Raw genomic sequence first — 46,913 nt, forward strand, 5'->3', positions numbered from 1 at the left:
CTGTGCGTTTGACACTTGCCGACAGATGCTCTAGAATGCGGGGGAACCTGGAGGAGAGAAGGGATTTGGGGGGTATGAAGCGACTGACCAGTAAGGAGTTACGCGACGCTTTCCTGCAATTCTTCGCCGAGCGAGGGCATACCATCGTGCCCAGTTCGTCGTTGGTCCCGCACAATGACCCCACGCTGCTGTTCACCAACGCGGGCATGGTTCAGTTCAAGGATGTGTTCCTGGGCCTGGAGAAGCGCGAATACACCCGCGCCGCCACCGCCCAGAAGTGCATGAGGGTCAGCGGCAAGCACAACGACCTGGAGACCGTCGGGCCGTCGCCGAGGCACCACACGTTCTTTGAGATGCTGGGCAACTTCTCGTTCGGCGACTATTTCAAGCGCGAGGCCATCCAGTACGCCTGGGATTTCCTCACGGGGGTGCTGGAACTGGACCCCGATCGGCTGTGGCCCACCGTGTACGAGGAAGACGACGAGGCGTTTGACCTGTGGCACACCATGATCGGCATCCCGACCGAGAAGATCGCTCGCATGGGCAAGAAGACCAACTTCTGGATGATGGGCGACACGGGGCCGTGCGGGCCGAACTCGGAGATCCACTACGACCGCGGCAAGGAGTTCTGCACCTGCGGCGACCCCCATTGCCGCCCCGAACTGGACAATGGCTGCGACCGCTGGTGGGAACTGTGGAACCTGGTGTTCATGCAGTTCAACATGGACGAGAAGGGGCAGATGACGCGGTTGCCGCGTCCGGGCGTGGATACGGGCATGGGGTTTGAGCGGCTGATTTCGCTGTTGCAAGACGCCCCCAGCAACTATGACACCGACCTGTTTGTCCCCATTATTCGGCGGGTTCAGGAACTGCTGGGCCACTCGGACGAGGAGATGCGCAAGCGCATCGTGGGCTACCGCATCATCGCCGACCACGGGCGCGCGACCACGTTCCTTGTGGGCGATGGGGTGCGCCCTGGCAACGAGGGGCGCGGGTACGTGCTGCGGCTCATCCTGCGGCGGGCGGCCCGCCACGGGAAGATGCTGGGGTTCACCGAGCCGTTCCTCGGCGAAATCGCCAAGGTTGTCATAGACCAGATGAGCGACCCCTACACCGAACTCAGCCTGCGCCGCGAGTTCATCCTGAAGATCATCAATCAGGAGGAGGAGCGATTCCAGCAGACGCTGAGCACGGGGCTTGGGCTGCTGGAAGAGATGATGGAGAGCCTGCGGGCGGAGGGGAAGCGCGAGATTCCAGGGGAGCAGGCCTTCCGCCTGTACGACACCTACGGGTTCCCGCTGGATTTGACGCGGGAGGTGGCCGCCGAACAGGGGTTCACGGTGGACGTGCAGGGGTTCCAGCAGGCGCTGGAGGAGCAACGCGAACGGGCGCGCGCCGCGCAGCACTTCGGCCCGACGGGCGAGGAAGACCGCCTGGCGCGCTACCGGCAGATCATGGACAAACTCCAGGCTGAGGGCAAGTTGCCGGCCCAGGGCGTGGATCAACTCTGCTATGAGACCTACGAGGCCGACACGCGGTTGGTGGCCATCCTTCGCGACGGCGAACTCGCCGACAGCGCCCGAGAGGGCGAGGAGGTGGCCCTCATCTTGCCGCAGACGCCCTTCTACGCCGAGAAGGGCGGCCAGGTGGGAGACACGGGCATCATCGCAGGGTACGAGCGCGCGACGGACGCGCTCACGTGGGAGTTTGAGGTCGCCGAGCCGAGGGAGGTCCTCCCCGGCTTCATCGTGCACTTCGGCAAGATGACCTCGGGCACGGCCAGGGTGGGGGATGAGGTCTGGGCCGCGGTGGACTACGAGCGGCGGCAGGACATCGCCCGCAATCACACCGCGACGCATATCCTGCACAGCGAACTCCGCTACGTCCTGGGCGAGCACGTGCAGCAGGCCGGCTCTCTGGTTACGCCCGACTACCTGCGGTTTGACTTCACCCATTCGGCCATGCTGACCCAGGACGAGTTGGACGCCGTGGAGCAGTCGGTGAACGACGCCATTTTGGCGAACTACCCCGTCTCCGCCGAGGTGGAGCCGTACAAGGAAGCGGTGGCGAAAGGGGCCATCGCGCTGTTCGGCGAGAAGTACGGCGACCGCGTGCGTGTGGTGCGCATCGGCACAGGGGAGGAAGCCTTCAGCCAGGAGTTATGCGGCGGCACTCATGTGGCCTACACCGGCGAAATCGGCCTGTTCCTCATCCAGAGCGAGAGCAGCATCGGCGCGGGGTTGCGGCGCATCGTGGCCCTCACCGGACGGGCGGCCCAGCGCATGGCGTCGCAGCGAATACGGACGCTGAACGCCGCCGCCGCGTTCCTGGGCTGCAATCCCGAGGAAGTGGACCGCAAGGTGCTCAACCTGATGGAGCGGGTGCAGACGCTGGAGAAGACCCTGGAAGGGTGGAAACGGCTCCAGGCGCGGCAACAGTTTGAGACGTTGATTCGGCAGGCCGAGAAGGTGCGGGGCGTGCCCGTGTTGGGGGCGGTGGTGTCGGCCTCTGACGTGGACACCATGCGCGAGATGACCGACTGGTTCCGCGAGGCCAACCCTAGCGGCGTGGTGCTCCTGGGCGCGGTCATCAATGAGAAGCCGAGCCTGGTGGCGGCGGTTACGGAAGACCTGGTGAAGCGCGGGTTGAGCGCGGCAGCCCTGGTGCGCGACGCGGCTCGTCTGATTGAGGGCGGCGGAGGAGGCAAGCCCACGCTGGCCCAGGCTGGCGGGCGCGATGTCAGCCGTCTGGCCGAGGCGGTGCAAAGCGTGTCGGCCTGGGTGCGCGAGCACCTACCGGCCTAGGGGGTCGCGTTGGCCGCCATGGAGCAGATCATCTACCTGGAACCGACCGACGACGTGCCGGCGATTCGGGACCGCCTGGATTGGGCCGAGGCCAGGCGGGTTCTCCTCGTCGTCCCAAAAGGCCACACCGCGTTGCAGAACCCCGTGGGGTTGCGGCTTCTGGCGCGCCACGCCGCAGCGCGCGAGATGGAGGTCGTCTTGGTAACGCGCGACCGCGTCGTAGCAGCATTGGCCCGCGAGCAAGGCATCGCCGTGTCCCGCTCCGTGGAGCACGCGCAGCGCGTTCGGCGGGCCGGCGTGCCCCCTGTTGGCACCTTCACCCCGCCGCCGTCCGCCGCGACGCCCGCCGCTCGCGAACCGCGGCCCTTGCCCGCGGCCGTCGGTCAGGCGGGCCGATGGGGACAGATGGGCGTCGTCCTGGTGCTCATCGCCGTCGTAGGGTTGCTCCTGGTGGGGGTCGCGGTGGTGGTGATACCCTCGGCGGAGATTCACGCGCAACTGCCTGCGGTGCCGCTGGCCGAGTCGGTCCTCATCCAGGCCGACGCGAAACTGACGCAGATGCAGCCCATCACGGCGGCTGTGCCCGCGCGCGACATCCGCGTGGAGGTCAAGGACACCGAGCGGGTCCAGGTGTCGGGCCGCAAGGATGTGCCCGACGCCAAAGCCCAGGGCGAGGTCGTATTCTCCAACAAGACCAACAGCGAAGTGCTCCTCCCTGCCGGCGTTGTGTTGGCCACCTCTACCGGAATCATCGTGCGGTTCCAGACGGTGGAGACGGTTACCGTCCCCGCCGGCCAGGGGGCCAAGGCCGTGGCGAAGATTGAGGCGCTGGAGCCTGGACTGAGCGGCAACGTGCCAGCCTATGTCATCACCCGCATTGAGGACACCCCTGGCGCGCCGCCCGAGATCAGGGCGGCGGTCAACGTGGTGAACGAGAAGCCCACCAGCGGCGGGTCGGTGAGGAGCACGCCCGTCGTGAGCAACGAGGACAAAACCCGCGCCCGCGCCCAATTGCTCCAGCGCATCCAGCAGGAAGCCTACCTGATGCTTCGGGATGAATTGCAGGAGCAGGAGTTTTTGCTGCCCGAGACGATGGTCGCCATCCCCATCAGCGAGGTGTACGACAAATTCACCGACGAGCCTGCCGAAGAACTGACGCTGGACATGATCGTGGTGGTGAAGGCGCTGGCCATCAGCGGCAAGGACGCCAACGCCCTGGCGCTGGAGGCGCTGGAGCGCAAGGTTCCACAGGGCATGGCGCTGGTGCCGCGCACGCTTCAGTTCCGCCCGACCGAGGTGAAGGACGTGCAGGATGGGCGGGTTGTGTTCGTCATGGCGGCTTCGGGGGCGGCTGCGCCTGTGGTTGACGAGGCGAAAATCCTCAACGCCGTGCGCGGCAAGCCGGTCTCGTGGGTGGAGCAGTACCTGCAATCGGAGTTGGGCCTGGAATCGCCGCCCGACATTCGGCTGCGCAACGGGTGGCTGGAGCGCATGCCTCTGCTGTCCATGCGCATGACCCTGCGCACCGAACTGGCCGGAGAGTCGCCGTGATTGTGGTGGGGCTGGACGTGGGCCGCAGGCGCATTGGTGTGGCGGCGAGCGACCCGACGGGCTTCCTCGCCAGCGGCGTTCGGGTCATCCAGCGGGCCACGCTGGAACGCGACGTGGAGGCCGTGCGGAGCCTGGTGGAATCGCTTGGGGCTGCGCAGGTGGTCGTGGGCTATCCGCTGTCCATGTCGGGGGAGGCCGGCCCGCAGGCCGAGGAGACCGAGCGGTTTGTGGAGGCGCTGCGCCTTCGCACGTCGGTGCCGGTGATTCTGTGGGACGAACGCCTGTCCACCCTGGAGGCCGACCGCCGGATGCAGGAGGCGGGGGTGAGCGGGCGCGAGCGTCGCCAACGGGTGGATGTGGCGGCGGCCATTCTCATCCTCCAAAGTTATCTTGATTCCATTCGGGGGCAACGGTGAGGAAAGCCATTCGCGTTCTCATATTCCTGGTAGCGATTTTGGCGGTGCTGGCCCTGTTCGTCGGCGGGGGGTATTTCGTGTGGCAGCGCATGATGGCGGGGCCGAGCGTGGACGCGGGTGCGCTCCCCACGCCCGACGCGGGTGGCGTGGAGAAGCAACTCATCGGCCTGTACCTGCAGTTTCGCCAGGCCGATTTGGAGACGCCCGCAGACCCGCAGGGCAAGCCGCTACCCTTCACGGTGGAGCCTGGCGAGACGGCTGCGGACATTGCCGCGAAACTCCAGCAGGCGGGGCTGATTTCGGACGCGGACCTGTTCCGAATGCTGGTGCGGTACTACGACATGGCGAACCGCCTGGAGGCCGGCGAGTACGAACTGTCGCCCGCCATGACGATGGTGGAGATCGCCGAGCGACTCCAGCATGGCCGCCTGCGCGAGATGACGATCACGATCCCCGAAGGCTGGCGGCTGGAGCAGATCGCGACATACCTGGACGAGCAGGGCGTCGCGCCCCGCTCGGACTTCATCGCCCTGGCATCGCAGGAATGGCCCGAGTTCACGTTCCTGCGGGACCGGCCGGCGGGCGCATCGCTGGAAGGCTACCTGTTCCCCGACACCTACCGCATCGGCCCGTCGTTCGGCGCGCGCGAGGTGATCTCGCTGATGCTGGCCAACTTTGACCGCAGGGTTACGCCAGACCTGCGGGCGCGGGCGCAGGAGCAGAGGATGACGCTCCACGAGGTCCTGACCCTCGCGGCCATCGTGGAACGCGAGGCCGTGATCCCCGACGAGCGGCCCATCATCGCCGCGGTGTACCTGAATCGGCTGGAAGCCGGCATGTACCTGGGCGCCGATCCGACGGTGCAGTACGCCATGGGGTTCAATCCGAAGACCGGCCGCTGGTGGAATCCGCTCACGGCCGAGGACTACCAGTCGGTGGATTCGCCGTACAACACGTACACGCACCTGGGCCTGCCACCTGGCCCTATCTGCAACCCAGGGCTGGAAGCCATCCGCGCCGTGCTGTACCCGGCGAGCGTGGACTACCTGTACTTCGTGCGGAACGATGTGAAGGGCGACGGCTCCCACGTGTTCAGCCGCACGTTTGAGGAGCATCTGGAGAACCAGGCGAAGTATCGCCGATGACGCCGACGGGGGCGTGGCTCGGTGCGGTGGCGTTTTCTGCGGAACGTTTACATATCTTCACGCAAGCCTATAGACGGAGACGGCGAAACGGTGTATAATAGGCCAGGGTCTGGTGCTCTGAGGGCGGTAGTGCGCTGCGCGGCGCTGGCCGTCGTCGCAGGTCTGGTCGCATGCCGTGGCGCAGCGCCCATCCCTCGCGTCGTCAAGGTGGGCCTTGTCGGCTCGTTTGAGGGACTGTACCGCAGTTACGGGTACGAGACCCTGCATGCGACGAAGGTGGCCCTGGCCGAGTGGAATGAGCGGGGCGGCGTCGGGGGCCATCCGGTGGAACTGGTGGCGCTGGACGATTCTGGCAATCCCGAGCAGGCGCGACGACAACCGGCAGAGTTGGCCGCCGACCCCGACATCCTCGGCACAGTGGGACATACGCTGGCGCACACCACAGAAGCCGCGCTGAGCGAATACACGCGCGCGGGCTTGCCGCTGGTGTCGCCGACGGCGTGGACGGGTATCCCGCGAGCCGGGTGGGTCTTTTTCGTAGGGACGTCGTACTTGCACGAAGCCCTCGCTGCGGCGCAGGCTACCGGCGCAACGCTCGGAGCGCGGTTGGCCGTCATCGGCGGCGACGAGGAGTGGATCACGTTGAGCGCGTGGTGGGCGATGCTGCTCACGCCGGGCGAAGCGGCTCCCGCCGACGCGCAGGCGATCGTGCTGGCGGGGCCGCCCGACCGCGCCGCGGAGTGGGCGCAGGCCTACACGGGCGCGGGCATCCCGCTGGTGGGCACGAGCGACCTGGCCGGAGATGTGTTCCCGGCGCTGGCAGGCGACGCCGCCGCGGGGACCTGGATCGCGCGGGTGGCGGTTCGGGCGAGCGCCGCCGAGTGGGAGCGTTTCCGCCAGCGGTACGCGGCGCTGGCCGGCGCGGAGCCGGGGCCGAGGGCGGCCATCGGATACGACGCGGCGAATGTGCTCCTGGCCGCCATGGACCGGGCGGCCCGTTCCGGAGACCTGACCCGCGCGGGCGTGGCCCGTGCGCTGCGCGATACAGGCTGGCAGGGGCTGACGGGGCCTATTGCGTTTCAGGCTAATGGCACTCGCGCGCAGGTGGATGTGGAGGTTGTGAGGCTTTCGCCGCCGGGGATTGGTAACCGCGAATAGACGCGAATCTACGCGAATCTGCGCGAATGAGGGGGTGGGTAGGACTCTGCACCTATTTCCAGGAACGGTTTGCGTGACGGCAGGAACAACGACATGCGGGTTCTGATGTTTTCGTGGGAATACCCGCCGCACGTGGTGGGCGGCCTGGGCAAACATGTGATGGAACTGGCCCCGGCCCTGGCAGAGCAGGGCGCCGAGGTGCATATCGTTACGCCCGCGTGGATGGGCGGCGCCCCCGAGGAGCACGCGGGCAACCTGCACGTGTACCGCGTGCCGCCGCCCGAAGGCCCCTTTGACGACGTGCACGACTCGGCCGAGCGGACCAACGTGCGCCTGGGGGATGTGGCCGAGGATTTGTTCGGCAAAGTTGGCGGGTTTGATATCGTGCACGCCCACGACTGGCTTGTGGCCTTCGCGGGGGAACGGCTCAAGCATGCCCACAAGATTCCGCTCCTCGCCACCCTTCACGCGACGGAGATGGGGAGGAATCACGGGCATCTGTACAACGATCTGCAGCAGTCCATCCACAGCGTGGAGTGGTGGCTGACCTACGAGGCGTGGCGCGTCATCTGTTGCAGCCAGTACATGGCATGGGAAGTGCAGTCGTACTTTCACGTGCCCGCCGACAAGATTGACGTGATTCCCAACGGCGTGGACACCTCGCCGTTTGAATGCTGGCGGGGCGTGGATTTGTCGGACTTTCGCAGGGGGTTCGCGCTGCCCCATGAGAAGATCGTCTTCTACGTGGGCCGCATCGTGTACGAGAAGGGCGTTCACGTGCTGCTGGAAGCGGTGCCGCGGGTGCTACAGGCGTTCCCCGACGCGAAATTCGTCATCGCGGGCACGGGGGGCATGCTGGGCGACCTGCGGCACAGGGCGCAGGAGCGCGGCCTGGGCAGCAAGGTGCTGTTCACCGGCTTCATCTCGGACCAGGACCGCAACAAACTGCTGACCCTGGCGGACTGTGTGGTATTCCCCAGTTTGTACGAGCCGTTCGGCATCGTGGCGCTGGAGGCGATGGCTGCCCGCGCGCCGGTCGTCGTGTCCGCGGTGGGTGGGCTGGCCGAGGTGGTGAAGCACGCCGAAACGGGCATCACCGTCTATCCCGGCAACGCGGAATCGCTCGCATGGGGTATTCTCCACACGTTGCAGGAACCCGCGTGGGCGCAGCAGCGGGCCGAGGCGGCGTATCGCATGGTAATCGAGCAGTACAACTGGCGACACATCGCCGACCGAACCCTGGGTGTGTACGAGAGGGTTGTGCAGGAGCGGGCGCACGCGGATTGGTAGCGCAGGCCCGCGCCCACACCCATGGCGTGGAGGGAATGGAATCGTGATTGAGGAACAGGAACAGCCGAAACTGGCGTTGACACAGGATCAGATTGCGCTGTTGGCCAAACGGGTGCGACAACTGCACGGCGAGGCCGGGGCGGAATGCGCTTTCCTGTCGGATCGGGATGGCAACATCCTGGCCCGCGCGGGCATGACGGTGGGGTTTGACCTGGAGACCCTGGCCCTGTTCGTGGGCAAGTGGTTCGCCGCCGCGGCGGAGATCGGCTGGTATCTGGGCGACAGCGCCGCCTTTGACCTGAACTACCACGATGGCGTCTGGTACGACTTGTACGCGGCCAACATCGGCAAGTATCTGTTCCTCACGCTCATCTTCTCCAAGACGGCCCAGACCGGCAAGATCGGCATGGTCTGGGTGCTCACGCGGCGGGCGGTGAGCGAACTGCTGAAGGTGGTGGAGTCGGCAGTCGCCGCGCCCAAGAGCACCGAGCCGCCCGCGCCGGTGCCGGCTCCTGTGAGCGAACCCGCGCCGGCCCGGGCCGAACCGGCCCCGTCGTCGGCTCCCGCGCCGGCGCTGGACGAGTGGGAGCGGGAACTGTGGCGCGCCGCCGAGGAGTCGGGCAGCGAGGTGTTCAGCGGCCTGACGTTTGAGCAGGCGCGGCAGTTGGGCCTGATCGGCGCCGAATGGAACGGGGAGCCGCCCGGCCGCAACGGGAAGTAGGCGCTACGGGTAACCGCGAATCCACGCGGATCTCCGCGAACATGTGCATTCGCGCCGCGTGCTATTGCACATCCGTGTCGCGCAGGATGCGGTGGATGAGCGGGAGAGGCTCGGGTGGGGCGTCGCCGATGCGAATCGCGCCGCGCAGGCGCAGTTGGGCCTCCCGCAGCCTGTCGGCGGAGTTGGCGTGTACCGTCAGCAGTTCCTCGCCCTGCTTGACATAATCTCCAACCTTGTGCCGCAGCACAATCCCCACGGCGTAGTCCACCGGGTCGCCCTTCTTCTGCCGCCCTGCGCCGAGCAGCGCAGCCGTAAGCCCCACCTCGCGGGCGTCAATGGCGGTTACGTACCCCGACGCGGGCGCCAGGAGTGGCTGCACGATGCTGGCCCTGGGGAGGCGGTCGGGTTCGTCCACGTAGGCGGTGTCGCCGCCCTGGGCCGCTACCATCTCCTTGAGTTTCGCCAGCCCCGCGCCCGAACGAATCTGGTGCAGGAGCAAGTCGCGGGCTTCCTGCTCGGTCGCCGCGCGGCCGGCCAGCAGCACCATCTGGCCCGCGATGGTCAGGCAATGCTGGAGGAAGTCCGCAGGGCCGCGCCCGTTCAGCGTGTCTATCGCTTCCCTAACCTCCACGGCGTTGCCCACGGCCAGGCCAAGGGGCTGGTTCATGTCCGACAGGACGGCGGTAACCCGGCGGCCCAGGCTGCGCCCGATGCGCACCATCATCTGCGCCAGTTCCAGCGCGCGCTCCTCGGTCTCCATGAAGGCCCCGCGCCCCACCTTCACGTCCAACACGATGCCGTTGGCGCCCGACGCGATCTTCTTGCTCATGATGGACGCGGCGATGAGGGGGATGGAGTCCACGGTGGCGGTAACATCGCGCAGGGCGTAGAGTTTGCCGTCGGCGGGGGCCAGGTCCTTGGACTGGCCCGAGACGACGATGCCGTGCTCGCGCACCTGGGCCAGGAACTCCTCGGTGGTGAGGTCGGCGCGGAACCCCGGGATGGATTCCAGTTTGTCCAGCGTGCCGCCGGTGAAGCCCAGCGCGCGGCCGCTCATCTTGGCGACGGGCAGGCCGCAGGCGGCCACGATGGGGGCCACGACGAGGGTGGTCTTGTCGCCCACGCCGCCGCTGGAGTGCTTGTCCACGACGAACGGCGCGATGCCGCTCAGGTCCAGGCGGTCGCCGGAGTTCACGATGGCCAGGGTGAGGTCGGCGGTCTCCTGGTAGGACATGCCGCGCAGGAAGACGGCCATGAGCCAGGCGGCCACCTGATAGTCGGGGATGTCGCCGCGCACGAAGCCCTGCACGAAGTCGTGGATTTCGTCGCGGGTCAGCGTCTGCCCGTCGCGCTTCTTGGCGATCACGTCTATGGCGTTCATACGCACCCTCGCGTGTGAGATGTCGCATTGCGACTGCTTCATCGGCGATATCCGCCGCTTCGGGTTTGCCCCAAAAGGGGCGTCGGCTATGTTACCATAACGGGCCGCTGGTGGCAAAACGTTTGATTTGTTGGCGATGTCGTGCTAGACTGTGGGGCGCGATGAAAAACCGCACGTCTGCCGTTCTGTTTGCGATCACGCTCGTGTACTTCGCCACGCAACTCCTGACCTTCCGACTGGGCATCATCCCGGCGGACGAGGGGTTCGCGGCGATTACGCCGCTGCGCCTGCTCCAGGGCGAACGGCCCTATCTGGACTTCTGGTGGCTGTACGGCCCGACGGGGCTATTCCTCAACGCGGGCCTGTATCGGATCTTCGGGGTGAGTCTCCTCACGTTGCGGCTGGCGGGGGTGGTGGCGGGGTACGCGGCGCTGCTCCTGTGCTGGCGACTGGCGCGACGACTGACAACGCCGGTCGGGGCGGGCATCGCCGCCACCCTGGCGCTAGCCCTGTACCGCCTGCCCACCTACAACTACAATCACATGTACGCGGCTGTGGTGGGCCTGCTGGCGCTGGAGGCCGCCTGCAAAGCATGCGAGACGCGGCGCGTGGCTTGGTGGGCCGCCAGCGGCGCGCTCATCGGCCTGCTGTGCTCGTTCAAGTTCAACGTTGGGGTGCAGGCGGGGGCGGCCGTGGCGCTGTTTCTGCTCGTGGCTCGCGCCGAGGCGGGGCGACGGGCTTGGCGCGCGGGCCTGTGGTTCTTCGGCGCGGGATTCGCGGTGCTGGCGGCGCAGAACCTTGCGCTGCTGGCGTGGCTCGGATGGGACGCTCTGCCGGCCATCTATGGCCCGCAGTTCGCCGTGGCGGGCGAGAAGATGACCTCCTGGGCGTTGTGGCGCAATCTCGCGGCGGCAGTGCCCCGCACGCTGTCGCGGGAGGGGCTGCGGCAGGCGTACTACCTGGCGCTGTTCGCGCTGCCTGTGGTCATCGCGCCCGTGGCGTGGCTTGCGGCGCGGGGAGTCGGGCCTGCTGCGCGGAACGCCCTGCGGCTGCTGGCGTTGTACTCGCCTGCGGTGTACGTGCAGGCGTTTATCGTCGGCGACCCCACCGGCTCCACGGGCGACAACGCGGCGCTGCTCATCACGGCCTTGCTGTTGCTGGCCTGCCTGCTGTACCGCTGGGCGACGACGAGGCGGCGCGCTCCGGCCCGCACCCTGGCATGGGGCGTCGTCGCGGTGGCGTTGCTGGCGGTCTACGGCGGCGCGCTGGTGCGCTACGCGACGCCGGGCAAGTTTGACTGCGCGCTGACGCTGGAGCGGGCGCGGGGAGTCCGCGTGAGCCAGGCATATGCCACGAATCTGGAGGACGCGGTGCGGTTCGTTCAGTCGCACGTTCCCGAAAGCGAAGGCATCGGGGCGGTGCCCTGGGCGGGCGATTTGCTCGCGTTTCTGTCGGGGCGGCGACTGGCGGTTCGCACGAGCGACGAGTTCCTGGGCGCGCCTGTGGCTGGGCGCCCCGAATGGGTGATCCTCACCAACGCCCCCGACCCGCAGGCCGACTACGCCCTGTTGCTGGCGGCTCTGGACGCCGACTACCGACTCGCGGCGCAGTTTGGCGATTTTGCGCCCGTGGACGATGCGGAGCGGCGCACCAACCCTAGGTGGGAAGACCGCCTGGCGTATCGGGTGTACAGGAAGATGGCCCGGGAAGCGCCGTAGTCGCGTTGGCGAGAGCCGCCCTCTGGAGTCCAGGAACGGGGCAAGTTTCTGTCGGTAGAACGTCAGCGTTCGGGGCGAAACGTTGGCGGCTTCGCGGTCTAGTAAGAAGGTTTCCAGGGCCAGGATATGGTCGGGTTTGTGCAGAATCCGCAGCGTACTCTTGACGGCGTTCGGGCCTTGCATAGCGGCAACCCCCTACATGTAGTGGGATATTGCCGCGCGCCTACTACGAGTAGGGCGGGTGGGAGTTGAACCCACATGGGCTCGCGCCCAGCGGATTTTAAGTCCGCAGCGTCTGCCGTTCCGCCACCGCCCCGACGGGCCTATTGTCAACGGATTTGCCGGTTTGTCAAGATGCCACCAACTTGACACCTTCGCCAAATCGGAGTATGCAAGATTATCACATTGCACAGGGATGACCATGCACGATCACGACCACAGTCATGAAATCTTGGGAAGGCGATTTGTTATCGCCCTGGGCATCACGTCGCTGATCCTCGTCGCCGAGGTCGTCGGCGGGATTCTGTCCAACAGCCTGGCGCTGCTCTCGGACGCGGGGCATGTGTTCCTGGACGCGTTCGCGCTCGCGTTGAGTTATGCGGCGTTGCGTATCGCCGAGTTGCCCGCCGACGAGCATCACACCTTCGGCTTTCACCGCGCCAAGGTGCTGGCGGCGCTGGCCAATAGTTTGTTGCTCTTCGCGATGGTCTTCTTCATCGCGCGCGAGGCGTGGGAGCGCTGGCTCAACCCGCGGGCGGTGAATTCGGGGCTGATGCTGGGCGTGGCGGCGGTCGGCCTGGTGGCCAACTTGCTCGTGGCGCGCGTGCTCCACGCTCATGACAAGGACGACCTGAACACGCGCAGTGCCTTCTGGCACGTGCTGGGCGACGCGCTCGCTTCGGTGGGCGTCATCGCGGGCGCCATCCTCATCGCCCTCACCGGTTGGTACGTGGTGGACCCTATCCTCAGCGTGCTTATCTCGCTGCTCATCCTGGGCGGAGCGTGGCGCATCTTCCGCGAGTCGGTGCATATCCTGGTGGAGGGCAGCCCCGCGGGGATCAGCGCGCGGGCGGTCGCGGCGGCCATCGGGGCCGTGCCCGGCGTGCGCAACGTCCACGACCTGCACATCTGGAGCGTGGGGCCGGGGTACACGTCCCTCAGCGCCCACGTGGTGCTGGAGGATCAGGCGCTGGCGGCGACCCAGACGGTGATGGATGCCATCAAGCAGCGCCTGCAGAGCGAATTCGCCATTGAGCATACCACCGTGCAGTTTGAGTGCAACCATTGTGGCCAGTGCGTGGACGCATTTGAAGGGGGCGTCTGTTATCCGGCGACGGCCCCTGCCAATGACAGGCAACCCTAGGACAGGAGGCGCGATGGAGACCGAACTGGAGGCGTTGATTCGGGAGTTCACCGGCCTGCGCGTGTGGGCGGTCGTGGGGGCATCCACGAACCCCGCGAAATACGGCCATCGGATCTTTCGCGACTTGCGCGCGGCGGGCTACAGGGTATACGGGGTGAACCCGGGCGGCGGCGAGATTGACGGCGAGGCGCTGTATCCCAGCCTGGCCGCGCTGCCCGAAAAGCCCCAGGTTGTGGACCTCGTCGTGCCGCCGCAGGTTACCGAGCAGGTGGTGCAAGAGTGCGCAGCCCTGGGGTTGACGCGCGTCTGGATGCAGCCCGGGTCCGAGTCCGAGGCCGCCATCCGCTACTGCCAGGAGCACGGGATACGGGTTGTCCACGACGCCTGCGCCATGGTGCGCAAGCGCGTGTGGGAGGACTGATGCCCCTCACCCTCTCCCCGCAAGCGGGGCGAGGGTATGCCCGCGGCGGCTATGGAAAGCCGCCCTACCTGTCGCCCCCAACCGTAGGTCGGGTTTCCGCACCCGGCCCTGCTCGCGGCGGCTATGGAAAGCCGCCCTACGTGCCGCCCCCAACCGTAGGTCGGGTTTCCATACCCGACCCTGCTCGCGGCGGCGGCTATGGAAAGCCGCCCTACCTGTCGCCCCCAACCGTAGGTCGGGTTTCCATACCCGACCCCTCACCCTCCCCTCGCCCCGCAAGCGGGGCGAGGGTAGGATGCGGTCGCGGGCAGGGCGCGCATACTTGACACCTTGTGCTTCTGACGGTATCCTTGGCACATGACCGAAAAAGGCGTCTTCTTTGACGAGGCGAAAATCTACGTGCGCGGCGGCGACGGGGGCAACGGGTGCGTCTCGTTCCGCCGCGAAAAGTTTGTCCCGTTTGGCGGCCCCAACGGCGGCAACGGGGGCAAGGGTGGCGACGTGTACCTGGTGGCCAGCGCCCACCTCAACACGCTAATCCAGTTTCAGCGCAAGATTCACTTCAAGGCCGAGCGCGGCGAGCATGGCCGCGGCAAGGATCAGTTCGGCAAATCGGGCGCAGACCTGTTCATCCAGGTCCCCACCGGCACCGTGGTCTTTGACGCGGAGACGGGCGAACTCATCGCCGACCTGACGGAGGACGGGCAGAAGGCGCTGGTGGCGCGGGGCGGGCGCGGCGGGCGCGGGAATGCGTCCTTCGCCACGCCCACCAATCAGGCGCCGCGCATCGCCGAGAAGGGCGAGCCTGGCCAGGAGCGCTGGCTGCGACTGGAGTTGCGCCTCATCGCCGATGTGGGCATCGTGGGCGCGCCCAACGCCGGCAAGTCCACGCTGCTGGCGGCGGTGAGCGCGGCCCGCCCCAAGATCGCCGATTATCCCTTCACCACGCTGATTCCCAACCTGGGCGTGGTGGAAGTGGACGGCGCGACCTTCGTGATGGCCGACATTCCGGGTCTCATTGAGGGCGCGCACCAGGGGGCCGGCCTGGGCGACAAGTTCCTGCGCCACGTCCGCCGCACGCGCCTGCTGGTGCATCTGCTGGACGGGGCCGCGCCCGACCCGCTGGCGGATTTCGCGGCCATCAACCGCGAACTGGAACTGTTCTCCCCCGACCTGGCCCGAAAGCCTCAGATTGTGGCGCTGAACAAGATGGATTTGCCCGAGGCGCAGGAGAAGTGGCCCCGCGTGGCCAGGGCGCTGAAGCGGCAGGGGTACGACGCGCTGGCCATCTCGGCGGCCACAGGCGAGGGCGTGCAGGCCCTGCTGCGCCAGGTGGCGGCGATGCTCCGCGAGTTGCCCCGCGAGCCCGCGCTTGCGCCGGAGCAAAGGGTCTTCCGTCCCAAGCCCGATGAGAACGCCTTTGAGATCGTGCGCGAGGGCGCGCACTGGCGCGTGAAGGGCATCAAAGTGGAGCGGGCCGCCGCGATGACCAACTGGGACCTGGACGAGGCCGTGTTCCGCTTCCAACGGTTGCTGGACGGCATGGGCATCACGGAGGCTCTGCGCGAAGCGGGCGTTGGGCCTGGGGATACGGTCGTCATCGGCGACGCGATGCTGGAGTGGCATGATTGAGCCGCCGCATCGGCACACAGGGAGGCATTCATGCGACTGGGCGTGTTCGGCGGGACCTTTGACCCTGTACACTACGGCCATCTCGTCGCCGCCGAGGAAGTGCGCTATCGGCTGCGTCTGGACAAGGTACTGTTCGTGCCGGCAGGCATGCCGCCCCACAAATTGGACCACGACATCACGCCGACGCGCCATCGCGTGGCCATGCTGGAACTGGCCATCGCGTCCAACCCGGGGTTCGCCCTGTCGCGGGTGGACATTGACCGCCACGGCCCGTGCTACACGGTGGACACGCTGGCGCTCCTGCATGAGGAATACGGGCCGGGGACCGAGTTGTTCTTCCTGATGGGCATGGACTCGCTGGCCGAAATTCTGACGTGGAAGGACCCGGAGCGGCTCATCCGCCTGGCGCAGATTGTGGTGGTGGGCCGGCCGGGGTTCCAGGCCGATGTGGACGAACTGGACAAGGTGCTGCCCGGGGCGGCGGAACGCATCTCCATCGTGGACACACCGCTCATGGAGGTCTCGTCCAGCGACATCCGCCAGCGCGTGCGCGAGGGCGCGCCGATTCGCTACCAGGTGCCTGAGACGGTGGAGGCGTACATTCGCGCGCATCGGCTGTACGTCGGCGACGCGCTGTAGAATTCACCGCACCGCGGAGACGCGGAGTGCCCAGAGATTCATCCCGACGGCTCTGCGCTCTCGGCGACCTCTGCGGTGAGAGACATCTTCGTGCGAGGAGTAGGCTATGCTCTGGGGTGGGCGATTCTCCGGCAAGCCGGATGAGACCATGCGGCGATTCGGCGATTCCATCGCCTTTGACGCGCGACTGTACGCCGCCGACATCCGGGGCAGCATCGCATGGGCGGGGGCGCTGGCGCGGGCAGGCCTGCTCACCGGCGAGGAGCGCGACCGACTTGTGGCCGGCCTGGAGCAGGTGCGCGCCGAATTTGACGCGGGCACGTTTGAACTCAAGCCCGGCGACGAGGATATCCACACCGCCGTGGAGCGGCGACTGGGCGAACTGGTTGGGCCGGTGGCCGGCAAACTGCACACGGGCCGCTCGCGGAACGACCAGGTGGCCACCGACCTGCGCCTGTACCTGCTGGACAGGGCGGCGGCCCTGGGCCAGGCTCTGGCGGCTCTCCAGGCGGCCCTTGTGGACAAGGCCGAGGCGCACCTGGACGTCCTCATGCCTGGCTATACCCACATGCAGCAGGCGCAGCCGGTTCTGTTCAGCCACTATCTGATGTCTTTCTTCTGGAGATTCCAGCGCGACCGCGAGCGGCTGGCGGACGTGGCGCGCAGAACGGCCGTCCTTCCCCTGGGGTGCGGGGCCATCGCGGGGACCCCTTTCGCCATTGACCGCGAGGCGCTGGCCGCGGATTTGGGCTTCGCCGCTGTGGCCGAGAACAGCATGGATGCCGTCGCGGACCGGGATTTTGTCGCGGAGTTCTTGGCGTGGGCCGCGCTCGTTCAGGTTCACCTGAGCACCCTGTCCGAGGATCTCATCCTCTGGGCCGGGCGTGAGTTCGGGTTCGTAACTCTGGACGACGCCTACTCCACCGGCTCCAGCCTGATGCCGCAGAAGAAGAACCCCGACCCGCTGGAACTCATGCGCGGCAAGGCGGGGCGCATCATCGGCCATCTGGCCGGCCTGCTGACCACGCTCAAGGGGCTGCCGTCGGGCTACAACAAGGATTTGCAGGAGGACAAGGAGCCGCTCTTTGACGCGGTGGATACGCTGACGCTGGAATTGCCCATGGCGGCGGGGATCATCCGCACGCTCAAGGTGAACGCGGAGCGAATGTGGGCCGCGCTGGACGACGGGATGCTGGCCACCGACCTGGCCGACTACCTGGTGCGGCGCGGCGTGCCGTTCCGCGAGAGCCATCACCTGGTGGGCCAGGCGGTCAGGCGGGCCGAGGCGCTGGGCGTGGCGCTGGGGCAGATGCCGCTCGCCGAGTATCGGGCGATTCATCCCGCGTTCGGCGAGGACCTGTACGCCGTGTTTGACTTCGCGCGGTCGGTTCGGATGCGGCAGGCGCGGGGCGGCACGGCGCCCGACGCGGTGCGGGAGCAGATTCGGCTGGCCAGGTCGCGGCTCGGGCTGTGAGGGCTTTGGGAGGTCTTCTGTTGGTGAACCCGTCAATAACGCAAATCCACACGGATTGATGCGGTAGCGTAGTGCCAGCAGACCTATCGGGAGGTCGCACGTTCGGTTGGCGCTGCTCTCTCGGCGGTCATCGTAGGGCAAATTGCCAATTTGCCCTACTTCTAGCGCGTTCCCTGTTCCGACAGGCCGATGTGAGCGTTCTACTGGAGTAGCGAAATTGATGTGATCGGCGCTGCGGTTCCGGCCCGTGGAGAAAGTGGGCAAGTAGGCCGCGCGCTGTTGAGGTTCTACTTGGATTCTACCGGGAGCAGATGCCTATGGCCGATCGCGCACAATTGGAAGCCCAATTCCACAAGCACGGGCTCCACGATTTTCGCTGGATTGACCCGGCGGAGATCGTCGTAGCCGAGTGGGTTCGGATGAAATGCGCCTACGGGTGCGACAGTTTTGGACGCCGCGCCTCCTGTCCGCCGAATCTGCCATCGGTCGCCGAGTGCCGCCAGTTCATCCGCGAGTATACGATGGCCGCCGTGTTTCATTTCGCGAAGGCCGTGGACAAGCCAGAGGACAGGTGGCCGTGGGGGCGGGAGGTCGGTCGCGTGCTCATGGGCCTGGAGCGCGCCGTGTTCCTCGCGGGGTATCCTAAGGCGTTCCTGCTGCTCGCGACGCCATGCTCGTTATGCGGGACCTGCGCCAGCGTCCGCGCCGAGTGCAAGCACCCGAAACTCGCCCGCCCCACGCCGGAAGGCATGGCCATAGATGTGTTTACCACGGTGCACAAGATCGGCCTTCCCATTGAGGTCCTCTCGGACTACACCCAGACGATGAATCGGTACGCGTTTCTGTTCGTGGAGTAGCCGGCAAGCGCTCGGACACGCATCGCGCAAACAATCGCGCCAATCAACAACTCACCAGGGAGAAAAGACGATGACGTTCGCAAACTACGTGGAACTATACCTCTTGACGTTCGTTGCGTTCCTGGCCATTGACGGCGTGTGGCTGGGGGTGGTGGCGCGTAACCTGTACAGTAAGTACCTAGGCTACCTGATGACCCCGAAGACGGTATGGCCCGCGGCGATTCTGTTCTATCTACTGTACGTCGTGGGCGTGCTCGTCTTTGCGGTGCTGCCCGGGCTGGAGGCTGAGTCGTTGGGCAGGGCGGCGCTGCTGGGAGCGCTCCTGGGCCTCATCGCCTACGCGACCTACGACCTGACCAACCTGGCGACGGTCAAGGATTGGCCTGTGCTGATCACCGTCATAGACCTGGCCTGGGGCACGGTGCTGACGGCTGCCGTCTCGGCCATCGGCTACCTCATCGGGCGGTGGGTGGGGTAGAGACCGTGCGCACTGCCCACACCCGTCGCCCGATCCTCAAGGGTGATAGCCCATGCCCGATGTGATCACCCTGGGCGAGATCCTGGTGGATTTCGTCGCGACCGTGTCGGGGGTGTCTCTGGAAGATGCTCCCGCCTTCAAGAAGGCGCCGGGCGGCGCGCCGGCCAACGTCGCGGCGGCGCTGGTCCGGTTGGGGGTGTCGGCTGGGTTCATGGGCAAGGTGGGCGACGACCCCTTTGGCCGCTTCCTCGTGCGCACGCTTCGCGCCCTCGGCGTGGACACGACGGCCGTGCGCTGGTGCGGCGTGGACACGACGGCCGTGCGCTGGTGCGGCGAGGCGCGCACGGCCCTCGCGTTTGTCTCGCTGCGCGCCGACGGCGAGCGCGACTTCATGTTCTACCGCCACCCCAGCGCCGACATGCTCTACAGTCCCGACGAAGTGGATCGCGCCTACATTCGCGGCGCGAAGGTGTTCCACTTCGGCTCCATCAGCCTCATCGGCGAGCCGTCGCGCAGCGCGACGCTTCTCGCGGCGCAAACGGCCCGAGACGCCGGCCTGGTGGTCTCCTACGATCCCAACCTGCGGCTGACCCTGTGGCCCAGCGCCGACGCGGCGAGGGAAGGAATCCTACAGGGTTGGCGTCTGGCGCATGTGGTCAAGGTCAGCGAGGAGGAACGAACGTTCCTGGGCGGCGAAGGAGCCGAGGCCGCGCGGCACCTGTGGCACGAAGGCTTGCGCCTGTTGGTGATTACGCGCGGGCGGGCGGGGTGCTCATACGTAACCCCCGCTACGCGCGGCGATGTTCCGGGCTTCTCGGTGCGCACCGTGGATACGACCGGCGCGGGCGATGGCTTTGTCGCGGGGATGCTGAAGGGCCTGTTGCAGACGCCGCACGCATGGGATGACGAGGCGCGCCTGCGGGAGGTGCTCCGCTACGCCAACGCCGTCGGCGCGCTGGCAACCACCCGTCGCGGGGCCATTCCGGCTATGCCCACGCCGAGGCAGGTGGAGCGACTCATGGGAGGCCGCCGGTGATTCCGGGCTTGGCCCGGTGTCATTGCGCCGGCGGCGCGGGGCTGAACCCCCGCGCTGAAGGAACGAAGCCCCTTTGGGGCTGGTCCCAGCCCGCAGGGCTTTGCACGTTCAGCCCGAGGCTTCGGCCTCGGGCGGGGCGGGCGGGCCACCGCTGCGCGGGGCTGAACCCCCGCGCTGAAGGAACGAAGCCCCTTCGGGGCTGGTCCCAGCCCGCAGGGCTTTGCGCGTTTAGCCCGAGGCTTCAGACTCGGGCGGCGTGGCGCAGGCCCCCCAACCCTATTCGCACGGATTCGCGCGATTCGTGATTGCAACTGCATCAACTGGCAAGTGGCCGCATAAGTTGGAAAGTCCCCTCGCGTGGATCCAACGTGCGACGCACCTCCGAGGTGCGTCGCACGTTCCCCATTCGCGTGGATTCGCGCGATTCGCAGTTACAATCCTGCCCGACTCTGATTCTTGACACAATCCCCAACCCGTGGTACACTTTTTGCACTGGAATAGACTAGAGGCGATGACCAGGACGAGTACCCGGATGCCGGGCGTCAGGGAGAGGGGGTCGCTGACTGGAAGCCCCCTTCGCTACGGGCCGAGGGAAAACCCCCTGCGAGCCGGCGCCTGAACGCGATGCCGCAAGTAAGGCCGCCCGGGAAGCCCCGTTATCGGCGCAATGAGATGGGAGCGTGCGCTCTCAACCTTGGGTGGAACCGCGAGACGACCCCTCGCCCCTTGGGCGTGGGGTTTTTGTTTGGTTGCAAGCCGTCAGCCCTCGGCGATCAGGCGTCACCACAGCCGGGGCTGAAGGCTGATTGCTGACTGCTGACTGCTAGAGGCTGAAAGCGAGGAGGAGAGAGATGGAAGACGAGCACATGGACGAGCACAGCGAACTGGATCGGATGCGCCATTCGGCATCGCACGTCATGGCCCAGGCCGTGATGGACCTGATTCCGGGCGCGAAACTGGCCATCGGCCCCGCCATTGAGGATGGCTTCTACTACGATTTTGACCTGCCCAGGCCGCTGACCCCGGAGGACCTGGAGCAGATTGAGGCGCGCATGCGCGAGGCCATCCGCGCCGATTATCCCTTCGTGCGCCGCGTGGTCAGCCGCAGCGAGGCCGAGGCCATGTTCGCCGACCAGCCGTACAAACTGGAGATCATCCGCGAATTGCCCGAAGACGCGGTCATCTCCACCTACACCCACGACGGGTTCACGGACCTGTGCGCGGGGCCGCACGTGGCCAGCACCGGCCAGATCAACCCCGATGGGGTCAAACTGCTGAGCGTGGCGGGGGCCTACTGGCGCGGCGACGAGAAGCGCCCCATGCTCCAGCGCATCTACGGCACGGCCTGGCCGACCAAAGAGGAGTTGGATGCCTATCTGGCCAAACTGGCCGAGATTGAGCGGCGCGATCATCGCAAACTGGGCAAGCAACTGGATCTGTACAGTTTCCATGAGATCGGCGGGGCAGGTTTGGCCTACTGGCACCCCAAGGGTGCGCGCATCCGCAGCATCATTGAGCAGTTCTGGCGCGAGGAGCACTTCCGCCGCGGCTACGAAATCCTGTACACGCCCCACATCGGGCGCGTGGACCTGTGGAAGATCAGCGGCCACTGGGATTTCTACCGCGAAAACATGTACTCGCCCATGGACATTGAGGGCCAGGAGTACCTACTCAAGCCGATGAACTGCCCCTTCGCCGTGCTCATCTACAAGACGCAGACGCGATCGTACCGCGACCTGCCGTTGCGCTGGGGCGAGTTGGGCACGGTGTACCGCTACGAACGGTCGGGCGTGCTGCACGGGATGCTGCGCGTGCGTGGGTTCACCCAGGACGATGCGCACATCTTCTGCCGCCCGGACCAACTGGAGGACGAGATCGTCGGCGTGATCAACCTGGCCCAGTTCATGCTCAAGACGTTCGGCTACGACGAGTATGTGGTTGAACTCTCGGTGCGCGACCCGCAGAACAAGGCCAAGTACGTTGGCTCGGACGAGAACTGGGTTCTGGCCGAGCAGGCGCTGCTGCGCGCGCTGGAGCGCGAGAGGCTGGAGTTCACGCGGATGGAGGGCGAGGCCAAGTTCTACGGGCCGGCCATTGACATCAAGATGAAGGATGCCCTGGGCCGCGCTTGGCAGGGGCCGACCATCCAGGTGGACTTCAACTTCCCGGAGCGGTTTGACCTGACCTACGTGGGCGAGGACGGCCAGCCGCACCGTCCCGTCATGGTGCACCGCACGGTGCTCGGCTCCATGGAGCGGTTCGTGGCGGGTCTGGTGGAGCAGTATGCGGGGGCGTTCCCGGTATGGCTTGCGCCGGTGCAGGCGGTGCTCATCCCCATCGCCGACCGCCACAACGCCTACGCGCGCGACGTGGCGCAGCGCCTCAAGGATGCCGGCTACCGCGTCGTTGTGGACGACTCCAGCGAGCGGATGAACGCCAAGATTCGCAAGGCGCAGTTGGACAAGGTGCCCTACATGCTCATCATCGGTGACCGCGAGATGGAAGCAGGCGCGGTGGCCGTCCGCAAGCGCACGGGCGAGGACCTGAAGGCGAAGCCGCTGGACGAGTTCATGGCGATGATCGCCGAGGACGTGCGGAGCAAGGCGATCTGGTAGGGCGGGGCTTGCGGGAATCCATGTGCGACATTGCGGATGCTCTCGTACCCCATGCAACCTATGTAGCAGGCATCGCGCAGCGGGTTTGCATTTCCTTGCGCGGGCTGCCGGGGCCTGCCCTGGTGAAGCGGACGCTCCAACCTGTGGCTGTGGTTTCCACCCCCTTCAGAGAGATACGCAGTGAGTGACGGCGTCCTTGACATTCGGATCGTCATAGAGGCAATTCCCTGTCTCATTGGTGTGCTCCTCTTGTGGAAGGTGATGTTCCCCACCTCGGGGGACGCCCAAGCAAAAGCAAGGACGAATCCGCCGACGGTTTCAGTAGTCGTGCCGACAAGGAACGAGGAGGAGCGGATAGGGCCGCTGTTGGAGTCCCTGCGGCGCCAGACGGTGAGGCCGCACCAGGTGATCGTCGTGGACGATGAGTCTTCCGACGACACTCGCGACTTGGCACAAAGAGCGGGCGCAGTGGTCATCGCAGGCAAGCCGCTGCCGGAGGGATGGCTTGGCAAGACCTGGGCGTGCTGGCAAGGCGCGCAGGCAAGCACGGGGGATGTGTTGCTGTTCTTGGATGCCGACACATGGCTGGAACCCGATGGGATTGCGCGGCTGTTGGACCTGTACGAAGGGCAAGGATTGCTGACGCTGCAGCCATACCATGTAACGGAGGAGGCCTACGAACAGATGTCGGCCTTCTTCAATCTGATTACCATGGCATCGGTGGGGGCTTTCACGCCGTTGGGCAACCGTATCAGGCCGGGCGGAGCCTTCGGCCCTTGTGCGCTCTGCAGCAGGGAATCGTACTTTCGGGTGGGAGGACACCGGACGGTTCGTGGGCAAGTGTTGGAGCACGTCCATCTTGCGAAAGAGTTTCTGCGGCACGGGCTGCCGGTGCGATGCTACGCGGGGCGGGGCATAATCTCGTTCCGAATGTATAGCCAGGGATGGCAGCAACTTGTGGAGGGGTGGAGCAAGAGCATGGGCTACGGCGCATTCTCTGTGAACCCCGTTTTCTCCATCCTGGCAGCGGTGTGGATCTCAGGTTGCTTTGGCGCGTTGTCCACGCTGCTGAGGTCGCTCTGGTCGGTGTCGCCCATGTGGGTTGGGCCGGTCGTGTACGCACTGTATGCTGCGACGACTTGGCGGATGCTGAAGGGCATCGGCCGGTTCAAGGGGTGGGCCTCGGTTCTGTTCCCTCTTCCGTTGGCCTTCTTCGCGCTCGTCGTGGCCCGCTCGCTAGTCCTGACCTACCTTGTCCGCCGCGTTGCATGGAGAGGGCGCGTGATTCGCACAAGCGGAAGGAGATGACCCTTGCCAGTGATTGATTTGCCGATAGGATGGACAGTTGTCCTGGACAGCATCGCTTGGGCAATCCTTCAGCCTTCCATCGCGTACCTGGCGATTCGGCTGCCGGATTCCGTACTCGGCGCCGACCAGTGGCTTTATCGCACGCGGGCATGGGAGCGCGGCGGAAGCATCTATGAGAAACTGTTCCGCGTCAAGGCGTGGAAGTCCTGGCTCCCGTCGGGAGGGCCCGTATTTCGCGGCGGGTTCTCCATGCGGCGCATCGTCTCGCACGATACGGAGTATCTGCGGCGATGGGTGAAGGAAACGTGTCGCGCTGAATTGACGCACTACATCGCGCTCGCCTCGTCGGTGCTGTTCTTCCTGTGGAATCCCCTGTGGCTGGCGCTTGTCATGGTGCTTTACGCTGTGATTACCAACGTGCCGTGCATCATCGTCCAGCGGTACAATCGGCCGTATTTTGTGCGGCTGCTGTCCGTCCGAGACAGTTCCGCTGACCAGCCGGTTCTGGCTGGCGCAGGCCCGATGAGGGCCGCTAGACCGCATTAGTGTCTGACGCGGCGCCGACTTCAGCCTTCGCCTTGCGCCCCGCTGCATGTGGCGTGGACGTATCGCTGCGTCCACGGGCAGGCGGCGATGCACGCGCCGCAGATGCCGATGCTCGGCTCCGCGCCGATGGCCGGGGCGAATTGCCGCGTCGTGCGGTAGCAGGCGTCGGGGTCCACCAGCGCCTCGCGGGGGAGTCCCGCGCGCCACAGCCCACCCGCGATGGCCCCGCCCGGGCACGCCTCCACGCAGGCCGTGCACGCCCCGCAGCGGCTGGCGTCCACGGGCGCGGCGGGGTTCAGCGGCGCGTCGGTGAGCACGGTGATGAGCCGCACCGCCGAGCCGTAGCGTTCGGTGATGAGGAGCGCGCAGCGGCCGATCCAGCCCAGGCCGGCGCGGGTGGCGACGGTCTTGTGGGGCAGGGGCGTGTCGTAGTGGCCGAACTCCACGCCTGCCACGGTGGCCGCGCCGAACGCCGCCCGGAATCCGCGGGCGCGCAGGGCGTCGGCAGCCGCCTGCGCCAGGTTGCCCAGGAGCGCGTTCGCCCGATGGTACTCCTGCAGGTAGGCGCGGGTGGGGCCGTGGCGGATTCCGGCCACGACAGCGGGGTCCAGCGCGACCGCGATGGACACGGCACGGGGGAATCCCTTCCGGGCCTCCGGGGGAATCTCGGCGAGGTCGGCGAATCCCACCAGCGCCGCGCCACGGCGAAGGAGCAGTCCTTCCAGTTCTACGCCCAGCGCGCGATCTTCCGCCGTCATGGTGTGGGACACGCGAATGTCCGCGCTCAATCCAGAAAGATCTTCCCCGGATTGAGGATGCCGTTGGGGTCAAACAGGCGCTTGATCTCGCGCATGACGGCCACCGCAGGCCCGTGCTCCAGTTCCAGGAACTCGCGCTTGCCCAGCCCGATGCCGTGCTCGCCGGTGCACGTCCCGCCCACCTCCACCGCCCAGCGGATGAGTTCGGCGTGGACCTGGTGGGCGCGCTCCGGCTCGCCGGGGACGTCGCGGCGGGCGATGGTGTCGGTGTGCACGTTGCCGTCGCCCGCGTGGCCGAAGGTGCACACGCGGATGCCGTACTTCTCGCCCAGCGCGTGGGCCTGGGCCACAGCGTCGGAGTATTTGGAGATGGGCACGACGATGTCGCCGATGGTAACGACGCAGTCGCGGTTCAGTTCCTTGACGGCCATGTGGGCCTGGCTGCGCGCCTGCCAGACCTGCTCGCGCTCTTCGGCAGTGGTGGCGGGCCGATACAGGGTGCACCCGCACTCGGCGGCGATCTCCTTCACTGTTTCCACGTCCTCGCGCACGCTGGCGGGCGTGCCGTGGAACTCCATGACCAGCATGGGCGATTCGGGCAGGTCCAGGTGGCAGTAGCGGTTGGCGAAGGCGACGGTCTCGGCGTCCATGAGTTCCATAGCACCGGGGACGATGCCCGCGGCGATGATCTGCGACGCGGCGCGGGCGGCGTCCTGCACCGTGGGGAACACGGCCAGCGCGGCGGACTTTTCGGGGATGGCGCGGAGTTTCAGCGTAACCTCGGTGATGATGCCCAGGGTGCCCTCGCTGCCCACGAACAGCCGCACCAGGTCGTACCCGCTGGCGGTCTTGGCGGTCTGCGAGCCGATCTTCAGGATGCGCCCGTCGGCCAGCACGACGCGGAGTTGCAGCACGTAGTCGCGGGTAACGCCGTAGCGGAAGGCGTGCATCCCGCCGGAGCCGTTGTTGACCATCCCGCCGATGGTGGCCACGTCGTGGCTGGCGGGCGCGGGCGGGTACATGAGGCCGTAGCGGGCCAGTTGCCGGTTCAGTTCGTCGTACACGATGCCCGGCTGCACGACACAGAGCATGTCCTCGGGGCGCACTTCCAGGATCTTCGTCCAGCGGTAGAAGCACAGCACGATGCCGCCGAACACGGGGATGGGGTTGCCGTCCAGCGACGACCCGCCGGAGCGGGCGGTTACGGGGATGCGGTGCTGGTTGGCGTAGGCCAGGATGCGGCTGATCTGTGCCTCGTTTTCGGGCCAGACGACGTAGTCGGGCAGGTGGGGCGGGTGGTGCGACTCGTCCAGCGAGTGGGCCTCGCGGTCGGCCTGGGTTACCGAGACGTTGTCGGCGCCCACGACGGAGCGCAGGAATTCCAGCGTCGGATCGGACATGGCGAACCTCCTGTACGGGTATGCGTCCACGAATCCCGCAACTGGGACGAATGCATGGGGGATTGTAGCACGGGGCGCGGCGCGAGGCAAGGGGGAGGGGGAGGCGCTGCCAGCCCCGCGGCGCGCCGCATTTGTCCTGCGCCCCCACCTCTGCTACAATTCCCCCTCGGAATCTCTGTACTGCGAGGCGGCCTATGCAAAAGAAGCCCAACATCCGATTCGTTACCCAAGTCCCCACAGGAGGAGGCAAAATGTCCCGCAAACTCGGCCCGCTGGCCATCGTCCTGCTCGTGCTGCTCATCATCCTGGCGTCGTCCGGCTTCGTGCGCGTGGTGGACGCGGGCGAGGCGTGCGCCATCACCACGTTCGGCGACATTAGCGGCGTTGCCAGGCCGGGCCTGCACTTCCGCATCCCCATCGCCCAACAGTTCAACTGCTACAGCACCCGCGGCATGGTCTATGAGACCTCGCGCGAACCCGGCGAGAGCCGTGCCGATTTCCGCGACGTCTTCGTGGACGCGCAGACTTCCGACGGCCAGCCCATCACCGTAACCTTCAGCGTGCGCTTCTACGTGCCCGTGCAGAACATCCGCGACGTGTACGCCAAGGTGGGCGAGAACATGACCATGGTTACCGAGCGCGTCGTGAAGTTCCACGCTCGCAGCGTGGTGCGCCTCACCATGCAGCGCTATCCCGCGCAGCAACTGTACAGCGGCGACGTGTTCAACGTAGAAGCCGACATCGCCGAGCGCCTTCAGGCTCTGTTCGCCGAGAAGGGCGTGATCCTGGACAGTTTTGCCCTCCGCAAGATCGCCTTTGATGACGATTACATTGCTGCCATTGAACAGCAGCAGATCGCCCAGGAGCAGATAGAGACCGCCCGCTACCAGGCTCAGGCCGCCACGTACCAGGCGGAGAAGATGGTGGAACTGGCGAAGGGCGAGGCGCAGGCGGAGATTGAGCGGGCCAAGGGCGACGCCCAGGCGGAGATTGAGCGCGCTCGCGGCGATGCCCAGGCCATTGAGGAGCGCGGCAAGGCCCTGGACAAGTACCCGCAAATCCTGCAACTGGAGTTCATCAAGCAGTTGACCGGCGTCAGTTGGGGCATCTTGCCCAGCGAAGGGCTGACCCCGCTCATCGCGCTGCCCACGCCGCCTGCCCCGCAACCGTAGGGTGCGATTGCGCCGCCGAGACGCGGGCGCGCAACGGCAGGGAACGAAACCAGCAGGGGCGATCCACCAGTCGCCCCTGCGTAGAGGAGGGTACTCCGCTTTGACCCCCAGGTCGCGGGCAAGAGCCTTAGAATGGGGCCTGTTGCTTCTGGTTGTGGCCGTCGCCGCCGCGCTCCGTTTCGCCTGGCTGGGCGACCTCCCGCCTGGCCTGTACCGCGACGAGGCGTACAACGGCCTGGACGCCGTGGAGGTGCTGCGCGGCACGACGCCGGTATTCTTTGAAGCGAACAACGGCCGTGAGCCGCTGTTTATCTACCTGGTCGCGGGGGCGGTGGCCCTCCTGGGGCGGACTCCCGTCGCCATCCGCATCGTCGCGGCCATCCTCGGCACGCTCACCGTGCCCGCCGCCTACCTGCTGTTCCGTGCGCTCTACGGTCGCAACGTCGCACTGCTGGGGGCGGCGGTGCTGGCCATCACCGTCTGGCCCATCCAACTGAGCCGCATCGGGTTCCGCGCCGTGGCGCTGCCCCTGTTCACCGCGCTGGCGCTGTGGCAACTGTGGGCGGCGGTGTGCACGGGCAAGGGATGGCGGTTCGCCGTGGCGGGGGCGCTGTACGGCGCGAGTTTCTACACCTACCTGGCGGCGCGCTTCACGCCGCTGGCCCTGCTGGCGTGGCTGGCTCTGCGCGGCAGGCGGCATGCCCCGCCCATCCGCTGGCGGAGCCTGCTCATCTTCGCGGCGTCGGCCCTTGTCATCCTGTCGCCGCTGGCCGCCTACGTGGGCGGGCACTGGGCATCGTTCACCGAGCGGGCAGGGCAGGTCTCGGTGTTCAACCCGGCCATCAACGGCGGGGACTTGTGGGGGACCCTCGCCCGTCATGCCATCAAGGTGGCCGCCATGTTCAACGTGCGGGGCGATTTCATCCCCCGCCACAACGTGCCCTTCCGCCCCGTGTTTGACCCCCTGCTGGGCGCGGTGTTCATCCTGGGCGTCGCCGTCGCCATCGCCCGCCGCAGCGAAGCGGACCGACTCGTGCTGCTGTGGGTTGGGGTCATGCTGGGGCCCACGCTATTGGCCGAAGACGCGCCGCATTTCCTGCGTGGCGTCGGCATCCTACCGGTGCTGTTTGCCTTCCCCGCACTGGGGTTGCACTGGCTGGGCGAGACCCTGAATCGGCGCACGTCGCGGGGCCTGGCCGCTCTTGTGCTGGCCGGCCTGCTGGCAGGCGGCCTGGCGTTCACCGTGCGCGACTACTTCGTGCGCTACGCCCGTGACCCGGGCACTGCCTACGCCTTTGAGGCCGGGCCGGCCCAACTGGCCGCGGAGACGAACGCCTACCTCGGCGCGGGTTGGCAGGGGGGCTGGACGGCCCCGCCGGGCGCGGTGGCCGGCGACCGCACGGTTTACCTGGCGCGCCGCCTGTGGGACACGTGGCCCAGCCTGCGATTTCTCCTGGCCGACGCGGGCGCGGTGCGCGTGCTGGGTGGGGCAGAATCCGCCGCGGCCGCTTCGCACGTAAGGCTGGTGGTCTGGCCCTACGAGTCCTACGCGGAGCACCTGCGCCTTCTGCCCGCCGGCAGCGCCATCCGCGCGACGCCCGGCCCGCTAGAACGCGGAGACCTGGACAAGGAGCCGCGCCTGGTGAACATCACGATTGACGCGCGCCCTGCGTCGGAGCGGGACGCGCTCCCCACCGCGCCCGACGCGGTGGTGGGCGAGCGGTTCCGGCTGGCGGGCGCCGAACTGAGTCCGTCCGGCAACCGCCTGACAGTTACGCTCCTGTGGGAATGCCTGAACCCCACCGCCGCCAACTACGTGGTCTTCGTCCACGTGGAGCAGGTCGGGCTTCCTGTGAGCACTGGCGATGGCCCCGCCGCCGACGGCTACTACCCAACGCATTTCTGGCGGGCCGGAGATTGGATTGTAGACCGACATGTGGTAGAATTGGCGCGGCCCTTTGATCCCACGCAAGACAGGGTCGTGGTGGGCATGTACGAGTTCCCATCGCTCCAGCGGCTGCCTGTGGCCGACCGCGTAGGCGCGCCGCTGGGCGACGGCGTCATCCTTTATCCCTGATTTCAGGAGGCAATTGGCATGATTCGTCGCACAACGCTCCATGCATTGATGATCGCCGCATTCCTGGTGGCGCTGGTCCCGCTGCCTGTGCTGGCGGCCCCGCCGTCGCAGGACGCGTGTCCTGGCAACCTGCTGGCCAACCCGGGATTTGAGCAGGGGTTCAGCGCGCGCGGCGCTGGCGAGGTGGAAGTCGCCAATGGATGGGAGCCCTGGTGGATCAACGGGAGTCCCGCCGAGACCGAACAGGGCTTCCTGCGCCGGCCGGAGTACAAGCCGGAGAACGCCCACATCTTTGGGATGCGCCGCGTGCACTCGGGCGTGTTCGCGCAGAAGTGGTTCACGACCTACGCCACCCATACCGGCGGCATCTTCCAGCGCGTCAGCGTGCCTGCGGGGAGTGTGGCAACCTTCTCCGCGTGGGTGCAGGTGTGGAGCAGCCAGGACCCCAATCCGGACGCCGTGGTGGAACCGGGCAACTACCGCGTGTCCATCGGCATTGACCCCACCGGCGGGACCAACGCCGCGGCGGGCACGGTGGTCTGGTCCGACGAGGTGATGCAGTACAACACGTGGATCAAACTCCAGGTGCAGGCCAAAGCCCAAGCCAACGCCATCACCGTCTTCCTGCGGGGGCGCAACGAGTATCGCGTCAAGTTCAACGATTCCTATTGGGACGACACCTGCCTGACCATCGTCCGCCCCACGCCCAAAGCGACGAATACGCCCAAGGCCACCAACACGCCCAAGGCGACCAACACCCCTACCAATACCCCTACGCCTACCGCGACCGCCACGCCCGTCGTGGGCCGTATCTCGCTCCTGGCCTACCAGGACGCCAACGCCAACGGCCAGCGCGACGAGGGCGAGGCCCTGGTGCCCGGCGTGGAATTCACGCTGCAGACCGCCGACGGCGCGCAGGTGGACACGTACACAACCGACGGCGCGAGCGAGCCGAAGGTGTACGGCCAACTCGCGCCGGGCAACTACGTGATTACGGGCAAGTTCCCCGCTGCCTACGTGCCCACCGGCCCGACGGGCTGGGGCATCAGTCTGGGGCCGGGCGCGGCCTTTGACCTGGCGTTCGGCGCCATGTACGCCCCGACGCCTACGCCCACGCGCACGCCCATCGCCACGCGTACGCCGACGCCCACGCCGACCCCGCAGAAGGCCGCGGCTTCTCTGGGGCAGGGCCTGTACGAAATCAGCGGCCTGCTGACCCTGGCCCTCGCCGTGGGCTTGGGCGTGGGGCTATACCTGCGCCGCCGCAAGCCGTCCTAGGCCAAGTCGGGGCCTGCTGCGGGCGCGGCGGCATCTGCCCGCGAAGGAAAGTTGCGCATGTTCGCAGACCACGGGAGAAGCGCAAGGCGAATAGAGTGGCCCCTCGTCGTTGCGCTTCTTCTGTGCGTTGTCGCGGGGTGGCCGCTGCTGGCGTCGTGGGGGATGGTGGAGACCCGCGCCGGCGGCGACAGCCCCTTTCTCCTCGTGCGCGTGCACCAGTTGGTTGCCGCCCTGAAGGAAGGCGTCTTCCCGGTGCGGTGGATGGGCGATGCCGCCTACGGGTACGGCTACCCGTTCTTCAACTTCTACGCCGCCCTGCCCTATTACATCGCCGCGCTGCTCAAGATTCTCGGCTTCACCTACGTGAACGCCATCAAGGGGGCGCAACTGCTGGGGCTGCTGGCGGCAGGGCTGGGGGCGTACCTGCTGGCGAAGCGCCTGTGGCCCAACCCGTGGGGTGCGCTGCTGGCGTCTGCCGCCTACACCTTCGCGCCGTTCCATCTGGTCAACCTGTACGTGCGCGGTGACTCCCTGTCCGAGTTCTGGGCCTTCGCGTTCTACCCCTTTGTCCTGCTCACGCTGGTGCGCCTGTGGGAAGCGCCTTCCATGCGGCGCATGGGCGTTGCGGCCCTGGCCTTCGGCGGCCTTGTGATGACGCACAACGTGTCGGCGCTCATCTTCTCGCCGTTCGTGGGGCTGCTGCTCGTGTATCTCTGGTTCGCGGTGCGTGGCCAACGTCTCCGCCGGCTTGCGGCGGCGGTGGCGGCGCTGGCATTGGGCCTCGCCCTCAGCGCGTGGTTCTGGTTTCCGGCGCTGGCCGAGCGCGACCTGGTTCACCTGGAAGTGCAGACGACGGGCTACTTCTTCTACGGCGAGCACTTCCGCGCCGGCAATCTGGTGCAGCGTGGACTGCTGTTTGAGTATCGGGTGGACGCGGCGGGGACGCCCTTCGCCATGGGGCTGGTGCAGGCGGCGCTGGCCGTGGCGGGGGCCGCGTGGATGGTCGTGTCGTGGGCGCGCAGGCGGCGCGTTGACGGCGGGGAGTTGTGGGCACTGGCGTTTGTCGCCGCCGCGACGGTTTTCATCACGCCCCTGTCGCGGCCCCTGTGGGAGCGCATCCCGCTGTTGCCCTTCGCCCAGTTCCCGTGGCGGTTCCTGTCGGTGCAGGCGCTGGCGGCGGCGCTGGTCATCGGCCGAATTGGGGACGTGCGCCCTAGCCGCGCCTGGATCGCGCAGGGGGCGGCGCTCCTCGTTGCGGTGAGTGCGATCCTCTCCATCCAACCTACCTACCTGCACGTGGGCGATGCGGACATCACCCCCCAGTGGCTCATCCTGTACGAGGCGTTCACGGGCAACGTGGGCTCCACGGTGCGCGCCGAGTACCTGCCCCAGGCCGCCAGCCCGCGCCCGTATGCGGGCGAAGCCCTGTGGGGTGGCGCAGCGCCCCTGCCGCGCGTGCTGGACGGCGACGCCAGCGTCGCGCTTGTAGGGGAGAAGCGTTCCACCGTCCAGACATGGCGCGTGGATGTGCGGTCGGCGGAGGCGCGCCTCGCGTTCCAGACGCTGTACTATCCGGGCTGGCGCGCGTTCGTGGACGGGCGCGAGGTTCCATGTGGGGCGCAGCCTGGGTGGGGGGCTATCGTCGTGGCCGTGCCGCAGGGCAGTCACGAGGTGGCCCTGCGGTTCGCGCGCACGGGCCGGCGGCTCGCCGCCGAGGTCGCGTCGCTCCTGGCGCTGGCGGCGTGCCTCACGCTGGCGGCGTCGGGAATGCGGTGGCGCGCGTGGGTCGTTGGCGCGGGGTGGGCGGTCGCCACATTGCTCGCCGTGGTCGCCATCGGGTTTGTCTTCACGGCGGCGTCGCCCCGCTATGCCCCCGACGACCTGACGATGGATTGGACGGCAGGCCCGTACCTGGGCCACAATCCGGGCGGCGTGCGGTACGAAGGCGGCGCGCGTTTGCTCCGTTACCGCCTGTCGGGTCGGGATATGGCCCCGGGCGATGCGCTGACGGTGGCGCTGGAATGGGACGGGCGCGCCGAGGGCCTGCGCGCCGAGGTGTCGCTGGAGGGCATGGCCGCGCCGTTGTTCGGCGTGCCCGACATGCTGGCTTCCGCGGCGGCGTCCATCGCCGCCGGGCGCAGCGAGCACACGCTGCGCATCCCGCCGACGCTGCCGCCTGGAGCGTACTTGATCCGCGTGCGCCTGCTGGCCGGCGACGCCGAGGTGTCCCCCGTGGACGAGCGCGGCAACCGCATCGGCCAGACGTACCTGGAGCCTGTGGTTGTGTCGGGTCGCGCCCAACTGCCTGCGGGCGCCTCGCTCCAACTGCCGTTCGGCCCGGACGTCCTCCTGCGCGCGGCGCAGGCGGAGCAGACCCAACCCGGCCGTCTGGCGGTCGCCCTGGCGTGGGAGGCGTCGCGGCAACTGCCCCAGAACTACGCCGTGTCGGTGCGCCTGCTGGATTCGGCGGGCGCTATCCTGGCCCAGCACGACGGCCAGCCCAACTACGGCTTCAGCCCGACGGCCCTGTGGGCGCCCGGCGCGCCCGTGCTGGACCGCCACTACCTGGATTTGCCGCCGGGCCTGTCCACCGACGAGGAGTACGCCCTCCAGGTGGTGCTGTACGATGCGAACACGTTGGCGGCGCTGGGCGTCGCGACCGTGCCGGGCGTGCGGCTGACCCTCGTGGATGTGCGCGAGACGTATCCCATCGTGGCGCAGATGGGCGCAGGGTGGGCGTTGAGCGCGGTCCACGTGGACAAAGACGAGGCGTGGCAGGGCGAGCGAATCTCGGTTCGCGCCACATGGGCGACCCTGGCGGCCCAGACGCAGGCGTACACCCTACGGGTGCAACTGCGCGACTCGGCCGGCCAAGTGGTTTGGGAGAACCGCGCACCGCTCACCGAGAAGCCGCTTCCGGCCAACGCGCTGCTGACGCGTCGCTATTCCGTGGACGTGCCGCTGCATCTGGCTCACGGCGAGTACCATCTGGCCTTCGTGCTGGAGGGTGCCGACGGGCGCGAGGTGGGCTCCTACGTCCCCGCCGCGCCTCTCCTCATCCGCGAGCGCACGCGGACGTTCACCGCCCCCGAGATGAGCCACCGCGTGGGCGTGAACTTCGGCGAGGAGGTGGTCCTGCTGGGCTACGACCTGCGGCGCGAGGGCGATGCGCTGCGCCTGACGCTCCACTGGCAGGCCCAGGTGCGCCCTGCCGCCGACCGCAAGGTGTTCGTGCACCTGTTTGACCCCGCCACCGAGCACATCCCCGCGCAGTCCGACTCGCCCCCGCGCGGCGGCGCGTATCCCACGTCACAGTGGGTGCCGGGCGAGGTGGTGTCGGACGAGGTCGTGCTGAGCCTGAAGGGCGTGCCCGCGGGCGTGTATCGCCTGGCGGTGGGCCTCTACGGGCCGGGCGATGCGCCTCGGCTCGCGGCGCGGCTGCCGGATGGCGCGCGCCTGCCCCTGGACCGGTGCGTGCTGGACGAGGAGATTCGCGTGGGGTGGTGAGGGCGCAACCGCGAATCGCGCGAATCCACGCGAATGGAGCGCAGGGGAACTGCTTCGGGGCTTCGCCTTTCGTTGGCGGCCAGGGTGCGACGCGCTTTCGGAAGTGCGTCGCAACTATGCCCATGGCGGGCGCCAGCGCACTTTGGAAGCGCGTGCGATGTACCACCGTAGTGTATCTTCTCCGGTGGGGATTTGGTGGCGCAACGTCCAAATACGTAGGGCGGCTTTGCATAGCCGCCGAACGAAGGGGGCAGGTATGGAAACCTGCCCTATTTTTTGGGACCGCGTTCGATGAGAGTCTATCTATCCATTGCCGTGCCCAAAACGATGCGCTATAATCCTCCCACATCAGCGTGAGGTGCGCAAATGACGAACGAGAAAACCCAAGAAACGGTCTACGACCTGCAATCGGTGAAACTTCCCTACCTGACGGGCTTCCCGCTGCGCCTGATGGCCGCGGTGGTGGAAGGCCCCCTGCGCGGGCTGGTGCTGCCCAGCCTGTTCCAGAGCGCGGGCCTCACCGAGTTCCGCAAGCGGCATTTTGACGACCCGCCCACGTTCCTGCCGCTGCACCCCGCCGAGAGTCCCGCCCGGCCCGACGCGCGCGTGCCCGAGTCGGAATGGCCCGCCGCGCCGCCGGAGCCCGCGCCCGGCTTCCGCTTCGCCACCGTCCACGACTACGCCCGCGCCTACCGCGAAGGGCGCACCGACCCCGAAGAGGTGGCCCGTCGCGCCCTTCAGGCCATCCGCACCGGCGATGCCGCCGACCCGCCCCTGCGCGCCATCATCGCCGTGGACGAGGAAGACGTCCTGCGCCAGGCCCGCGAGTCGGCCGAGCGCATCCGCAACGGCACGGCGCGGAGCGTCTTTGAGGGCGTGCCTGTCGCCGTGAAGGACGAGGTGGACATGAAGCCCTATCCCACCACGGTGGGCACCGCGTTTCTGGGGGCGCAGCCGGCGCGAGAGGATTCCACCGTCGCGGCGCGGATGAGGGCGGCGGGCGCGCTCCTCATCGGCAAGGCCAACATGCACGAGATCGGCATCGGCGTAACGGGCCTGAACCCGCACCACGGCACGCCGCGCAACCCGTACAATCCGCGCCACTACACCGGCGGCAGTTCCAGCGGGCCGGGCGCGGCAGTGGCGTCGGGGCTGTGTCCCGTCGCCATCGGCGCGGACGGCGGCGGCTCCATCCGCATCCCGTCGTCCTTCTGCGGCGTCGTAGGCATCAAGTCCACCTTCGGGCGGGTGAGCGAATTCGGGGCGGCGCCCCTGTGCTGGAGCGTGGCGCACATCGGCCCGCTGGCCGCCACCGCCACCGACTGCGCGCTGGCGTGGGCCGTCATCGCCGGGCCCGACCCGCGCGATCCCCATTCGCTGCACCAGCCCGCGCCCACGCTGGACAACTGGGACCACACCGACCTGCGCGGGCTGATCCTGGGCGTCTTCTGGCCCTGGTTCCGCCACGCCGACGGGGAGGTCGTCGCCGCGTGCGAGGCGCTGCTGGAGCGGTTCGCGGCTGTGGGCGCGCAGGTGCGGGAGGTGGTCCTGCCCGACCTGGAGGCGGGGCGCGTGGCCCACACCATCACCATCGCGGGGGAGATGGCCCAGGCGCTGGCCCCCACCTACGCCCGGCATCACGCCGAGCACGGCTTGGACGTGCGCATCAACCTGGCGCTGGCGCGGCAATTCACCGCCCGCGACTACATCCAGGCGCAGCAGGTGCGCACGCGGTTGATGCGCCATTTCGCCCGCGCCCTGGCCGACGTGCACGCCATCGTTACGCCCGCGACGGCCATCCCCGCGCCGCCGATTCCGCAGGCCGCGCTGGCCGGCGGCGAGTCGGATCTCACGACGCTGATGGCGATCATGCGGTTCGCGCCGCCCGCCAACATGACCGGCCTGCCCGCCATTTCGTTCCCGGCGGGCTACACCCAGGCGGGCCTGCCCATCGGGTTCCAGGTCATCGGCCGCCCGTGGGACGAGCCGACGCTGTTGCGCCTGGCGCTGGCCGCCGAGGGCCTGGTGGAGCGCCGCAAACCGCAGGTGCACTTTGACCTGCTGGGGCAGGGGTAGGCGCTCATGGATGTTGGCCGCAGGTCGTTCGCGTCGCGGCGATCGCCGGTGCTGGCCACCCGCGGGATGGTGGCCACCAGCCAGCCCCTGGCCGCGCTGGAGGGGCTGCGCGTGCTCATGGACGGGGGCAACGCCGCCGACGCCGCCGTAACCGTCGCCGCCATGCTGGGCGTCGTGGAGCCGATGTCCACCGGCGTGGGGGGCGACTGCTTCGCGCTGGTGTGGTGGACCTCACCCCCGGCCCGCAGCGAGACCGCCGGCCGCGTGCGCGGAGGGGGCGAGGCGTTCGCGCTGAACGGGAGCGGACGCGCCCCAGCCGCTTTCACGCTGGACGAGGCGCGCCGCTTGGGCTTGCGTTCCATCCCATCCGATAGCGGACTGGCCGTAACCGTGCCCGGAGCGGTGGCCGGTTGGGAGGCGCTGCTACGTCGCTTCGGCACGATGACGCTGGGCGAGTGCCTGGCTCCGGCCATCCGCGCCGCCGAGCAGGGGTTTGCCGTAACGCCGATCATCGCCCGCGACTGGCGCCACGCCGCGCGCAAACTGGCCCGCGACGCCGAGGCAGCCCGCGTGTATCTGCCCGCGCCGAAAGCCGGCAGTATTCACCGCCAGCCGGATTTGGGCCGTACCCTTCGCGCCATCGCCGAGGGCGGGGCCGACGCCTTCTACCGCGGCCCCATCGCCCGCGCCATCGCCGACTGCGTGCAGGCTCACGGCGGCTTCCTGACCGCCGACGACCTGGCCACGCATACGGCCGACTGGGGCCGGCCCATCGCCACAACGTATCGCGGCGTGGAGGTGCTGGAGCACCCGCCCAACGGCCAGGGCCTGGCCGCGCTGGTGGCGCTGAACATCCTGGAGGGCTACGACATCGGCGGCATGGGCTACTGGGACGCCGCCCGCTGGCACTGCATGGTGGAGGCGGTGCGACTGGGGCTGGCCGAGGCGCTGACGCATGTGGGCGATCCGGCGTTTGCCGACGTGCCCGTGGCGCGCCTGCTGTCGCGCGAGCACGCCGACGCGCTGCGCTCGCGCATTCGGCCCGACGCCGTGCTGGACTTGTCCGCCCCGACGGTTCCCGCTTCACGCGATACAGTTTACATAAGCGTTGTGGACGGCGCGGGCAATGCCGTGTCGTTCATCAACAGTTTGTTCCACCCGTTCGGGTCGGGCATCGTAGTGCTGGGGACGGGCATCTGCCTGCACAATCGGGGCACGTCGTTCCGCCTGGAGCCGGGGCATCCCAACGTTCTGGCGGGCGGCAAGCGGCCCTACCACACGATCATTCCGGCGCTGGCCCTGCGCGACGGGCGGCTGTGGCTCTGCTTCGGCGTCATGGGCGCGTTCATGCAGCCGCAAGGGCACGTGCAGGTGCTGGTGAACATGGTGGACTTCGGCATGGATCCGCAGGCCGCGCTGGATGCTCCGCGCTTCCGCGTGGACGAGCAGGGGAGCCGCCGCGTGGACGTGGAGAGGACCGCGCCGCTGGGCCTGCGCAAGGCGCTGGCGACGTTGGGCCACGACGTGCAGGCGACCGTGTTCGGGGAGTGGTTTTTCGGCGGGGGGCAGGTCATCGCCGTGGACCCGGAGACCGGCGCGCTCTGGGGCGGCTCGGACCCGCGCAAGGACGGCTGCGCCGTGGGATGGTAGAGTAACGGAATCCACGAATAACACGAATCTACGCGAACGGGCAAGAGATATTCGTGGAGATTCGTGTCCGTTTGCGGTTTCAGCCCGCCCGCTCTGCGGTGGGCGTTGAGCGCGTGTCTTGCGGAAGGGGACGATGACTGAGGGGTTCGTTGCGTCGGCAGACATCATCGTTGTGGGCGGGGGCGCTTCGGGGATGATGGCGGCGGGGCGCGCGGCGGAACTCGGCGCCGACGTCCTGCTGCTGGAGAAGATGCCGCGCCTGGGCACCAAACTCCGCATCACCGGCAAGGGCCGCTGCAACCTGACCAACGTGGCCACGCTGGACGAATTCATCGCCCACTTCGGGCCGAACGGGCGGTTTCTGTACAACGCCTTTGGCCGCTTCTTCGTGGACGACCTGCGGGCGTTCTTCGCGCGCATGAGCGTGCCGACGGTGGTGGAGCGGGGCGGGCGCGTGTTCCCGGAGTCCAACCAGGCCGCCGACGTGGCCGAGGCGCTGCGCCGCTACTGCCAGGACGCGGGCGTCCGCGTGCGCTACAAGACGGCGGTGGACCGCCTGCTGGTGGAAGGCGGGCGCGTCGTCGGCGTGGGCGCGGGCGAGGCCGAGTTCCGCGCGCGGGCCGTCATCCTCGCCACGGGCGGCGCGTCGTACCCGAGCACCGGCTCCACCGGCGACGGCTACCGCCTGGCCGCGTCGGTGGGGCACACGATTGTCCCCATACGCCCCGCGCTGGTCCCGCTGGAGACCGCCGAGCCGTGGGTCCCGCGTATGATGGGCGTTTCGCTGCGCAACGTGCGCGCCACGCTGTACGTGGACGGGAAACCCGTTGCGTCGCAGTTCGGCGAGATGCTCTTTACTCACTTCGGCCTGTCGGGGCCGATCATCCTGACGCTGAGCCGACATCCCGCGCTGGCCTCTCGCCCCTCGCCCGACACGCGGGTGGAGGTGGGCGTGGACCTGAAGCCGGCGCTGTCGGACGAGAAACTGGATGCGCGACTTCGCCGCGACCTGGACGCCCACGGCAAGCGAACCTTCCGCTCCATCGTCAAGGGGCTGGTGCCGGCCAAGATGGTGGACGTGCTGGTGGAACTGTCGGGCGTGCCTGGGGACAAGCCGGCGCACCAGATCACGGCGCAGGAGCGGGCGCGGCTGTTCGGCTTGCTGCGAGATTTGCGCATGACGGTGGTGGGGCAGCGGCCCCTGCGCGAGGCCATTGTTACGGCGGGGGGCGTGGCGCTGGGCGAGGTAGACCCGCGCACCATGGAGTCGCGGCGGGTGGCGGGGCTGTACTTCTGCGGCGAGGTGCTGGATTTGGACGCGGACACCGGCGGCTACAACCTACAGGCGGCGTTTTCCACGGGCTGGGTGGCGGGCGAGAGCGCAGCGAGGCGTTAGGCGCATTTGCCTTGCCGCGCCCGCCGCTGTATGATGCCTGTACCATACCCAAAGGCCGGATGCCCATGACTTCCTACGCGCACAACAACCCCCTGCGGCGCATCTCGGCGACGCGCCGCGTCTGGGCGCGCATCCTGGCGGCGGTGCTGGCCATCGTGGCGTGGCGGGCCGTGGACCGACCGCCGGCGCCCCTGGTGGTGCCGGGGCTGCAACAGACGGTGCTGACGCGCAACCCGAAACTCGGCCTGCACACGCGCCTGACCGATGAGGTGGAACCGTGGAAGATCAAGCGTTCCCTTCAAATGGTGCGGGAGATGGGCGCGCCGTGGATCGTGGAGTACTTCCCCTGGGCCTATTACGAGCCGGAGAAGGGCCGCTTTGACTGGGCCCACGCCGATTTGGTGGTGGACCATGCGGTAGCCCAGGGGCTGACGGTCATCGCGCGGCTGGGGTTTGTGCCGGTGTGGGCGCGGCCCAAGGAGACCACCTTCACGTACCTGGACGCCGATGGGTACGACGACTTCGCCGATTACGCCGCGGCGTTCGTGGAGCATTTTCGCGGGCGCGTGTCCTACGTGGTCATCTGGAATGAGCCGAACCTGGCCGCCGAGTGGGGCAACCGCCCGCCCGACCCGCAGGCGTACACGGCCTTGCTCAAGACGGCCTACGCGCGCGTCAAGGCCGCCGCGCCAGAGGTTACGGTGCTGGCGCCGGCTCTCGCACCCACGCTGGCCCCGCCCGGCAATCCGTGGGCCATGGAGGACCTGGCGTTCCTGCAGGCCATGTACGACGCCGGCGCCGCGCCGTACTTTGACGCCCTGGCCGCCCACACCTACGGCTGGGGGTTCCCCGCCGACGACCCGCCCGCTCCCGACAAGGTCAACTTCCGTCGGGTGGAACTGGTGCGCGCCCTCATGGAGGCCAACGGCGACGGGGACAAGGCGGTGTACATCACCGAGACGGGCTGGAACGACCACCCGCGCTGGACCAAGGCGGTGAAGCCGGCGCAGCGCATCGCCTACTCGGTGGAGGCGGCGCGCATGGCGCTGGAGGATTGGCCGTGGTGTCGGGCGCTGGTGTTCTGGGTGTTGCGGTTCCCGCGCCCGCAGTTGACCTATCAGGACGCGTTCACGTTTGTAACGTCCGATTTCGTCGCGAAGCCGGTGTATCGGGCGCTGCAAGAGGCGTATGCGGGCCATTAGCCGTTGGCCAGTGGCCATTATTGAATCTCGCTACTCCAATAGAACACTCGCATCTTGAGTTCGGCCCGTCAGAGCAGGGGGCCGCTAGACGTAGGGCAAATTGCCAATTTGCCCTACGATGGCCGCCGAGAGAGCAGCGCCAACCGAATGTGCGACCTCCCGATGGGCCTCCTGGCGCTATGTTACCACATCGTGCGTTCTTATGAAAAAGCGAGCGTGAGTAGCCGTTGGCCTTTAGCCTACGATGGGAGGTCATCTGGTCGGCCAACGGCCAGAGGCGAGGGGTGGCTCACGTAGGAGATACCATGACTCGCAAGCGGTGGCTCATCGGGGTTGGAGTGGCCGTCGCGGTGGCGGCGGTCGTCCTGTTGCGCCTGCTCGGCGGCGGCCAGGCCGACAAGGTCTGGGCGCGCATCCAACGCGAGGGTGTGCTGCGCGTCGGGATGGACGCCAGTTACCCACCGTTTGAGTTCGTGGACGGCGAGGGGCGGTTCCGCGGCCTGGACGTGGATTTGGCCCAGGCGCTGGCCGAACGGTGGGGCGTGCGGCTGGAGATTGCCAACGTGGGGTTTGATGGCCTGTACGACGCGCTGCGCAACGAGAAGTTTGACCTCATCGTGTCGGCGCTGCCCTATGACCCGTTTCTGCGCAAGGATTTCGCCTTCTCATACTCGTACTTCAACGCCGGCCTGCGATGGGTGGCGCGGCCCGACGTCCTGGCGACGCTGGCCGACCCTTCGGGTAGGCGCGTGGCGGTGCAGACCGGCTCCAGCGCCGACGTGGAGGCGCGGACGCTCCAGCGGCGCTTCCCGCAGATGGCGCTGGTAACCGTGGACGAGGTGGCGCAGGTGGGCCAGGCGCTGGCCGACGGGGATGCCGACGCCGCCATCCTGGACGGCGTGAGCGCGCTTCAGTTCGTGGCGGCGCACTCGGGGTTCGCGCTCGGCGATACGCTCCTGACCGACGAGCCTTACGTCATCGCCCTGCCGCTGGACGCGCCCACGCTGAAGCGCGAGGTCAACGCGGCGCTGGTGGACTTCCGCGAGTCGGGGCGGCTGGACGCCTGGATTCGGCAGTGGTTGGGCGGGGCGTCGGAGTGATGGGAAAAAGCGTTTGTGTCAGCGGTTGGCCGCGCACATGGGCAGCCGTGCTGTTGGGCGCAGTGGGGCATCATGATGGCGGGTAGAAGTCGCATTCCCGTCTAGATGACGCCTGCGCACTGTCATGCCGACCCTTGCCTTGAGATTGCCCAGGGAACCGCAACCTCTGCGGTTGCCCCGCGCTATTCTCCCTATCCTGGTCTCCGCCATTTGGCGCATGTGGTTTGCTCCTTAACGTGCTAAACTCAACGCAGAAGACAGAGATAAGCCCCGCCGCGCGTAGAGATGTAGGGAGGCAGGGGGTGAGTCTGAAAGGGAGGAGACTTTATGATGGGACTAGGAGCATTCGGAATGGTGTTGCTTTGGGGAGTGGTTATCGCCCTTATCGCGGGCGGCGCGGCTTTGCTGGTGCGACAGGCGAGCGGCTTTTCGTCAGCGGACTCCCGAGGAAAGCCCGATGCGCGCCAGATTCTGGACGAGCGACTGGCCCGCGGGGAAATCAGCCGCGATGAGTATGATGAACTTCGCGCCAGACTTGGATAACTAGGAGGGAGACATGGGATTCTGTTGTGGTGGACTTGGATGGGGATTGGGAGGCTGGGGAGGTCCGGTCATCATCGGATTGGTTCTGAATGCCCTGCTTTTGATCGGCCTCGTTGTGCTGGGGGTTGTGGGCGTGCGCTGGGCGGTGCGACAATTCACGCCGCGAGGCACAGCAGGCGATGCCATTGAGATCGCGCGCCGTAGGCTTGCCGCGGGCGAGATCAACGTCGAGCAGTTTGAGGAGATCCGAAAGCGACTTCAAGTGTAAGGAGGCATGAATCATGGCTCAAGTGAAAGATGTGGTGTGTGGTATGATGGTGGATCCTGAGACCGCGCCCGCCAGAACCGAATACGAGGGCCAGATGTACTACTTCTGCGCACAGGGATGCAAAGTGGCATTTGACAAAGACCCCGAGCGCTACCTGCGCCAGGCCCAGGGACAGCACGAAGGCCATCCCCAACACGGCCATTGCTGCTAGTCTCGCATCGCGCCCGACCCGCGACGCGCCCATGGGGTGCGTCGCGGGTTTTTGTTTGCGCACGGCCCTCGTGCTACAATGCCCGCGCAAGGAGAATCGCGCCATGACCGATACCCTGTCGCCGTTGCCCACCGTGCCCCCCAGGTCGCGCCGCTCCTGGCTCCCTTTGGCCATCGCGCTGGCGCTCATCCTGGCCCTGCTCGGCCCCGCCGCGGCCCAGCAGCCCGCCGCCTATGACCCCGCCATCGCCAACATGATGGCGCTGATGAGCAGCGACACCCTCATCCGCTACGTGTCCGAACTCAGCGGCGAGGCGGTGGTGTACCTGGGCGACCCGCCCACGCCCCACACCCTCATGACCCGCTATTCGCGCTCGCCGCACATTGAGGAGGCCGCGCAGTACCTGGTGGAGTTCTACCGGCGCATCGGCCTGGCGGTGGAGGTGCAGCGCTACGGCGATGGCAACTGGCCCAACGTCATCGCGACCCTCCCCGGCGCCACCCAGCCAGACAAAATCGTCATCCTGTGCGCGCATTTTGACGACGTCTCCGAGCAGCCCATGTTCTGGGCGCCCGGCGCCGACGACAACGCCAGCGGCACTGCCGCCGTGATGGCCGCTGCCGAAATCCTGCGCTACCACGCGTTTGCCTACACCATCCGCTTTGCGCACTTCTCGGGCGAGGAGCAGGGGATGCTCGGGAGTCTGGCCTACGCCCAACTGCAACGGGCAAGCAATGCGAACATCGTCGGCGTGGTCAACCTGGACATGCTGGCGTGGGACTCCGACGCCGCGCCTATCATGGAACTGCACGCAGGGATGCGCCAGGACAGTTACCAGGTGGCCCTTGCCTTCGCGGGCGTCGTCGCCGACTACGGTCTGCCGCTCACGCCCGAGGTCAAGCGAGCCGGCTCTATCGGCGCGAGCGACCACTCGTCGTTTTGGACCTACGGCTACCCTGCCGTGCTGGCCATTGAGGACTGGCAGGATTTCAACGCCCACTATCACACCACGCGCGACCGGGTGAGCGCGTTCAACGTGCCGTACTACACGGCGATGGCCCGCGCCAGCCTGGGGACGGTGGCCGTGCTGGCCGGGCACCTGGGCGAGTCCACGTGGACACCCACGCCGACGCCCACGCTGACTACGACCCCAACGCCCACGGCCATGCCTGTGCCCTCTGCGACGCCGCGCCCGCCACTGCCATACAGGCTCATCTTCCCGTTTGTGTTCCTGTAGCGCGGGCTTGTGGCCTGCCCCCACAGATGCGGCCCCACTCGCTTTTTCGCGGCGTGGGTACAGGCGCGACTCACTCCGGAAGTGCGTTGCACCTTGCAGATTCCGCCTTCGCCAACCTGACGATGCCCGGCCATTCTCGCCCGGAACAGCGACCCCCGTTGCGTTTGGCGTCTTGACGGGGTGCGCGCGTTGCGAGTACAATGCGCGGCAAGGAGACGGCTATGAAATCCGGCATTCTGCTGCGCTACCGCGACTATCTGCCTTTCACCCGACTCACGCCGCCGCTGTCGCTGGGCGAGGGCGACACGCCCCTGGTTCCCGCCCCGTGCCTCAGCGAGGCGCTCCACGCCGATGTCTGGCTCAAGGTGGAGGGGTGCAATCCCACCGGCTCGTTCAAGGATCGCGGGATGGTGGTGGCCGTATCCAAGGCGGCCGAGGACGGGGCGAAGGCCGTCATCTGCGCGTCCACGGGCAATACCGCCGCGTCGGCTGCCGCCTACGCTGCCCGCGCCGGCCTCCAGGCCATCGTCATCGTCCCCGCCGGCCACATCGCGCTGGGCAAACTGGCCCAGGCGCTGATGCACGGCGCGCGCGTGCTGGCCGTCCGCGGCAACTTTGACCAGGCGCTGGCCCTCGTGCGGCAACTGGTGGAGCGCCATCCGGTGGCGCTGGTGAACTCGGTGAACCCCTACCGCATAGAGGGCCAGAAGACCGCCGCCTTTGAGATTTGCGAGGCGCTGGGGAAATCGCCCGACATTTTGGCGATCCCCGTGGGCAACGCAGGCAACATCACGGCCTACTGGCGCGGGTTCCGCCAGTGGCAGGCAGCGGGACACATCCGCGCGCTGCCGCGCATGTGGGGGTTCCAGGCCGAGGGCGCGGCCCCTATCGTCCGGGGCGAACCGGTCGCCGAGCCGCGCACCGTGGCCACGGCCATCCGCATCGGCAATCCGGCCTCGTGGCAGGGGGCCGTGGCAGCGCGCGACGAATCCGGCGGCCTGATAGAGGCTGTCAGCGATGACGAAATCCTCAGTGCCCAGCGCCTGCTGGCGCAGACCGAGGGCATCTTCTGCGAACCGGCATCCGCGGCGTCGGTGGCCGGCGTGCTGAAACTGGCCGGGCAGGGGCGCATCCCGCCGCGAACCCGCATCGTCTGCGTGCTCACCGGCAGCGGCCTCAAGGATCCCGACGCCGCGCTGGCCGCCGCGCCCCGGCCCACCGAGGTCGCGCCCGACCTGTCCGAGATTGAGGGGGTGCTGGGATGGTAGGGAGCAAGGTCGTCGTGCGGGTGCCGGCCACCACGGCCAACCTGGGCCCGGGGTTTGATTGCCTGGGCATGGCGCTGGCCGTGTACAACACCGTAACCGTGTACACCACCACCGGCGGCTTGAGCGTGCGGATTGAGGGCGAGGGGGCCGAAGATCTGCGGTGGGGCCAGGAAAACCGCGTCCTGCGCGCCATGCGCCTGGCTTTCCAGGAAGCCGAGGAGCGGCTGCCTGGCGTCGCCATTGAGTTGCAGAACCAGATTCCGCTGGGGCGGGGCCTGGGGTCCAGCGCCGCTGCGACCGTGGGCGGGCTGGTGGCGGGCAACGCCCTGTGCGGTGGCCCGCTCCCCACCGACCGCCTGCTGGCCCTGGCCACGCAACTGGAAGGCCACCCCGACAACGTCGCTCCGGCGCTGCTGGGCGGGCTGGTCATCGCCGTGCAGGACGAGCAGGGTCTCATCTACGAGCGGCTGGACGTTCCGCCAGACCTGACGGCGGCGCTGTTCGTGCCGGATTTCCCCATGCCCACCGCCGAGGCGCGGCGCGTGTTGCCGGCGCAGGTGCCGCGCGCGGATGCCGTGTTCAATATGGGGCGGGTGGCGCTGCTCGTCGCGGCCATGGTCCGCCGTCGCTACGACGTGCTGGACGTCGCCACGCGCGATCGGCTGCACCAGCCGTACCGCGAGGCCATCTTCCCGGCGATGCCTGCGCTGTTTGACGCGGCGCGAGAAGCGGGGGCGCTGGGCGTCTTCCTAAGTGGGGCCGGCTCCACCGTCATCGCCCTGTGCGCGGGCAACGCGCCTGCGGTTGCCGAGGGCATGACTCGCGCGGCCCAGGGACTCGGGCTGGCCGGCAAGGCTCTGGTCGCGCCTCTGGCCGACGAGGGCGCGCAGGCCGAGGTGGTACAGCCCCCACGGCGCCGCGCCCGGCCCGCTGCGTCGGATCATTGGTAGCGCCGTGGCAGTCAACGCGGGGCTGAACCCCCGCGCTGAGGGTGCGAAGCCCCGTTGGGGCTGGGTGGCGCGCGGGGCTAAACCCCCGCGCTGAGGGTGCGAAGCCCCGTTGGGGCTGGGGTAGCCCGCAGGGCTTTGTCCATTTAGCCCGATGGCTTTAGCCTCGGGCGAAGGCGCGTGTGCGGGGTGGCGCGCGGGGCTGAACCCCCGCGCTGAGGGTGCGAAGCCCCGTTGGGGCTGGGGTAGCCCGCAGGGCTTTGTCCATTT

At 67.7% G+C, this 46,913-nt stretch carries 37 protein-coding genes and 1 tRNA gene; 34 read left to right on the forward strand and 4 right to left on the reverse strand.

Features of this window, described 5'->3' with window-relative positions; all coding sequences use genetic code 11:
- Positions 1-83: 83 nt before the first annotated feature.
- The 7 genes from alaS to H5T65_04105 all read left to right on the forward strand — a co-directional run bounded on the left by alaS (position 84) and on the right by H5T65_04105 (position 9,085).
- Positions 84-2,804: an alanine--tRNA ligase gene (alaS, locus tag H5T65_04075; protein MBC7258403.1), complete on the forward strand. Its 2,721-nt coding sequence runs from the start codon at positions 84-86 to the stop codon at positions 2,802-2,804.
- A gap of 18 nt (positions 2,805-2,822) precedes the next feature.
- Positions 2,823-4,355: a baseplate J/gp47 family protein gene (locus H5T65_04080; protein MBC7258404.1), complete on the forward strand. Its 1,533-nt coding sequence runs from the start codon at positions 2,823-2,825 to the stop codon at positions 4,353-4,355.
- Positions 4,352-4,771 (forward strand): Holliday junction resolvase RuvX, encoded by a 420-nt coding sequence (gene ruvX, locus H5T65_04085; GenBank protein MBC7258405.1) that lies wholly within the window; start codon positions 4,352-4,354, stop codon positions 4,769-4,771. The genes H5T65_04080 and ruvX overlap by 4 nt, the downstream gene beginning before the upstream one ends.
- Positions 4,768-5,916 (forward strand): endolytic transglycosylase MltG, encoded by a 1,149-nt coding sequence (gene mltG / locus H5T65_04090; protein ID MBC7258406.1) that lies wholly within the window; start codon positions 4,768-4,770, stop codon positions 5,914-5,916. Before ruvX ends, mltG begins: the two co-directional genes overlap by 4 nt.
- Before the next feature lie 129 nt (positions 5,917-6,045).
- Positions 6,046-7,074 (forward strand): ABC transporter substrate-binding protein, encoded by a 1,029-nt coding sequence (locus H5T65_04095; GenBank protein ID MBC7258407.1) that lies wholly within the window; start codon positions 6,046-6,048, stop codon positions 7,072-7,074.
- Between the two features lie 93 nt (positions 7,075-7,167).
- On the forward strand, positions 7,168-8,364 hold the full coding sequence (locus tag H5T65_04100) for a glycosyltransferase family 4 protein (protein MBC7258408.1): 1,197 nt from the start codon (positions 7,168-7,170) through the stop codon (positions 8,362-8,364).
- 43 nt (positions 8,365-8,407) lie between these two features.
- On the forward strand, positions 8,408-9,085 hold the full coding sequence (locus H5T65_04105) for a hypothetical protein (GenBank protein ID MBC7258409.1): 678 nt from the start codon (positions 8,408-8,410) through the stop codon (positions 9,083-9,085).
- Positions 9,086-9,146: 61 nt separating this feature from the next.
- Here the strand turns inward: H5T65_04105 and H5T65_04110 are convergent, their stop codons facing one another.
- Positions 9,147-10,466, reverse strand: a complete 1,320-nt coding sequence (locus H5T65_04110) for a pyrimidine-nucleoside phosphorylase (GenBank protein MBC7258410.1) — start codon at positions 10,464-10,466, stop codon at positions 9,147-9,149.
- A 161-nt stretch (positions 10,467-10,627) separates the two neighbouring features.
- Here H5T65_04110 and H5T65_04115 point away from each other — a divergent pair, with 161 nt between their 5' ends.
- Entirely contained in the window at positions 10,628-12,184 is a 1,557-nt protein-coding gene (locus H5T65_04115) for a glycosyltransferase family 39 protein (GenBank protein MBC7258411.1), read from the forward strand.
- Between the two features lie 233 nt (positions 12,185-12,417).
- Here H5T65_04115 and H5T65_04120 read toward each other — a convergent pair.
- A tRNA-Leu gene (locus tag H5T65_04120) sits at positions 12,418-12,500 on the reverse strand.
- Between the two features lie 135 nt (positions 12,501-12,635).
- Between H5T65_04120 and H5T65_04125 the strand changes: the two genes are divergently transcribed.
- The 11 genes from H5T65_04125 to H5T65_04175 all read left to right on the forward strand — a co-directional run bounded on the left by H5T65_04125 (position 12,636) and on the right by H5T65_04175 (position 24,553).
- Complete coding sequence (locus H5T65_04125; protein MBC7258412.1) at positions 12,636-13,547, forward strand: cation transporter; 912 nt, start codon at positions 12,636-12,638, stop codon at positions 13,545-13,547.
- Positions 13,548-13,560: 13 nt separating this feature from the next.
- Positions 13,561-13,968 (forward strand): CoA-binding protein, encoded by a 408-nt coding sequence (locus tag H5T65_04130; protein MBC7258413.1) that lies wholly within the window; start codon positions 13,561-13,563, stop codon positions 13,966-13,968.
- Positions 13,969-14,325: 357 nt separating this feature from the next.
- On the forward strand, positions 14,326-15,600 hold the full coding sequence (gene obgE, locus H5T65_04135) for a GTPase ObgE (protein MBC7258414.1): 1,275 nt from the start codon (positions 14,326-14,328) through the stop codon (positions 15,598-15,600).
- Positions 15,601-15,630: 30 nt separating this feature from the next.
- Positions 15,631-16,239, forward strand: coding sequence for a nicotinate-nucleotide adenylyltransferase (locus H5T65_04140; GenBank protein ID MBC7258415.1), 609 nt, complete (start codon positions 15,631-15,633; stop codon positions 16,237-16,239).
- A 106-nt stretch (positions 16,240-16,345) separates the two neighbouring features.
- Positions 16,346-17,713 carry an argininosuccinate lyase gene (gene argH / locus H5T65_04145; protein ID MBC7258416.1) on the forward strand — a complete coding sequence of 456 codons (1,368 nt, stop codon included), beginning with the start codon at positions 16,346-16,348 and terminating at the stop codon, positions 17,711-17,713.
- A 317-nt stretch (positions 17,714-18,030) separates the two neighbouring features.
- Complete coding sequence (locus H5T65_04150; GenBank protein MBC7258417.1) at positions 18,031-18,570, forward strand: DUF2284 domain-containing protein; 540 nt, start codon at positions 18,031-18,033, stop codon at positions 18,568-18,570.
- A gap of 70 nt (positions 18,571-18,640) precedes the next feature.
- Positions 18,641-19,048 (forward strand): DUF2177 family protein, encoded by a 408-nt coding sequence (locus H5T65_04155; GenBank protein MBC7258418.1) that lies wholly within the window; start codon positions 18,641-18,643, stop codon positions 19,046-19,048.
- 52 nt (positions 19,049-19,100) lie between these two features.
- Positions 19,101-20,084 (forward strand): fructokinase, encoded by a 984-nt coding sequence (locus H5T65_04160; GenBank protein MBC7258419.1) that lies wholly within the window; start codon positions 19,101-19,103, stop codon positions 20,082-20,084.
- 851 nt (positions 20,085-20,935) lie between these two features.
- The gene (locus H5T65_04165; GenBank protein ID MBC7258420.1) at positions 20,936-22,699 is read left to right on the forward strand and encodes a threonine--tRNA ligase; all 1,764 of its coding nucleotides are present in this window, start codon (positions 20,936-20,938) and stop codon (positions 22,697-22,699) included.
- Positions 22,700-23,026: 327 nt separating this feature from the next.
- Complete coding sequence (locus H5T65_04170) at positions 23,027-24,007, forward strand: glycosyltransferase (GenBank protein MBC7258421.1); 981 nt, start codon at positions 23,027-23,029, stop codon at positions 24,005-24,007.
- Between the two features lie 3 nt (positions 24,008-24,010).
- Complete coding sequence (locus H5T65_04175) at positions 24,011-24,553, forward strand: glycosyl-4,4'-diaponeurosporenoate acyltransferase (GenBank protein ID MBC7258422.1); 543 nt, start codon at positions 24,011-24,013, stop codon at positions 24,551-24,553.
- A 20-nt stretch (positions 24,554-24,573) separates the two neighbouring features.
- Here the strand turns inward: H5T65_04175 and H5T65_04180 are convergent, their stop codons facing one another.
- Together H5T65_04180 and H5T65_04185 are read right to left on the reverse strand one after the other, a co-directional pair.
- Positions 24,574-25,311, reverse strand: a complete 738-nt coding sequence (locus H5T65_04180) for an epoxyqueuosine reductase (protein ID MBC7258423.1) — start codon at positions 25,309-25,311, stop codon at positions 24,574-24,576.
- Positions 25,312-25,337: 26 nt separating this feature from the next.
- Positions 25,338-26,711 (reverse strand): FAD-binding protein, encoded by a 1,374-nt coding sequence (locus H5T65_04185; protein MBC7258424.1) that lies wholly within the window; start codon positions 26,709-26,711, stop codon positions 25,338-25,340.
- 251 nt (positions 26,712-26,962) lie between these two features.
- On the opposite strand from H5T65_04185, the gene H5T65_04190 reads away from it, so the two are divergent.
- From H5T65_04190 to H5T65_04260, 15 genes are all read left to right on the forward strand, one after another.
- Positions 26,963-27,883, forward strand: coding sequence for a prohibitin family protein (locus tag H5T65_04190; protein ID MBC7258425.1), 921 nt, complete (start codon positions 26,963-26,965; stop codon positions 27,881-27,883).
- A gap of 142 nt (positions 27,884-28,025) precedes the next feature.
- Positions 28,026-29,960 (forward strand): glycosyltransferase family 39 protein, encoded by a 1,935-nt coding sequence (locus tag H5T65_04195; GenBank protein ID MBC7258426.1) that lies wholly within the window; start codon positions 28,026-28,028, stop codon positions 29,958-29,960.
- Positions 29,961-29,978: 18 nt separating this feature from the next.
- A complete protein-coding gene (locus H5T65_04200) occupies positions 29,979-31,238 on the forward strand; it encodes a hypothetical protein (GenBank protein ID MBC7258427.1) in 1,260 nt (419 codons plus the stop codon).
- Between the two features lie 57 nt (positions 31,239-31,295).
- The gene (locus H5T65_04205; protein ID MBC7258428.1) at positions 31,296-34,745 is read left to right on the forward strand and encodes a hypothetical protein; all 3,450 of its coding nucleotides are present in this window, start codon (positions 31,296-31,298) and stop codon (positions 34,743-34,745) included.
- A 366-nt stretch (positions 34,746-35,111) separates the two neighbouring features.
- A complete protein-coding gene (locus H5T65_04210) occupies positions 35,112-36,821 on the forward strand; it encodes an amidase (protein ID MBC7258429.1) in 1,710 nt (569 codons plus the stop codon).
- A gap of 6 nt (positions 36,822-36,827) precedes the next feature.
- Positions 36,828-38,471, forward strand: coding sequence for a gamma-glutamyltransferase family protein (locus H5T65_04215; protein MBC7258430.1), 1,644 nt, complete (start codon positions 36,828-36,830; stop codon positions 38,469-38,471).
- Positions 38,472-38,604: 133 nt separating this feature from the next.
- On the forward strand, positions 38,605-39,867 hold the full coding sequence (locus H5T65_04220) for an NAD(P)/FAD-dependent oxidoreductase (protein ID MBC7258431.1): 1,263 nt from the start codon (positions 38,605-38,607) through the stop codon (positions 39,865-39,867).
- Positions 39,868-39,932: 65 nt separating this feature from the next.
- Positions 39,933-41,069: a beta-galactosidase gene (locus tag H5T65_04225; protein MBC7258432.1), complete on the forward strand. Its 1,137-nt coding sequence runs from the start codon at positions 39,933-39,935 to the stop codon at positions 41,067-41,069.
- Between the two features lie 305 nt (positions 41,070-41,374).
- On the forward strand, positions 41,375-42,169 hold the full coding sequence (locus H5T65_04230; protein ID MBC7258433.1) for an amino acid ABC transporter substrate-binding protein: 795 nt from the start codon (positions 41,375-41,377) through the stop codon (positions 42,167-42,169).
- A 327-nt stretch (positions 42,170-42,496) separates the two neighbouring features.
- On the forward strand, positions 42,497-42,712 hold the full coding sequence (locus H5T65_04235; protein MBC7258434.1) for an SHOCT domain-containing protein: 216 nt from the start codon (positions 42,497-42,499) through the stop codon (positions 42,710-42,712).
- A gap of 46 nt (positions 42,713-42,758) precedes the next feature.
- A complete protein-coding gene (locus H5T65_04240; GenBank protein ID MBC7258435.1) occupies positions 42,759-42,980 on the forward strand; it encodes an SHOCT domain-containing protein in 222 nt (73 codons plus the stop codon).
- A gap of 13 nt (positions 42,981-42,993) precedes the next feature.
- Positions 42,994-43,191 (forward strand): YHS domain-containing protein, encoded by a 198-nt coding sequence (locus tag H5T65_04245; protein ID MBC7258436.1) that lies wholly within the window; start codon positions 42,994-42,996, stop codon positions 43,189-43,191.
- A gap of 103 nt (positions 43,192-43,294) precedes the next feature.
- The gene (locus tag H5T65_04250; protein MBC7258437.1) at positions 43,295-44,428 is read left to right on the forward strand and encodes a Zn-dependent exopeptidase M28; all 1,134 of its coding nucleotides are present in this window, start codon (positions 43,295-43,297) and stop codon (positions 44,426-44,428) included.
- A gap of 221 nt (positions 44,429-44,649) precedes the next feature.
- Positions 44,650-45,696 (forward strand): threonine synthase, encoded by a 1,047-nt coding sequence (locus H5T65_04255; GenBank protein ID MBC7258438.1) that lies wholly within the window; start codon positions 44,650-44,652, stop codon positions 45,694-45,696.
- Positions 45,690-46,646 carry a homoserine kinase gene (locus H5T65_04260; GenBank protein MBC7258439.1) on the forward strand — a complete coding sequence of 319 codons (957 nt, stop codon included), beginning with the start codon at positions 45,690-45,692 and terminating at the stop codon, positions 46,644-46,646. Before H5T65_04255 ends, H5T65_04260 begins: the two co-directional genes overlap by 7 nt.
- The last annotated feature ends 267 nt before the right edge of the window (positions 46,647-46,913 follow it).

The sequence above is a fragment of the Chloroflexota bacterium genome, assembly GCA_014360805.1.
Lineage (GTDB): Bacteria > Chloroflexota > Anaerolineae > DTLA01 > DTLA01 > DTLA01.

Coding starts and splice junctions, on each gene's coding strand:
- H5T65_04100 (MBC7258408.1), top strand. CDS start 7,168: ATGCGGGTTCTGATGTTTTCGTGGGAATACCCGCCGCACGTGGTGGGC.
- H5T65_04235 (MBC7258434.1), top strand. CDS start 42,497: ATGATGGGACTAGGAGCATTCGGAATGGTGTTGCTTTGGGGAGTGGTT.
- H5T65_04160 (MBC7258419.1), top strand. CDS start 19,101: ATGCCCGATGTGATCACCCTGGGCGAGATCCTGGTGGATTTCGTCGCG.
- H5T65_04180 (MBC7258423.1), bottom strand. CDS start 25,311: ATGACGGCGGAAGATCGCGCGCTGGGCGTAGAACTGGAAGGACTGCTC.
- H5T65_04255 (MBC7258438.1), top strand. CDS start 44,650: ATGAAATCCGGCATTCTGCTGCGCTACCGCGACTATCTGCCTTTCACC.
- H5T65_04220 (MBC7258431.1), top strand. CDS start 38,605: ATGACTGAGGGGTTCGTTGCGTCGGCAGACATCATCGTTGTGGGCGGG.
- H5T65_04225 (MBC7258432.1), top strand. CDS start 39,933: ATGACTTCCTACGCGCACAACAACCCCCTGCGGCGCATCTCGGCGACG.
- H5T65_04200 (MBC7258427.1), top strand. CDS start 29,979: ATGATTCGTCGCACAACGCTCCATGCATTGATGATCGCCGCATTCCTG.
- obgE (MBC7258414.1), top strand. CDS start 14,326: ATGACCGAAAAAGGCGTCTTCTTTGACGAGGCGAAAATCTACGTGCGC.
- H5T65_04210 (MBC7258429.1), top strand. CDS start 35,112: ATGACGAACGAGAAAACCCAAGAAACGGTCTACGACCTGCAATCGGTG.
- H5T65_04140 (MBC7258415.1), top strand. CDS start 15,631: ATGCGACTGGGCGTGTTCGGCGGGACCTTTGACCCTGTACACTACGGC.
- H5T65_04245 (MBC7258436.1), top strand. CDS start 42,994: ATGGCTCAAGTGAAAGATGTGGTGTGTGGTATGATGGTGGATCCTGAG.
- H5T65_04185 (MBC7258424.1), bottom strand. CDS start 26,711: ATGTCCGATCCGACGCTGGAATTCCTGCGCTCCGTCGTGGGCGCCGAC.
- H5T65_04165 (MBC7258420.1), top strand. CDS start 20,936: ATGGAAGACGAGCACATGGACGAGCACAGCGAACTGGATCGGATGCGC.
- H5T65_04215 (MBC7258430.1), top strand. CDS start 36,828: ATGGATGTTGGCCGCAGGTCGTTCGCGTCGCGGCGATCGCCGGTGCTG.
- argH (MBC7258416.1), top strand. CDS start 16,346: ATGCTCTGGGGTGGGCGATTCTCCGGCAAGCCGGATGAGACCATGCGG.
- H5T65_04250 (MBC7258437.1), top strand. CDS start 43,295: ATGACCGATACCCTGTCGCCGTTGCCCACCGTGCCCCCCAGGTCGCGC.
- H5T65_04155 (MBC7258418.1), top strand. CDS start 18,641: ATGACGTTCGCAAACTACGTGGAACTATACCTCTTGACGTTCGTTGCG.
- H5T65_04115 (MBC7258411.1), top strand. CDS start 10,628: ATGAAAAACCGCACGTCTGCCGTTCTGTTTGCGATCACGCTCGTGTAC.
- H5T65_04205 (MBC7258428.1), top strand. CDS start 31,296: ATGTTCGCAGACCACGGGAGAAGCGCAAGGCGAATAGAGTGGCCCCTC.
- H5T65_04190 (MBC7258425.1), top strand. CDS start 26,963: ATGTCCCGCAAACTCGGCCCGCTGGCCATCGTCCTGCTCGTGCTGCTC.
- H5T65_04080 (MBC7258404.1), top strand. CDS start 2,823: ATGGAGCAGATCATCTACCTGGAACCGACCGACGACGTGCCGGCGATT.
- H5T65_04230 (MBC7258433.1), top strand. CDS start 41,375: ATGACTCGCAAGCGGTGGCTCATCGGGGTTGGAGTGGCCGTCGCGGTG.
- H5T65_04130 (MBC7258413.1), top strand. CDS start 13,561: ATGGAGACCGAACTGGAGGCGTTGATTCGGGAGTTCACCGGCCTGCGC.
- H5T65_04260 (MBC7258439.1), top strand. CDS start 45,690: ATGGTAGGGAGCAAGGTCGTCGTGCGGGTGCCGGCCACCACGGCCAAC.
- H5T65_04110 (MBC7258410.1), bottom strand. CDS start 10,466: ATGAACGCCATAGACGTGATCGCCAAGAAGCGCGACGGGCAGACGCTG.
- H5T65_04150 (MBC7258417.1), top strand. CDS start 18,031: ATGGCCGATCGCGCACAATTGGAAGCCCAATTCCACAAGCACGGGCTC.